The organism is Providencia sp. PROV269, from assembly GCF_028477785.1.
GTDB lineage: Bacteria > Pseudomonadota > Gammaproteobacteria > Enterobacterales > Enterobacteriaceae > Providencia > Providencia rettgeri.
Genome location: NZ_JAMPLV010000015.1, coordinates 1 through 57,671, shown reverse-complemented (window position 1 = coordinate 57,671; position 57,671 = coordinate 1). Strand labels below are relative to the sequence as shown.

Annotated in this window: 48 protein-coding genes (1 of these 48 running past the window's edge); 16 read left to right on the top strand and 32 right to left on the bottom strand. The window is 41.1% G+C overall.

All coding sequences use genetic code 11. The features are described from left to right. The 5 genes from lpdA to nadC all read right to left on the bottom strand — a co-directional run. Positions 1–1,192, bottom strand: the 5' portion of a protein-coding gene (gene lpdA / locus PR683_RS15995; RefSeq protein ID WP_004913111.1) for a dihydrolipoyl dehydrogenase. It extends 236 nt beyond the left edge of the window; only the first 1,192 of its 1,428 coding nucleotides appear in the window; it begins with the start codon at positions 1,190–1,192; the stop codon falls past the left edge of the window. A gap of 204 nt (positions 1,193–1,396) precedes the next feature. Continuing rightward, positions 1,397–3,262: a pyruvate dehydrogenase complex dihydrolipoyllysine-residue acetyltransferase gene (gene aceF / locus PR683_RS15990; RefSeq protein WP_211889128.1), complete on the bottom strand. Its 1,866-nt coding sequence runs from the start codon at positions 3,260–3,262 to the stop codon at positions 1,397–1,399. A gap of 13 nt (positions 3,263–3,275) precedes the next feature. After that, entirely contained in the window at positions 3,276–5,942 is a 2,667-nt protein-coding gene (gene aceE, locus PR683_RS15985; protein WP_004913119.1) for a pyruvate dehydrogenase (acetyl-transferring), homodimeric type, read from the bottom strand. A gap of 170 nt (positions 5,943–6,112) precedes the next feature. Then, on the bottom strand, positions 6,113–6,883 hold the full coding sequence (gene pdhR, locus PR683_RS15980) for a pyruvate dehydrogenase complex transcriptional repressor PdhR (protein WP_004261987.1): 771 nt from the start codon (positions 6,881–6,883) through the stop codon (positions 6,113–6,115). Between the two features lie 729 nt (positions 6,884–7,612). After that, on the bottom strand, positions 7,613–8,515 hold the full coding sequence (gene nadC, locus PR683_RS15975; protein WP_109912933.1) for a carboxylating nicotinate-nucleotide diphosphorylase: 903 nt from the start codon (positions 8,513–8,515) through the stop codon (positions 7,613–7,615). A gap of 106 nt (positions 8,516–8,621) precedes the next feature. Here nadC and ampD point away from each other — a divergent pair, with 106 nt between their 5' ends. The 7 genes from ampD (at position 8,622) to yacG (ending at position 14,197) form a co-directional block, all read left to right on the top strand. After that, on the top strand, positions 8,622–9,167 hold the full coding sequence (ampD, locus tag PR683_RS15970; RefSeq protein ID WP_109912947.1) for a 1,6-anhydro-N-acetylmuramyl-L-alanine amidase AmpD: 546 nt from the start codon (positions 8,622–8,624) through the stop codon (positions 9,165–9,167). A 260-nt stretch (positions 9,168–9,427) separates the two neighbouring features. Next, positions 9,428–9,853 carry a prepilin peptidase-dependent pilin gene (ppdD, locus tag PR683_RS15965; RefSeq protein ID WP_109912934.1) on the top strand — a complete coding sequence of 142 codons (426 nt, stop codon included), beginning with the start codon at positions 9,428–9,430 and terminating at the stop codon, positions 9,851–9,853. A 12-nt stretch (positions 9,854–9,865) separates the two neighbouring features. After that, positions 9,866–11,266 carry an ATPase, T2SS/T4P/T4SS family gene (locus PR683_RS15960; RefSeq protein ID WP_109912935.1) on the top strand — a complete coding sequence of 467 codons (1,401 nt, stop codon included), beginning with the start codon at positions 9,866–9,868 and terminating at the stop codon, positions 11,264–11,266. Between the two features lies 1 nt (position 11,267). Then, on the top strand, positions 11,268–12,455 hold the full coding sequence (locus tag PR683_RS15955) for a type II secretion system F family protein (RefSeq protein ID WP_272581894.1): 1,188 nt from the start codon (positions 11,268–11,270) through the stop codon (positions 12,453–12,455). A gap of 155 nt (positions 12,456–12,610) precedes the next feature. After that, the gene (coaE, locus tag PR683_RS15950) at positions 12,611–13,216 is read left to right on the top strand and encodes a dephospho-CoA kinase (protein ID WP_004913145.1); all 606 of its coding nucleotides are present in this window, start codon (positions 12,611–12,613) and stop codon (positions 13,214–13,216) included. Between the two features lie 8 nt (positions 13,217–13,224). Then, positions 13,225–13,983 carry a cell division protein ZapD gene (gene zapD / locus PR683_RS15945; RefSeq protein WP_109912936.1) on the top strand — a complete coding sequence of 253 codons (759 nt, stop codon included), beginning with the start codon at positions 13,225–13,227 and terminating at the stop codon, positions 13,981–13,983. 16 nt (positions 13,984–13,999) lie between these two features. Further along, positions 14,000–14,197 (top strand): DNA gyrase inhibitor YacG, encoded by a 198-nt coding sequence (gene yacG, locus PR683_RS15940; protein WP_004262008.1) that lies wholly within the window; start codon positions 14,000–14,002, stop codon positions 14,195–14,197. Between the two features lie 77 nt (positions 14,198–14,274). Here the strand turns inward: yacG and mutT are convergent, their stop codons facing one another. The 3 genes from mutT to secM all read right to left on the bottom strand — a co-directional run bounded on the left by mutT (position 14,275) and on the right by secM (position 18,072). Continuing rightward, a complete protein-coding gene (gene mutT, locus PR683_RS15935) occupies positions 14,275–14,682 on the bottom strand; it encodes an 8-oxo-dGTP diphosphatase MutT (RefSeq protein ID WP_109912937.1) in 408 nt (135 codons plus the stop codon). Positions 14,683–14,743: 61 nt separating this feature from the next. Beyond that, positions 14,744–17,455 carry a preprotein translocase subunit SecA gene (gene secA, locus PR683_RS15930; RefSeq protein ID WP_109912938.1) on the bottom strand — a complete coding sequence of 904 codons (2,712 nt, stop codon included), beginning with the start codon at positions 17,453–17,455 and terminating at the stop codon, positions 14,744–14,746. A gap of 86 nt (positions 17,456–17,541) precedes the next feature. Then, positions 17,542–18,072, bottom strand: a complete 531-nt coding sequence (gene secM, locus PR683_RS15925; RefSeq protein ID WP_117162818.1) for a secA translation cis-regulator SecM — start codon at positions 18,070–18,072, stop codon at positions 17,542–17,544. Between the two features lie 75 nt (positions 18,073–18,147). Between secM and PR683_RS15920 the strand changes: the two genes are divergently transcribed. Continuing rightward, a complete protein-coding gene (locus PR683_RS15920; protein WP_109912939.1) occupies positions 18,148–18,669 on the top strand; it encodes a DUF721 domain-containing protein in 522 nt (173 codons plus the stop codon). Positions 18,670–18,707: 38 nt separating this feature from the next. Here the strand turns inward: PR683_RS15920 and lpxC are convergent, their stop codons facing one another. From lpxC to leuO, 21 genes are all read right to left on the bottom strand, one after another. Further along, entirely contained in the window at positions 18,708–19,625 is a 918-nt protein-coding gene (gene lpxC, locus PR683_RS15915; RefSeq protein ID WP_004913165.1) for a UDP-3-O-acyl-N-acetylglucosamine deacetylase, read from the bottom strand. Positions 19,626–19,724: 99 nt separating this feature from the next. Further along, the gene (gene ftsZ, locus PR683_RS15910; RefSeq protein WP_004262022.1) at positions 19,725–20,882 is read right to left on the bottom strand and encodes a cell division protein FtsZ; all 1,158 of its coding nucleotides are present in this window, start codon (positions 20,880–20,882) and stop codon (positions 19,725–19,727) included. A gap of 60 nt (positions 20,883–20,942) precedes the next feature. Then, on the bottom strand, positions 20,943–22,199 hold the full coding sequence (gene ftsA, locus PR683_RS15905; protein ID WP_004262024.1) for a cell division protein FtsA: 1,257 nt from the start codon (positions 22,197–22,199) through the stop codon (positions 20,943–20,945). 35 nt (positions 22,200–22,234) lie between these two features. Then, entirely contained in the window at positions 22,235–23,041 is an 807-nt protein-coding gene (ftsQ, locus tag PR683_RS15900) for a cell division protein FtsQ (RefSeq protein WP_004913170.1), read from the bottom strand. Between the two features lies 1 nt (position 23,042). Continuing rightward, entirely contained in the window at positions 23,043–23,963 is a 921-nt protein-coding gene (locus PR683_RS15895; protein ID WP_004913172.1) for a D-alanine--D-alanine ligase, read from the bottom strand. Between the two features lie 2 nt (positions 23,964–23,965). Continuing rightward, positions 23,966–25,429, bottom strand: coding sequence for a UDP-N-acetylmuramate--L-alanine ligase (murC, locus tag PR683_RS15890; protein ID WP_004913175.1), 1,464 nt, complete (start codon positions 25,427–25,429; stop codon positions 23,966–23,968). A gap of 46 nt (positions 25,430–25,475) precedes the next feature. Further along, positions 25,476–26,549 carry an undecaprenyldiphospho-muramoylpentapeptide beta-N-acetylglucosaminyltransferase gene (gene murG / locus PR683_RS15885; protein ID WP_109912941.1) on the bottom strand — a complete coding sequence of 358 codons (1,074 nt, stop codon included), beginning with the start codon at positions 26,547–26,549 and terminating at the stop codon, positions 25,476–25,478. Then, the gene (ftsW, locus tag PR683_RS15880; protein WP_109912942.1) at positions 26,546–27,739 is read right to left on the bottom strand and encodes a cell division protein FtsW; all 1,194 of its coding nucleotides are present in this window, start codon (positions 27,737–27,739) and stop codon (positions 26,546–26,548) included. The genes murG and ftsW overlap by 4 nt, the downstream gene beginning before the upstream one ends. Then, positions 27,739–29,049 carry a UDP-N-acetylmuramoyl-L-alanine--D-glutamate ligase gene (gene murD / locus PR683_RS15875; RefSeq protein ID WP_004913186.1) on the bottom strand — a complete coding sequence of 437 codons (1,311 nt, stop codon included), beginning with the start codon at positions 29,047–29,049 and terminating at the stop codon, positions 27,739–27,741. The genes ftsW and murD overlap by 1 nt, the downstream gene beginning before the upstream one ends. Before the next feature lies 1 nt (position 29,050). Further along, entirely contained in the window at positions 29,051–30,133 is a 1,083-nt protein-coding gene (mraY, locus tag PR683_RS15870) for a phospho-N-acetylmuramoyl-pentapeptide-transferase (protein WP_004262035.1), read from the bottom strand. After that, complete coding sequence (gene murF / locus PR683_RS15865; protein ID WP_123382317.1) at positions 30,127–31,491, bottom strand: UDP-N-acetylmuramoyl-tripeptide--D-alanyl-D-alanine ligase; 1,365 nt, start codon at positions 31,489–31,491, stop codon at positions 30,127–30,129. Before murF ends, mraY begins: the two co-directional genes overlap by 7 nt. After that, on the bottom strand, positions 31,488–32,975 hold the full coding sequence (murE, locus tag PR683_RS15860) for a UDP-N-acetylmuramoyl-L-alanyl-D-glutamate--2,6-diaminopimelate ligase (RefSeq protein ID WP_004913192.1): 1,488 nt from the start codon (positions 32,973–32,975) through the stop codon (positions 31,488–31,490). The genes murF and murE overlap by 4 nt, the downstream gene beginning before the upstream one ends. Beyond that, positions 32,962–34,728 (bottom strand): peptidoglycan glycosyltransferase FtsI, encoded by a 1,767-nt coding sequence (ftsI, locus tag PR683_RS15855; RefSeq protein WP_004913194.1) that lies wholly within the window; start codon positions 34,726–34,728, stop codon positions 32,962–32,964. The genes murE and ftsI overlap by 14 nt, the downstream gene beginning before the upstream one ends. Positions 34,729–34,739: 11 nt before the next feature. Further along, positions 34,740–35,060, bottom strand: coding sequence for a cell division protein FtsL (gene ftsL, locus PR683_RS15850; protein WP_004913196.1), 321 nt, complete (start codon positions 35,058–35,060; stop codon positions 34,740–34,742). Beyond that, positions 35,060–36,013 carry a 16S rRNA (cytosine(1402)-N(4))-methyltransferase RsmH gene (rsmH, locus tag PR683_RS15845; protein WP_272581893.1) on the bottom strand — a complete coding sequence of 318 codons (954 nt, stop codon included), beginning with the start codon at positions 36,011–36,013 and terminating at the stop codon, positions 35,060–35,062. Before rsmH ends, ftsL begins: the two co-directional genes overlap by 1 nt. 2 nt (positions 36,014–36,015) lie before the next feature. Continuing rightward, a complete protein-coding gene (gene mraZ / locus PR683_RS15840) occupies positions 36,016–36,474 on the bottom strand; it encodes a division/cell wall cluster transcriptional repressor MraZ (protein WP_004262043.1) in 459 nt (152 codons plus the stop codon). Between the two features lie 699 nt (positions 36,475–37,173). Further along, positions 37,174–38,184: a catabolite repressor/activator gene (cra, locus tag PR683_RS15835; RefSeq protein WP_004913203.1), complete on the bottom strand. Its 1,011-nt coding sequence runs from the start codon at positions 38,182–38,184 to the stop codon at positions 37,174–37,176. Between the two features lie 84 nt (positions 38,185–38,268). Then, positions 38,269–38,760, bottom strand: a complete 492-nt coding sequence (gene ilvN / locus PR683_RS15830) for an acetolactate synthase small subunit (protein ID WP_004262045.1) — start codon at positions 38,758–38,760, stop codon at positions 38,269–38,271. 2 nt (positions 38,761–38,762) lie between these two features. After that, on the bottom strand, positions 38,763–40,490 hold the full coding sequence (ilvI, locus tag PR683_RS15825) for an acetolactate synthase 3 large subunit (protein WP_004913206.1): 1,728 nt from the start codon (positions 40,488–40,490) through the stop codon (positions 38,763–38,765). Between the two features lie 370 nt (positions 40,491–40,860). Continuing rightward, positions 40,861–42,693 (bottom strand): AMP-dependent synthetase/ligase, encoded by a 1,833-nt coding sequence (locus PR683_RS15820; RefSeq protein ID WP_123382318.1) that lies wholly within the window; start codon positions 42,691–42,693, stop codon positions 40,861–40,863. Between the two features lie 356 nt (positions 42,694–43,049). Continuing rightward, on the bottom strand, positions 43,050–44,018 hold the full coding sequence (leuO, locus tag PR683_RS15815; RefSeq protein WP_004913213.1) for a transcriptional regulator LeuO: 969 nt from the start codon (positions 44,016–44,018) through the stop codon (positions 43,050–43,052). 894 nt (positions 44,019–44,912) lie between these two features. Here leuO and leuA point away from each other — a divergent pair. The 7 genes from leuA to PR683_RS15780 all read left to right on the top strand — a co-directional run bounded on the left by leuA (position 44,913) and on the right by PR683_RS15780 (position 53,842). Beyond that, the gene (gene leuA / locus PR683_RS15810; protein WP_004262054.1) at positions 44,913–46,490 is read left to right on the top strand and encodes a 2-isopropylmalate synthase; all 1,578 of its coding nucleotides are present in this window, start codon (positions 44,913–44,915) and stop codon (positions 46,488–46,490) included. A 2-nt stretch (positions 46,491–46,492) separates the two neighbouring features. Continuing rightward, entirely contained in the window at positions 46,493–47,581 is a 1,089-nt protein-coding gene (leuB, locus tag PR683_RS15805) for a 3-isopropylmalate dehydrogenase (RefSeq protein ID WP_004913217.1), read from the top strand. A 1-nt stretch (position 47,582) separates the two neighbouring features. Then, the gene (gene leuC, locus PR683_RS15800; protein WP_272581892.1) at positions 47,583–48,986 is read left to right on the top strand and encodes a 3-isopropylmalate dehydratase large subunit; all 1,404 of its coding nucleotides are present in this window, start codon (positions 47,583–47,585) and stop codon (positions 48,984–48,986) included. Between the two features lie 7 nt (positions 48,987–48,993). Continuing rightward, positions 48,994–49,599, top strand: coding sequence for a 3-isopropylmalate dehydratase small subunit (leuD, locus tag PR683_RS15795; protein WP_272581891.1), 606 nt, complete (start codon positions 48,994–48,996; stop codon positions 49,597–49,599). Positions 49,600–50,107: 508 nt separating this feature from the next. Then, the gene (gene sgrR, locus PR683_RS15790; protein ID WP_004913225.1) at positions 50,108–51,787 is read left to right on the top strand and encodes an HTH-type transcriptional regulator SgrR; all 1,680 of its coding nucleotides are present in this window, start codon (positions 50,108–50,110) and stop codon (positions 51,785–51,787) included. Positions 51,788–52,347: 560 nt separating this feature from the next. Then, a complete protein-coding gene (gene mutH / locus PR683_RS15785) occupies positions 52,348–53,034 on the top strand; it encodes a DNA mismatch repair endonuclease MutH (RefSeq protein WP_004913228.1) in 687 nt (228 codons plus the stop codon). Positions 53,035–53,110: 76 nt separating this feature from the next. Further along, entirely contained in the window at positions 53,111–53,842 is a 732-nt protein-coding gene (locus PR683_RS15780) for a TerC family protein (protein ID WP_004913230.1), read from the top strand. On the opposite strand, the gene PR683_RS15775 is transcribed toward PR683_RS15780, so the two are convergent. Next, the gene (locus PR683_RS15775; RefSeq protein WP_210838725.1) at positions 53,839–54,087 is read right to left on the bottom strand and encodes a helix-hairpin-helix domain-containing protein; all 249 of its coding nucleotides are present in this window, start codon (positions 54,085–54,087) and stop codon (positions 53,839–53,841) included. The genes PR683_RS15780 and PR683_RS15775 overlap by 4 nt on opposite strands. 164 nt (positions 54,088–54,251) lie before the next feature. Here PR683_RS15775 and PR683_RS15770 point away from each other — a divergent pair, with 164 nt between their 5' ends. Next, a complete protein-coding gene (locus PR683_RS15770; RefSeq protein ID WP_272581890.1) occupies positions 54,252–55,127 on the top strand; it encodes an alpha/beta fold hydrolase in 876 nt (291 codons plus the stop codon). Between the two features lie 62 nt (positions 55,128–55,189). On the opposite strand, the gene PR683_RS15765 is transcribed toward PR683_RS15770, so the two are convergent. Together PR683_RS15765 and speB are read right to left on the bottom strand one after the other, a co-directional pair. Beyond that, on the bottom strand, positions 55,190–55,969 hold the full coding sequence (locus PR683_RS15765) for an acetoin reductase (RefSeq protein ID WP_004913238.1): 780 nt from the start codon (positions 55,967–55,969) through the stop codon (positions 55,190–55,192). A gap of 336 nt (positions 55,970–56,305) precedes the next feature. Beyond that, a complete protein-coding gene (speB, locus tag PR683_RS15760) occupies positions 56,306–57,226 on the bottom strand; it encodes an agmatinase (RefSeq protein WP_109912701.1) in 921 nt (306 codons plus the stop codon). Positions 57,227–57,671 lie beyond the last annotated feature (445 nt).

Below are 57,671 nucleotides of genomic sequence, written 5' to 3'. Positions count from 1 at the left end.
TAGTCATACCTTCAGAGCAGTCAGATGCGATTGCACGGCCTGATGCTGCCCATGGGAAAGTCGCAACTTCATAGCTGATGTTTTGTTCTTTCGCTTCTTTCTCAGTTAAACCAACCCAAGCAACTTCTGGTTCAGTATAAGCGATAGATGGGATAACTTTCGGGTCAAAGTAATGTTTCAGACCAGAGATAACCTCTGCAGCAACGTGACCTTCGTGAACACCTTTGTGAGCCAACATTGGTTGACCAACGATATCACCGATAGCGAAAATGTGCGGAACGTTAGTACGCATTTGTTTATCGACATGGATAAAGCCACGATCGTCAACTTCAACGCCTGCTTTGCCTGCATCTAAGTTTTTACCGTTAGGAACACGGCCGATAGCCACTAATACAGCATCATAACGTTGTGGTTCTGCGGAAGCTTTTTTACCTTCCATAGAAACGTAGATACCGTCTTCTTTCGCTTCAACAGCTGTGACTTTAGTTTCTAACAGTAGGTTGAATTTTTTACTGATTTGTTTGGTGAATACTTTAACCACATCTTTGTCAGCCGCTGGGATGACTTGGTCAAACATTTCAACCACATCGATTTGAGAACCCAGTGCATGATACACAGTTCCCATTTCTAAACCGATGATACCTCCACCCATAACCAGTAGACGCTCAGGAACTTCTTTCAGTTCTAATGCATCGGTTGAATCCCAAATACGTGGGTCTTCATGTGGAATGAATGGTAATTGAATTGGACGGGAACCCGCAGCAATGATTGCGTTATCGAAATTGATAGTCGTGCTACCGTTTTCGCCTTCAACAACCAGTGTATTGGCACCAGTAAATTTACCTAAGCCGTTAACCACGTTAACTTTACGGCCTTTAGCCATACCAGCCAGACCACCCGTCAGCTGATTAATTACTTTTTCTTTCCATAAGCGAACTTTGGAAATGTCAGTTTTTGGCTCACCAAAAACGATACCGTGTTCTGCTAAAGCTTTTGCTTCTTCGATCACTTTTGCAACATGAAGTAAAGCTTTAGAAGGGATACAACCAACGTTTAAGCAAACACCACCAAGGGTTGAATAACGTTCTACTAAAACAGTTTCTAAACCTAAGTCAGCGCAACGGAAAGCCGCAGAATAGCCTGCAGGGCCTGCACCAAGCACAACGACTTGGGCTTTAATTTCAGTACTCATCATGACCTCTTTTTGTTTTGTCCAGCGGTACTGCTGAATAAACGATCTTCCACTGGAAAAGTACACACCGAGAGCAGTTTACAGAATTGTTAACACCCTGAAAAGGCTCATTTCGTGATGTAACTCCCAACCTTTCGTAGCAGCAGCAAAAAACTCTGCCTCAGCCTAAATAAAACAGACCGGCTCATTCGCCGGTCTTATTATTTACATCACTAAACGGCGAATATCGCTCATTAATTGCCCTACCAGGGTGATGAAGCGCGCTCCATCAGCTCCATCGATGACACGGTGGTCAAAGGACAGTGACATTGGCAGGATCAGGCGAGGAACAAACTCGCTACCATTCCAAACAGGTTTCATTGAAGAACGTGACAGCCCCATAATAGCAACTTCAGGTGCGTTCACGATTGGTGCAAAACCGGTAGTTCCGATACCACCAAGGCTTGAAATCGTGAAGCAGCCACCTTGCATATCAGACGCAGTCAGTTTACCTGCACGCGCTTTCTTAGAAACTTCCATCAGTTCGCGAGATAACTCTAAAATACCTTTTTTGTTAACGTCTTTGAAGACAGGAACAACGAGGCCATTTGGAGTATCAACTGCAATACCGATGTTGATATATTTTTTCAGGAACAGACGTTGCGCATCTTCAGAAATGGAGCTATTGAAGCGTGGCATTTCTTCCAGAGCACGAGCAACCGCTTTCATGACAAAAACTAATGGAGTGATTTTCACATCCAGTTTTTTCTTCTCAGCTTCTTTGTTTTGTTGCTTACGGAACTCTTCAACTTCAGTGGTATCCACTTCTTCCATCAGCGTAACATGTGGGATCATTACCCAGTTACGGCTTAAGTTAGCGCCAGAAATCTTTTGGATACGACCCAGTTCAACCTCTTCGACTTCACCGAATTTGCTGTAATCCACTTTCGGCCATGGCAGCATACCTGGTAAACCGCCACCTGCAGCTGCTGGCGCTTCCGCACGTTTTACTGCATCTTTCACGTAAGCTTGAACGTCTTCACGCAGGATACGGCCCTTACGGCCTGTACCTTTCACTTTCGCTAAGTTAACACCAAATTCACGCGCTAAGCGGCGAATGACTGGAGTTGCATGGATGTATGCATCGTTTTCAACAAATTCAGTTTTGTTGTCAGTTGCTTTCGCTGGTACAGCTTGTGCAGGAGCTGCCGCAGGAGCCGGAGCAGACGGTTGGGCAGCTGGAGCCGCTGCTGGTGCTGGTGCTGCACCTGCCACTTCAAAGGTCATGATCAGCGAGCCAGTTTTCACTTTATCGCCAGTCGCAATCTTGATTTCTTTAACTGTTCCCGCAAATGGTGCTGGGACTTCCATTGAAGCTTTGTCGCCTTCAACCGTAATGATTGATTGCTCAGCGGAAACAGTATCACCCACTTTGACCATCACTTCGGTAACTTCAACTTCATCGCCACCGATATCTGGAACGTTAACATCTTTAATTGCTGAAGCTGTTGGAGCCGCTGGTGCCGCTGCTTGTGCAACTGGAGCCGCAGCAGGTGCCGCGCCTGCAACTTCAAATACCATGATCAGCGAGCCAGTTTTCACTTTATCGCCAGTCGCAATTTTGATTTCTTTAACCGTTCCAGCAAATGGCGCAGGAACTTCCATTGAGGCTTTATCACCTTCAACAGTAATTAAAGATTGCTCAGCTTCGACTTTGTCACCGACTTTAACCATGATTTCAGTAACTTCAACTTCATCGCCACCGATATCTGGTACAGCGACATCTTTAGATGCTGCTGCGCTTGGTGCTGCCGCTGGAGCCGCTGGGGCTTCTGCAGGAGCAGGCGCTGCTGCACCCGCCTCCGCTTCGAATACCATGATTAATTTGCCTGTTGTCACTTTATCGCCAACAGCAATTTTAATTTCTTTTACCACACCCGCTTGTGGCGATGGGACTTCCATAGAAGCCTTATCACCTTCAACGGTAATAAGCGATTGCTCAGCTTCTACTTTGTCGCCAACTTTAACCATCACTTCGGTGACTTCAACTTCATCAGCACCGATATCAGGCACTTGGATTTCAATAGACATTGATTTTTACCTCTTATGCCAAACGTGGGTTAACTTTATCTGGGTTGATGTTGTATTTTTTAATCGCTTCTTCAACGACTTTTACATCAATCTCACCACGTTTAGCTAATTCACCTAACGCTGCAACGATCACATAGGATGTATCCACTTCAAAGTGGTGACGCAGGTTTTCACGACTGTCTGAACGACCGAAACCATCTGTACCCAGAACACGGTAATCACTTGCAGGAACATATGTACGAACTTGTTCTGCGAACAGTTTCATGTAGTCAGTTGATGCAACTGCTGGTGCATCATTCATCACTTGTGCAATGTATGGAACACGTGGTGCTTCAGATGGATGCAGCATGTTCCAACGCTCACAGTCTTGGCCATCACGAGCCAGTTCAGTGAAAGAAGTCACGCTATAGACATCAGAACCAATTCCATATTCTGCAGACAGAATGTCAGCGGCTTCACGCACGTGGCGCATCATAGAACCTGAACCTAACAGCTGAACTTTACCTTTGCTACCTTCAACAGAAGCCAGTTTATAGATACCTTTACGGATACCTTCTTCTGCACCTTCTGGCATTGCTGGCATGTGATAGTTTTCATTCAGCGTTGTGATGTAGTAGTAAACGTTTTCTTGTTTCTCACCGTACATACGCTCTAAACCGTTTTGCATGATCACCGCAACTTCGTAAGCGAAAGCTGGGTCATAAGAAATACAGTTAGGAATAGTCAGTGATTGAATATGGCTATGGCCATCTTCATGCTGTAGGCCTTCACCATTCAGTGTTGTACGGCCTGAAGTACCACCGATTAAGAAACCGCGTGCTTGTTGGTCACCCGCTGCCCACATCAAGTCACCAATGCGTTGGAAACCAAACATTGAGTAGTAGATATAGAATGGGATCATTGGCAGGTTGTTAGTGCTGTATGATGTCGCAGCCGCTAACCAAGAAGAACCCGCACCCAGCTCATTGATACCTTCTTGCAGGATTTGACCTTTCGAGTCTTCTTTATAGTAAGCAACTTGCTCACGGTCTTGCGGAGTATATTGCTGACCTTTAGGACTATAGATACCGATTTGACGGAACAGACCTTCCATACCAAATGTACGCGCTTCATCCGCGATAATTGGTACTAAACGCTCTTTGATCGATTGGTTTTTCAACATGACGTTCAGTGCACGAACGAACGCGATAGTTGTTGAAATTTCTTTAGATTGTTCTTCCAATAATTGGCTGAAATCTGCCAGTGCAGGGATATCTAGTTTTTCGTCAAAGGTTGAGCGACGAGCGGGTAAATAACCACCTAACGCTTGACGGCGCTCATGCAGATATTTGTACTCTTCGGAATCTTTTTCAAACGTAATGTATGGCAGTTTTTCAATTTGCTCATCAGCGACTGGTACATTGAATTGATCACGGAAATGACGAACGCCATCCATGTTCATTTTCTTCACTTGGTGAGCAATATTTTTACCTTCTGCTGTTTCACCCATACCATAACCTTTAATGGTTTGCGCTAAAATAACAGTTGGTTTGCCTTTAGTTTCTTGTGCTTTTTTGAATGCAGCATATACTTTCTTCGGATCGTGACCACCACGGTTCAGAGCCCAAATTTCATCATCAGTCATATCTTTAACTAATGCTGCAGTTTCTGGGTAACGATTAAAGAAATGCTCACGTACGTATGCACCGTCACGTGATTTAAAGGTTTGGTAGTCGCCATCTAAGGTTTCGTTCATTAATTGAACAAGTTTACCGCTCGTGTCTTTACGCAGTAATTCATCCCAACGGTCGCCCCACATAACTTTGATAACTTGCCAGCCAGCACCATTAAAGATACCTTCTAGTTCATTAACAATTTTACCGTTACCTGTAACTGGGCCATCTAAACGTTGCAGGTTACAGTTGATAACAAATACTAAGTTATCTAATTTATCGCGAGTGGCGATAGTAATTGCACCTTTAGACTCTGGCTCATCCATCTCACCATCACCAAGGAATGCATATACGCGCTGAGCTGATGTATCTTTCAGTCCGCGATTATCAAGGTATTTCAGGAATTTAGCTTGATAGATAGCATTAATTGGACCCAGACCCATTGATACGGTCGGGAACTGCCAGAAGTCAGGCATTAATTTAGGGTGTGGATAAGAAGACAGACCATTTCCACCAATTTCTTGACGGAAGTTATTCATTTGCTCTTCAGTTAAACGGCCTTCCAAGAACGCACGTGCGTAAATTCCTGGAGAAATGTGGCCTTGGAAGAAGACTAAGTCCCCGCCGTCATTGTTATTGTGCGCGCGGAAGAAGTGGTTAAAGCACACTTCATACAACGTTGCTGATGACTGGAAAGAAGCCATGTGGCCACCCAGCTCTAAGTCTTTTTTGGAAGCGCGTAAAACAGTCATTACAGCGTTCCAACGAATTGCAGAGCGAATACGGCGCTCTAAATCCATGTTACCAGGGTATGCCGGCTCATCTTCAACAGCTATTGTGTTGATGTAATCAGAATGACCAGATGCACCAGCGGCAATATTAACACCGCCTTTACGTGCTTCGCTTAATACCTGTTCGATAATAAACTGAGCACGATCAACACCTTCTTCACGGATGACCGATTCAATCGCCTGTAGCCAGTCGCGAGTTTCAATCGGATCCACGTCATTTTTTAACATATCTGACATGGTGTATTCCTTATCTGTTATCTATTTTATATGTTTATGTGGAGCCTATCTTCCTGCTATTTTTCAGTTGCCGTAAAACAGCGGGAAGATAGGCCCTGATGTAGTTGCCGCTTTAACTCTCAATTAGAGTATTCACAATAATATAGACGCAGCAGTCAGGATCTATATTATTAATTCAAATCAGGATGTTGCTGTAACCGACGTAAAGAACGTTCTCTGCGAGTTTGCTCTCGGCTAATATCCAACAGTAAATCTTCGATAAAGGCTAAGTGACGATGAGAAGCTTCACGTGCCTTTTCGGGCTCTCTTGCCATTATAGCGGCAAAAATCTGTGCTCGATGTTCACTAACTGCTTTATACATTTCTTTACGGGTATATAAGAACTCAAAATTCTGACGAATATTTTGTTCTAACATCGGGATCATACAGCGCAATAGGTGCAGCAAAACGACATTATGAGCAGCTTCAGTTACAATTAATTGATATTGCAATACCGCATCTGACTCTGCTTCTAATCCACCATTTTCTTGTGCTGTCTTAATTAATTCATAGCTTTGGCGAATCCGCTCAAGATCCTCATCGGTACCACGAAGTGCCGCATAATATGCAGCGATACCTTCAAGAGCATGACGAGTTTCAAGAAGATCGAATTGAGATTCAGGATTGCCTTCAAGTAGCTGAGCTAAAGGGTCACTAAAGCTTTGCCACATTTTCTTTTGCACGAATGTTCCGCCACCTTGGCGGCGAGATAAAAGGCCTTTCGCCTCTAATGTTTGAATTGCTTCACGCACTGATGGTCGAGATACGTCAAACTGTTTTGCAAGTTCGCGCTCAGGTGGCAGCTTTTCGCCAGGGCGTAGTGTCCCTTCGAAAATAAGATGTTCGAGACGCTGCTCTATTACATCTGATAACTTTGGTTGGCGAATTTTACCGTAAGTCATAATCTGCCATATTCATGAGTGAGTAATTATTGATTACGTATTACCCAGTGTTAATTGGTAATACCAATTTATTTATGGGTTAATAAAGTAACAAAGTATTCACTATCTGTCCATAAAGACCTTGCGCTAAATCATAAAATCCTGCAAATCTTAACAATTTTTTTTAAAATTTAGCATGAATTGATAACTAAATATGCAATTTGACATGACATATTTTAACATTAAAACCGATTTATTATGCTGAAAAACAAAAACTGAATCGTTAAACCAACCAATAGATTGAATTTAAATTCATTAATGATAATTAATTAACCATATTATTCTATTGGCCGTACTTTTTACTCATCAAAACTATAATAATGTCAATAAATTGTTAAATTACAACCAGTTTTAAACTTAACTTAAATTCACTTGGTTAAATTACACTCAAACCTATTCCTTATCATCTTAGAATAAAGTTGATGTAGAAAATAAAATAGCGTTGTAATGTTTCAATTGATAGGTGGATAAAAGAAATGCAAATGGGTCAATTGACTAGGGGCTACAAAATATTTTGTTGTAACCCCATAAAGATTTAAATCAACACTTAGATACTGTTAATCAACGAATGATCTAGATTCCTAATCCTAAAGCCTACTTAACGTAAATAGCCACTCAAGATGAAACTACATCAACAATACTATAACTTAGGATCTCAGCTAAGGCAGCTTCGTGTATTAACCAAATTACTTACTGATTTTTATCAATAAAACGCATAGACAAATCCATGGCTTTAATATGTTTGGTTAGCGCACCAACAGAAATAAAGTCAACCCCTGTTTCTGCGAACTCTTTTATCGTATCTAATGTGACATCGCCAGAAACTTCAAGTGCAGCTTTACCTGCCGTTAACACCACAGCTTCTTTCATCATGACTGGAGTAAAGTTATCTAACATGATGATATCCGCTTGCGCTTTTAAGGCTCGTAATAACTCATCTAAACTTTCAACTTCAATTTCTATAGGGACATCTGGATGCGCGCTACGCGCTAATTCAACAGCTCGTTCGACTGAACCAGCTGATATAATATGGTTTTCTTTTATTAAATAAGCATCGGATAAACCTAAGCGATGGTTAAACCCTCCCCCCATCAACACTGCATATTTTAAAGCCGTCCTTAAGCCAGGGATAGTTTTGCGTGTATCAAGTAACTTCGCCCTTGTACCAGTGATTTGTTTTACATATTCAGCAGTTATACTTGAAACAGAAGAAAGCGTTTGAATGAAATTCAAAGAGGTGCGCTCACCTGTTAATAGAATTTGGGATGGGCCCTGCATCTCACAGAGAACTTGGTTAGGAGTAACAGTTTCACCGTCTTGAACTTTCCAATCAATTTTGACTTGCCCGCCAAGTTGAAGAAAAACCTCATCTAACCATTGCTTCCCACAAAAAACGCCATGTTCGCGGGTAATAATTCGAGCACTCGCTTGCGCATCTATATTTAACAGCTGGCCAGTGATATCTTTTTTATAATCAATAGACTGACCTAAATCTTCTTTCAAAGCCACACTGACCATAAAAGGAATATCAATTTGTAACCGCTCAAAAAGCATTTCACGTCTTTGCTGTTCATCATATCGCCGTATCGTCATTTTTAACTCCAAAATGTGCACTCGCTTTGTTTCATCTATGCTAATCTTTTCGTTTGCAGATAACGAGTGTTAACAAAAAAGAAAAGAGAATACTATGGATAACGATATGAAAATACACAATGGTTGGCTAAATAATGTGACTCATATCCCTTCTCCACATCATGATGAGCGCCCCACGAATACCATACCTTCTCTGTTAGTCATTCATAATATCAGCCTTCCACCTGGCCAATTTGGTGGCCCTTATATAAATCAATTATTTACAGGAACTTTAAACCCTGATGAACACCCATTTTTTAATGAAATCAAACATCTTCGCGTTTCAGCTCATTGCCTAATACGCCGTGACGGCACCATCATTCAATATGTCCCCTTTCATTTACGAGCTTGGCATGCAGGGCAGTCTTCCTACCAAGGCCAAGAAAAATGTAACGATTTTTCTATTGGTATTGAACTAGAAGGCACTGATTTCGAACCATTTACCGAAGTACAATATCAATCCCTTACTTATTTAACTAATTTACTTATAATTGAGTATCCACTAATTAAAAATAATATTACCGGCCACAGTAATATTGCCCCTGGTCGCAAAACAGATCCTGGCCCATTTTTTGATTGGGTATATTATAAGAATAAATTAAATAATAATTGAGTTATTGCTCCGGGTAATATCTATCTTGATCTTACCCGTAATACAAAACAGGTACATTTATCTTCACTCAATTTATTAAAAAACTCCACCTTCTATTTTATCTTTATTATTTATTGCGAAGCTGCTCGAAGAAAAATGCAATCTTACCTATTTTCCAATAAATATTTACAAAATGCTTCGCACTGCTTTTTTTAACCTCTAACTTTAACTAAAAAATCTAATTATGATAAAACCTCACTTAACAACGGAGGTTTTTATTTATGAATCAACAAGGATTTTCACTTATTGAAATTATGGTAGTAATTGCAATTATATCAATTCTAAGTGCTATTGCGATCCCTGGCTATCAAAGCTATATGCAAAAAGCAGCAATTACCGATGTACTCCAGACCGTTATTCCTTATAAGAACAGCATAGAAATATGCAGTTTTAATCGAGGGAGTTTATCGCATTGCAATGGAGGTAGTGATGATATTCCTACAAATATAACAGGGAAATACATTAATAAGATAGACGTTAAATCTGGAGTTATTACGTTCTCTACTGGTAAATCATTATCAGACTTAAAAGTCACATTAACACCAACCCTTCCAACCTTAGATAAACCCTTCAACTGGGCAGTTGTTTGCGAAAATAAAACTAATGCTAACTTAAAATCACTATGTGAAAAAACATTTATCTTTTAATTGGGAATATTTATGAATATATCTAATAATGACCAATTTATTTATAAAGAACTTAAGAGCTTATGTGATAAAAATTACATTATAATCATAGATTATAATCAAAAAAGATTATCTATCGCCGCTGCTAAAAAACCGGATGATAACTTAATAGCCACATTAAAATTTATTGCTAGCGTCCCTGTCTGTTATGATATTTGGCCAAAAGAAAAAATAGACCATTATTTTAATAACACAGTACATGAAATAAAAGAGGAGGAAACAAATTATCATCCTCAAGAAACCGAACTATTAAACACATCATCCCCTGCAATTAATTTTGTTGAGGAATTATTAAAAACAGCAGTTCATAAACGCTCATCTGATATACACCTTGAACCAACCAAACAAGGGTTAAAAATTAGATTACGTGTAGATGGGAAGCTATATTTTATTCCCTCTCCTCCTTATGAAATTAATAGCGAAATTATTGCTCGTATAAAAATACTAGCAAAAATGAATATAGCGGAAAAAAGGCTTCCACAAGATGGTCAAATGAGTTGGTATTTTGACGGGCAAAATTATAGTATTCGTCTTTCTAGCATTCCGACCATTCATGGTGAAAAGTTAGTCTTACGTATTTTGAATACGCAATTAAAATATTCTTTAGAGCACATAGGGATGTGCTCTTCCCTTCTTGAACGGTTAAAAGAATATTTAAATCGGCCACAAGGATTAATTTTAGTCACAGGGCCAACAGGAAGTGGTAAAACAGTAACACTTTATAGTTATCTAGAATATTTAAATCAATCCTCAAGAAATATAACAACCATTGAGGACCCTATTGAAATCCCCCTACAAGGGATCAACCAAACCCAAGTTAATGAAAAATACAAACTTAATTTTTCTTTTATTTTGAGGGCGCTTCTACGGCAAGACCCTGATGTCATTATGATTGGTGAAATCCGTGATGAAGAAACCGCTAAGATTGCGACCCGAGCGGCTCAAACTGGTCATCTAGTTTTGTCAACACTGCACACAAATTGTACAATTAGTGCTATAGAGCGAATGAATCAATTGGGGATAGAAAATAGTCAACTTAAATCTTGCTTAAAAATGGTTATTGCACAGAGGCTAGTACGAAAACTTTGTCCTCACTGCAAAGAAACAATACCTAAAAAAACTGAATTGCATAATAACCATATAATCAATGAATGGTCTTCAAAAGGCTGTGAGCTTTGTTTTTCTGGTTTTATGGGAAGAATTGCAATTTATGAATATATAGATCAAAGCAATATCTATGAAATCTTTAAAAATAATACATTAGAAAATCCAAATAATTTTGTTAGCCTTTTTGATGCAGGTATAGAATGCGTTGAAATGGGTGAAACCACACTTCAAGAAATCTATTCTATTATCGGAAATGGAGTAAATTAACATGTTTATTTATTCATATATTGCCATTGATTTTAAAAACCAATTAAAACACAGTACACTAATAGCAAAAAGTAAAAAACATGCTTTTATTAACATAACTGAAAGAAATTTAATTCCTATACAAATAAAATTAAAAACACTATTTACATTAGATAAAAAAAACATTAATTATCGAATTCATTTTTTTCATCAATTATCTTTATTATCATCATCAGGTATTAACCTCATAAAATGTTTAAAAATATTGCATACCAACTGTCCCTTTCCATTTTGGACTGATATTATCGAAAATTCAATAATCCATATTGAAAAAGGAGAGAAATTTTCACAATATTTAAAAAAACATCCCACCATTTTTAATGACACAGTAATCAGTATTATTACCGTTGCCGAGAAAACAGGGCAGTACGAGGAAAGCTTTAGTACAATCAATTCAATTTTAGAGCATAACAATAAAGTATCTTTACTCATCAGTAAATCGACACGATACCCAATAATTCTATCATCTTTTTCTATAGTTTTATTAGCCATTATGATGATCTATGTTGTTCCTCAATTTGAAAGTATCTATCAAAATATTAGACACGAACTACCACTCATTACAAAAACTATAACTTTCATATCAAGTTTCCTAAGGGAATATTTACCCTACTTACTTAGTCTTATTCTATTTTTATTACCTTTCATATTTAAATTTAAGGAAAAGGCGCTGAACTTAATAAAAAAAACAATAATGCATTTACCCATATTAAAAAAATCATTACAACTTCATAATTTAAGTTTATATTTTTTAACGATGCATTCAACTATTAATGTAGGGTTATCATTATCTGAATGTTTAAAGTGTACTATTCAAACCATTAATAATAATCAATATAAAAAAGACTGCAAACACGTACATATGTCGGTACATAAAGGAGAATTACTCTCCTATGCTATGAGGCAAACTAAGTTTTTTCCTGATTTAGCTGTACAGCTAATGTCTATTGCTGAAGAATCTGGGAAAATACACTATTTTTCCAATTATTTATTCAAATATTATTCAGAGCAATATATTTTCATTACCGAAAAAAACCTAAAAAACCTTGAACCTATTTTACTCGTTTTAATTGCTATACTCGTGGGTATCGTCATGCTAGCAATGTATCTACCTATATTTAATTTAGGTAATGTTATAACTGAGTTATAAATAATTTCAGATAGATATAGATATTATGTTTCCCCTTTAATATATAATATATCGATTTATTTTTTAATCTATTCACAGTAATATTACTTTGGATGAAGACAAATGATTTATTTCAGTGTAATCTGTTTTTTTTCAACGAGTAAATGAATAATCATATGCCTTATATAGTTGCTTTAACAGGTGGTATTGGAAGTGGTAAAACAACTGTTGCAAACGAGTTTGCAAAACTTGGAGTTCCCCTAGTTGATGCGGATGTGATTGCACGACAAGTTGTTGAGCCTAACAGCCCAGCTCTAAAAAGCATTACTCGCCACTTCGGTAAGGATGTCATTCTTCCTAACGGAGCTCTAAATAGGCAGCGCTTAAGAGAAATTATTTTTTCCAAACCTGATGAAAAAAAATGGCTGAATGCTCTACTTCATCCATTGATCCAACAAGAAACACAAAAACAATTTCAACAAATAAATTACCCTTATCTATTATGGGTAGTCCCTTTATTGATTGAAAATAATATTCATCATTTGGCAGATAGGGTATTAGTTGTTGATGTTACTGTTGAAGAGCAAATTCAACGTACTCTAAAAAGAGATAAGACCAGTTTAGAACAAGTTACTAATATACTTAATGCACAAGTTAGCCGTGAAAAACGACTTGATTATGCCAATGATATAATAACAAACCATTCTCATGATAGGGATCTCTCAACCAAGGTAGCCGCGTTACATAACCAGTACTTAACACTAGCAAAAATAAAAAAATAGGAATTAAAATGGGCGAGTTAATTGCAACAAATTTTATTACTTATGAATACCCAATGAATGAAAAAATTCGTTCGTGGTTGCGCCTTGAAACACTTTTATCTCAAATTTATGAGCTAAGTAATATTACTTCCTACTCTACTGGTATTGCCTTTTTTCGTTCTGTTTCAGAATTAATTGAAATTCTTGATAGAGGCGAAGTACGTTCTGAGCTCATGAAAGAGCTCGAAAAACAACGAATTCAGCTAGCTAGTTGGGCTGAAGCCCCTAATGCCGATAACCAATTAATTTCTACATTACTTGAACAATTATCTGATACAACCGCCAAATTGATGTCAGCCTCACGTTTTGGCCACCATTTACGAACAGATAAAATTATCAGTATGGTACGCCAACGACTAAGCATCCCAGGAGGCTGCTGTAGCTTTGATCTCCCCACTTTACAGCTTTGGTTAAATATCCCGCAAATTGAAAGAAATAAAACCATCAATGGATGGCTGCAAAGCCTTGACCCACTTAATAATGCATTAAAACTAGTCCTTACATTAATTCGTCAAAGTGGTAATTTCGAAACAAAAGAATCTCATAATGGTTTTTATCAAGATAATGTCGAGGGTAAAGAGTTACTACGTATCAAATTATCAATTGAGCACCTTATTTACCCACAAATTTCAGGCCATAAAACAAGATTTGCATTGCGCTTTCTACATATCGACAGTGAGAATGGTATACTTCCAGATGTAATTAGTTTTGAGTTATCCTGTTGCTAGCTAGAGATATATATTTATGAGCGAAATCATTGAAGTAAACTGCCCAACATGCAAAAAGATAGTTGTTTGGAATGAAAATAGCCCTTTCCGGCCATTTTGCAGTAAGCGTTGTCAACTTATTGACCTTGGTGAGTGGGCTAGTGAGGAAAAAAGAATTGCGAGTCAAGGGGATATCTCTGACAGCGATGACTGGAGTGAACAGCCAGATAAATAAGACGTTAAGTCGCGACACAGTAAATTAAGTGGAAAATATATCATTGTGTATTTTCCACTTAATATCAATATCAGTTATTAAGCTGATTCACTTCTCTGCGTTAATAAATCGACAATAATACGGTTTGCCGGTGGGAACTCATCAGCAATAAGGTCATGTTGACAAACCCAACGCGAATCTTGCCCTTCTTTACCGTACGGTTCATTTTCCCACGCAGTAACGATAAAAAAATAAAGCGTAATGAAACGGTCATCAAACTCATGATCAACGCGATGAAATAACTCGCTCTTAGTCACTACAATTCCGACTTCTTCTTCAAGCTCACGAATTAATGCCGCTTCAGGTGATTCATTAATCTCAAGTTTTCCACCTGGAAATTCCCAAAAGCCAGCCATATGCGTGCCTTCAGGCCGTTTAGTAATAAAAATTTGTTGCTGGGAATTACGAATAATTCCAGCCGCGATATGCAAATGTTTTTTTTCCATAATTTTTTCGTCAAAAAGGCGGGTTACCCCGCCTTTTTTATATTAATGAGTTAATAATAAATTAATTTAAGCGACCGTGACATTGCTTATATTTTTTACCTGAGCCGCAAGGACAAGGATCATTACGACCAATTTTGTGACCTTGAGTTGCTATTTTAGCCTCGGTTTCAGTCATTAAAGATTCAGCACCCGCTTCATGGCTTAATTGTTGCCTTTTCGCTAAACGCTCAGCTTCTTCACGACGCTGTTGCTCTAATGCTTCAACCTCTTCAGGTAAACGAACTTGTACCTTAGATAAGGTGCTAATCACTTCATATTTCAATGCTTCAAGCATGTTAGCAAACATACTGAAAGATTCGCGCTTATACTCTTGTTTAGGATCTTTTTGCGCATAGCCACGCAAATGAATGCCTTGGCGTAAGTAATCCATTGACGCTAAGTGCTCTTTCCATAATGTGTCTAATGTTTGCAACATGACACCTTTTTCGAAATTACGCATCGCTTCTGCGCCAACAATTTCTTCTTTACGATCATAAACTTCAATCGCTTTTGCCATAATACGTTCACGTAATGTTTCTTCGTGTAACTCTGGCTCTTTATCTAACCACTCTTTGATTGGTAAGTCGAGGTCAAAATCATTGACTAAACGTTGGTGTAACCCTTCGATATCCCACATTTCTTCAAGTGATTGAGGTGGAATATAGGCATCCATCGTAGTGGTTAATACGTCTTGGCGGATGCTATCAACCGTTTCTTTAATGTCGCCGCCATCCAGTAATTCATTACGTTGAGTATAAATTGCACGACGTTGGTCACTTGCAACATCATCATATTCAAGTAGTTGTTTACGGATATCAAAGTTACGGCTTTCAACTTTACGTTGTGCATTAGCAATAGCTTTGGTCACCCATGGGTGCTCAATAGCTTCACCTGGCTTCATACCTAACTTTTTCATCATTCCTGTAACGCGGTCTGAGGCAAAAATACGCATCAGCGCATCTTCCATTGATAGGTAAAAACGAGATGAACCCGCATCCCCTTGACGCCCTGCACGACCACGTAATTGGTTATCGATACGACGTGACTCATGACGCTCAGTACCAATAATATGTAAACCACCTGAGGCTAAAACAGCATCATGGCGAACTTTCCAGTTTGCTTTGATTTCGTCAATTTGCTCTTGAGTTGGTTCTTCTAATGCAGCAACTTCAGTTTGCCAGCTGCCGCCTAACATAATGTCAGTACCACGACCGGCCATGTTAGTTGCGATCGTTACTGCACCTGCTTGACCTGCATTTGCGATGATATCCGCTTCCATTGCATGGAATTTTGCATTCAGTACGTTGTGAGCAATTTTAGCTTTTTTCAATGCATTAGAAATTAATTCAGATTTTTCGATAGAAATCGTACCAACAAGAACAGGTTGCCCATTGGCGGTTCTCTCACGAATATCTTCAATAATTGCCGCAAACTTATCCGCTTCGTTCATATAAACGAGGTCAGGTAAATCTTTACGAACCATTGGACGGTTAGTTGGGATAACAATTGTATCAAGTTTATAAATTGAGCTAAACTCAAATGCTTCGGTATCCGCAGTCCCCGTCATACCTGCAAGTTTTTCATATAAACGGAAATAGTTCTGGAAAGTAATTGAAGCCAAGGTTTGGTTTTCATTTTGAATTTCAACCCCTTCTTTTGCTTCAACCGCTTGGTGTAAGCCATCAGACCAACGGCGCCCTTCCATTGTACGGCCCGTATGTTCGTCAACAATGACAATTTGGCCGTCTTTTACAATATAATCAACGTCTAAGGTAAACAATGCGTGAGCACGTAAGCCTGCCATTACATGGTGCATTAACATGATGTTAGAAGGTGAATATAAAGATTCTCCTTCATCCATTAAGCCTTCTTTTGCTAGAAGTTCTTCGATTAATACTAGCCCACGTTCTGTTATGGTTACTTGACGCGATTTTTCATCAACCGAAAAATGGCCTTCCCCTTGGAAAGTATCTGAATCTTCTTTCTCTTGACGTTGCAAATATGGAATAAGTTTATCTACTTTTTGGTACAGTTCAGAGCTGTCTTCCGCAGGACCTGAGATAATCAGCGGTGTACGTGCTTCATCGATAAGAATTGAGTCGACCTCATCCACCAAAGCATAATGCAATTTACGCTGAACACGCTCTTCAGGGCTAAATGCCATGTTGTCACGTAAGTAGTCAAAACCAAATTCATTGTTAGTACCATAAGTAATATCTGCCGCATACGCTTCACGTTTTGCAGGTGGAGCCATACCTGGCAGGTTGATACCCACAGTTAAACCTAAGAATTCAAATAATGGACGGTTATTTTCAGCATCACGCTTGGCTAAGTAGTCATTCACCGTAACTACGTGAACCCCTTTGCCACTTAATGCGTTGATATAAGCTGGTAGTGTTGCCGTTAATGTTTTACCTTCCCCCGTACGCATTTCTGCGATACAGCGTTCATTCAGTACCATTCCACCGATAAGCTGTACATCAAAGTGACGCATACCAAATACACGTTTACTTGCTTCGCGAACAGTTGCAAATGCCTCAGGGATGATGCTTTCTAAACTTTCGCCCTTCGTTAAACGCTCACGAAACTCTACCGTTTTTGCTTTTAATTCATCATCAGATAACTTTTCGAAATCGGGTTCAAGACGATTAATTTTTTCAACTTCTTTACGTAAACGGCGCAAGGTACGGTCATTACGACTACCAAAAACTTTGGTCAAAATCTTTGTTAACATATTTTAATCTCTAATAATCAATTAATTGTTTTAAATTTTATGGCGCAAGACAGCACAGCACTAAGCTGGCTTGCTATGGGTAAAGATTAAGCTGTTAACGGGCCGGCACGAATGCCGTGGACTTGAGCAATCCAAATTGCAGGTTGGTAGGCAATAATATGGGGATAGTTATAATGACTAAATTGGATAACACTTTCATCCCACTGAAGTGAACGCTGTGCTAACATGGCATACAGCGTATCTAGCATCAACTGTGGGACAATAAGCTTTTCAGTCTCTTCTGCTGCCGTGTTTACATCATCGTCTTCCGTTGCCGAAAAAGCAAAAGTAAGCTGCCGAATGACATTCCTTACCGCATGTTGCTGCCAGTAATTAACTGAATAGGATGACGATGATGATGAAGAGCGCTGAGAATTCTGTTGAGAAAATAAATTGTCAAAGGCATTAACAGCTTGGCTCTGGCGATTAACGGGGGAAGAGTTAACCTGTGTGAGTTGAGATTCTGATAACGCATTTAAAATTGTAGGCAAGCCGACACCCGTGGCAACCACACCTAATAGCAAGTGGGACCAAAAGTATTTTCTTCCGAGTTGTCGCCAAAAATTTAAAATGCCCATCAAACTCTTATATAATGAATAAGTGACAAAATTATTATTTGTAATTCGTTGTTTCATTCTCAGCCGGAGCTAAAAATGAGAGATAGTCATCCACAAGCACTTTTTGATGTTCTTGAAGGATCATTGGCAACATCATCGAACACTTTACAAACTATTCAACGTAATGCAAAAGCGATTATCAAACTGAATCGTGCTGTAAAAGGGTTACTGCCGGCTGAAATCAAACCCATGTGCCGTGTTGCAAACTACCGTAATAGTATTATGGTCATTGAAGTGGCAAATGCCAGTTGGATGACCCGACTTAATTACGAAAAACTCAATCTTCTTTCTGCATTAAGAACGTCCATTCTACCATCTTTATCTTCTATCGACATCAGAATCAATCCCGATCTTATGCGAAAATCGAGGCAAAATAGCTCAGTAACTAAGCAAACGGCCTCAATGAGTCAAAAAATGAACGAACGCCAGATAAGCACACAAACCGCACAAGCACTTTTGAAATTAGCAGAGAATAGCCCGAAGGGATTAAAAGAAAGATTTGAGCGGCTGGCTGCACTAGCCGGAGAGAGTACTAGTGCAACCAACAGAAAGGGCTAACTTCGATTAGCTTTCGAAGATAGCTGCATAATCACGTCTTATGCAAACACCGCTGAAGGTGCTTTGAATGCGACAGGCAATTGAGCTTCGTCTTCAAATGTGACGAGATCCCAAGCTGATTCTTTCGCTAAAACTGCTTGTAACAGCTTGTTATTCAGTGCGTGGCCTGATTTAAACGCGGTGAAAGCGCCAATAATGTTATGTCCACACATGAATAAATCACCAATTGCATCCAACATTTTGTGACGAACGAATTCATCTTCAAAACGTAAACCATCTTCGTTAAGAACTTTATAGTCATCAACAACGATGGCGCAGTCAAAACTACCGCCTAAGCACAAGCCTTTTGATTGCAGATATTCAATATCACGCATAAAGCCAAAAGTACGCGCACGGCTAATTTGATTTACAAATGATTCCGCTGAGAAATCAAGTGAGTAGCGTTGTGTGCTACTATCAATCGCTGGGTGCTGAAAATCAATTGTGAAATCAAGGCTAAACCCATTATAAGGTCGCATTTCAGCCCATTTATCACCATCTTCAACACGTACTGTTTCTTTTATACGTAAAAATTTCTTAGCACAATTTAATTCTTCAATACCGCCATCAAGCAGTAAGAATACAAATGGTGCGGCACTGCCATCCATAATAGGGATTTCAGGCGCATTGACTTCAATAACAATGTTATCGATACCTAACCCTGCTAAGGCAGCATTCAAATGCTCAACAGTCGAAATACGCACGTTATCTTCATTAACTAAGCAAGTACATAACATGGTGTCACGAACTGATTTCGCATCTGCCGGAAAATCAACCGGTGGATTAAGGTCAGTACGACGGTAGATGACCCCGGTATTGGCCGGCGCTGGACGTAATGTAAGCGTAACTTTCTTGCCGGTATGTAAACCAACACCAGTCGCTGTAATAATACGTTTTAGTGTCCGTTGTTTGATCATCGTATTTTTCTCGCAATGTTATAAGTCCTACTGATCATCATACAAGATAATCAGTAGGAAATTTTAGCACAAAAAGCGGAGAAACCAATATAAATAAAATTAATCGGCCTGCTTACGCAAGAACGCAGGAATATCAAGATAATCTGGTTCTTTATTTGTTTGCGTATTTTGGTCATTGACCGCTTTAGCCGCTGGCTTCTCTTCTGTTAATGAAGACATGCTATTTTGCATTTGCTGATAGCGCTGTTCCATTGACGCCTGCTGAGACATCTTGTTGCTAACTAGAGTAATTTCTGGACGTTTGTCCATACCAATACCTGTAGCAACAACAGTGACACGCAGTTCTTCGTGCATTTCTGGGTCAAGAGATGTACCGATTACCACAGTTGCATTATCAGATGCGAAGGCACGGATAGTGTTACCCACCGTTTCAAACTCATCCAAGCGCAGGTCGAAACCAGCTGTAATGTTAACCAACACACCACGAGCGCCAGACAGGTCAATATCTTCCAATAATGGGCTAGAAATGGCCATTTCAGCGGCTTCTTCTGCACGGTCTTCACCGCGAGCTACACCTGACCCCATCATCGCGTAGCCCATTTCTGACATCACAGTACGCACGTCAGCAAAGTCTACGTTCATTAAACCTGGGCGAGTAATCAGTTCAGCGATACCTTGTACTGCACCTTTTAGTACGTCATTTGCCGCACCGAAAGCATCCAGTAATGAGATACCACGACCAAGTACTTTTAATAATTTATCATTTGGGATAGTGATCAATGAGTCAACATGTTTTGACAACTCAGTGATACCCGCTTCTGCGAATGCCATGCGCTTTTTACCTTCGAAATTGAAAGGCTTAGTCACAACAGCAACTGTCAGAATACCCAATTCTTTGGCAACTTCGGCAACAACCGGAGCTGCACCAGTCCCTGTACCGCCGCCCATACCCGCTGCGATAAAGACCATATCTGCGCCATCTAAAGCATTACGCAGCGCCTCACGGTCTTCTTCAGCGGCATTACGGCCGACTTCAGGGTTTGCACCCGCACCCAGACCTTTGGTAATACCTGTACCGATCTGGATAGTTTGTCCAACTGCGGTTTTACGCAGCGCCTGTGCGTCTGTATTGACAGCGAAGAACTCAACGCCTTCAATACGTTCACGCACCATGTGTTCAACGGCGTTGCCGCCGCCGCCGCCAACGCCGATGACTTTAATCACCGCATCGTTGGTTAGCTCCATTGGTTCAAACATAATGTCTCTCCGTTTTGTGCTTACTACTTTTGAAGCTAATAATATGCTTCTTTATCAAAATTAAAATTCTTTTCTCAGCCAACTGGTTATTTTACTAAACCACCCGCTAACTGATGCACGTTTTTCTACTTCGGTATCATCACCTAAATGGCTTTCTTTACCGTAATGCAGAAGCCCTACCGCTGTTGAATAATATGGCTCCTGCGCGTAATCCGTTAATCCTGTGATGTTGAGCGGTGTACCAATACGCACTTGCGTATGGAACACTTTTTGAGCGCACTCGACCAAACCGTCGATTTGCGCAGCTCCACCAGTCAACACGATACCAGCTGCCAAATGGTGTTTGACACCTTGTTGACGTAACTGTTCCTGTAAATTTAAAATTTCTTCATTTACTAAATTTAACAGCTCAGTATACCTTGGCTCGATCACTTCTGCTAAGGTTTGACGCTGTAAACTTCTTGGTGGTCGCCCACCAACACTTGGTACTTCAACGGTTTCATCTTTACTGACGATAGAACCGACTGCACAACCATGGCGCACTTTAATGGCTTCTGCATCACTGGGTGGTGTTCCAAACGCATATGCGATGTCACTTGTCACCACATTGCCTGCATATGGAATCACTTTCGTATGGCGTAAAGCCCCACCAGTATAAACCGCCATGTCCATTGTGCCGCCACCGATATCGACGACACATACACCTAATTCACGCTCATCTTCCGTTAAAACGCTATAACTTGCAGCGAGACCGGCAAAAATAAGCTGATCAACTTTTAACCCACAACGTTCAACGGCTTTGACGATATTCTTCGCCATATCGTTATGGCAGGTGATCAAATGAACTTTTGCTTGCATACGTACACCCGATAGACCAACTGGGTTTTTAATCCCTTCTTGGTAATCTATTGCAAATTCCTGTGGTATTACGTGCAAAATTCTGTGTTCATCACGTACACGTACCGATTTTGCTGTATGCACAACACTGTCAACATCTTCTTGCGTCACTTCTTCTTCTGAAACTGGCACCATACCAATCTCATTTTGACAACTGACGTGCTTACCTGATAGCGCAAGGTAAACCGATGAAATTTGGCAGTCAGCCATTAATTCGGCCTGATCAATGGCTCTTTGTACACATTTTACCACTGATTCAAGGTCGTTTACGCCACCTTTGTCCATTCCACGAGATGGACAACTTCCCACCCCAATAATATTAACCATACCATCGGGCAGAATTTCGCCAACAAGGGCTGATACCTTGGAAGTTCCAATTTCAAGGCCTACCACTAATTTTCTGTCCGTTGCTTTAATCATTTTTTCTGCCTAATTTTTGTTATTAGTCATCGTCTTTATTGTAACTCCGGTGGAGCATCGACCAATAGTGGCGCCCAGCCCACCGCAGCACCACTGGAATAACGTAAGTCAACATAGTCAACGCGTTTATCCGTTGTTTGCTGCAAAAGCGGATACAGTTCAAGGAACCGATTTAACCGCTCTGACACATCTTTCTTACCTAATTCGATTCTAACATCGTTGTCTAAAATAATTTGCCAGGCATTTCTGGCTGTCATCGATAATGATTTTAGCTTTAGGTTATGTGCTGCTAACGTGTTCTTAAAAACAGCAAATTCTTTAAGGACATCTTTTTGGCTACCTTGTGGCCCATACAGCAACACATAATCCCCTTTACCATTTTCGCTAACTGGCAAGTTAAATACTCTGCCTTGTTCATCTACCATGTTTTGATCATTCCACCTAGCGAATGGGCGGTATTCAACAATGTGAATTTTCAATTCATCTGGCCATTGTTTACGCACCGTCACTTGGCGTACCCATGGCATCATGCTTATTTGGTTCTGGATAGCGTTGACATCAACGGTCATAAATGTCCCCGGCTGCCCTAAAGCTAAAATGGCCTTTCTGACATCATCATTTGTGGTGTAATGGCGCTCCCCCGTTAACACCAATTTAGACATCGGCAACCTGTCAGCATCTTTCATCCAAGTCATCACCATCCAACCACTCCAGAGGATAGTGCCAAGCACAAATAGGAAGAAAAATAACCCACCTAAAAATGCACCATTACTTGGTCCTGAACGTGGATCCTCGTCATTATTTTGATTATGATGCCTAACGTTTAGTGCTGCTTGTGACATATCAACGAGCCAATTTTAAAATTTGTACAACTAACTGTGAAAAACTCATACCAGCCTGTCGAGCTGCCATCGGTACTAGACTATGGCTTGTCATACCCGGTGATGTATTAACTTCCAGCAGATAAAATTGACCATCATTATCTTGCATTACATCAACTCGTCCCCAGCCTTCGCAGCCAACGGCTTGGTAAGCTTTCAGTGCTAATTCTGCGAGCTCAGATTCGAGCTGTTCACCTAAACCACTTGGGCAAAAATATTGAGTTTCATCAGATAAATATTTTGCTTCGTAGTCATAAAAAATACCCGGTGGTTGAATACGAATTGACGGTAACGTGTTATCTCCCAACACAGCAACCGTGAACTCTGGGCCACTCAGCCATTTTTCAATTAACAACGTTTCATCAAATTGAAACGCGAGGTCCAAAGCAGCCGGCAATGACTCTAGGCTATCAACTTTACTCATGCCAACACTAGAACCTTCTAGACTAGGTTTCACAATCAGAGGTAGCCCTAACAATTGCACTTTAGCGACAATTTGCTCATGAGATGCCTGCTTATACTGCTGCTGTGTTAAGTAAACATATGGCGATACACTTAACCCTGCACCTTGCCATAATTGTTTTGTTCTCAGCTTATCCATACTCAGCGCTGAAGCCATAACACCACTACCGGTATAAGGGAGGTTTAGTGTTTCTAACAACCCTTGTAATGTACCGTCTTCACCACCTCGGCCATGTAACGCAATAAAAACTTTATTAAAACCTGCATCTTTCAAGGTTTCTACAGGGAAATCTTGGGGGTCAATAGGATGAGCATCAACACCTGCTTGGCGTAACCCCGCCAGCACAGCATTTCCTGACTGAAGTGAAACTTCACGTTCAGCAGATGAGCCTCCTAATAGAACCGCAACTTTCTCTGTCATTTTTATTCCTCAACCATCGGTGGCTGTAATTTTGCTTCAGCTAGGTTTTTAGCTATTTTACCAATATTTCCTGCGCCTTGAACTAAAATTAAATCATTTTCATCAAGAGTTTGAGCTAATATATGCGGAATTTGTTCAGTATCGGCAACATAAATAGGATCAATCTGACCACGACCACGAATTGTTCTGCACAATGAGCGGCTATCTGCACCCGGTACATGCTTTTCACCCGCTGAATAGACATCTAGCATTAGCAGTACATCTACCTGCCCTAAAACATTCACAAAATCATCGTATAAGTCACGAGTACGGGTATAACGATGTGGTTGGAATACCATAACAATGCGTTTATCTGGCCAACCCGCTCTCGCGGCTTTAATCGTTGCATCCACTTCTGTTGGGTGGTGGCCATAGTCATCGACTAGCATCACTTCACCCTCTTTGCCATTTACATTACGCAGAGGGAAATTCCCTAAGAAATCAAAGCGGCGCCCCGTACCTTGAAACTCAACTAGTGCAGATAAAATATGTAAATCGTCAATACCTTCTTCTGTGGCAACAGCTACTGCGGCTGTCGCATTGAGCGCATTGTGACGTCCCGGTGCATTTAGAACCACAGTCAGCTCTGGCATATTTTCACGAGCAATGGTGAAAAAGCCTTGATTTCCTTTTTGCTCATATTGCGTAATACGCACATCAGCATCTTCACTAAAGCCATAAGTAGTAATGTAGCGACCAATTTTAGGTAGCAACGAACGAATGACAGGATCATCAATACACATTACTGCACGCCCGTAGAACGGCAGATTATGCAAGAAATTAATAAATGTATTCGTTAAATTATCGAAGTCGCCTTGGTAAGTATCCATATGGTCAGCTTCGATATTTGTCACGACCGCAACTAACGGTTGCAAATGTAAAAACGATGCATCGCTTTCATCGGCTTCTGCAATCAAGTAACGGCTACTACCTAAACGTGCGTGTGTTCCTGCTGATTTAACTAACCCCCCATTCACAAATGTGGGGTCAAGACCTGCTTGTGCATAAATCCCAGAAATCATTGCTGTAGTGGTCGTTTTCCCGTGGGTACCTGCAACGGCAATACCATGACGGTAACGCATTAATTCAGCCAACATTTCCGCACGACGAATAACAGGAATACGCAATTCTTTGGCGGCTTGAATTTCAGGGTTCTCACTCGAGATAGCCGTTGATACGACAACAACACTCGCGTCTTCAACGTTCTCTGGGCGGTGATTAAAGTAAATCGTTGCCCCTAATGCGGTTAATTGTTGAGTCACTGCATTCGGTGCTAAATCTGAACCACTAATTTCATAGCCTTCATTTGCCAACACTTCAGCGATACCACCCATGCCAGCACCGCCGATGCCGACAAAATGGATGTGCCTAACTCTTCTCATTTCTGGCACTGATGTTCTTAATTTCGCTAATTGTTGTGTATTCACTATATTTCTTCGCTTCTAATTAATTCGATATCAATTATGGCTAATATTATTTAGCCACTTCGCAAATCACGGTAGCAACTCGCTCAGTTGCGTCTGTAATTGCACAGCTATGCGCTTTTTCGGCCATTGAGAGTAATTCGTTTCTATCCCATTGTTCTAATAAGCTCGCCACAGCATCTGCGGTAAATTGTGATTGTTCTAAAATTTTAGCCGCTCCCGCTTTTTCTAGCGGTAATGCATTCCAATATTGTTGACGATCTTTATGTTGAAAAGGCACAAAAATAGCCGGTAAACCTGCGGCTGCAATTTCACTCACTGTTAATGCACCTGACCGACAGACAACAATATCTGCCCATGCGTAAGCTTGCGCCATATCATCAATAAATTCAGTAACTTTATACTCGGAATTGACTGAAACTTGCATATGTTCATTATACAATGCTTCTGTCGATTCCTTACTGCCTTTTCCCGCTTGATGCCAGATATTTAACTGTTTGCCTACTTTTTCAGCAACTCGCGGCATCACTTGATTTAGAATTCGAGCCCCTTGGCTGCCACCAACAACTAATACACGTATAGCACCTTCACGACCAGCTAAACGAACCTGTGGCGCAGGTAGTGCTAAAACATCTTCACGTACTGGATTACCGACAACTGGTGCGTTAGGAAATGCCCCCGGAAAGGCTTGTAATACTCTTTTTGCGATTCGAGATAACCATTTGTTCGTTAAACCCGCGATACCATTTTGCTCATGAAGTACAACAGGAACACCGCATTGCCATGCTGCAATACCGCCGGGCCCCGAAACATAGCCCCCCATACCTAATACAGCATCGGGTTGATAACGCTTAATAATTGTTTTGGCTTGGCGAATCGCTTTATAAATACGCCATGGCGACCCCAGTTGCGCTGCGATACCTTTGCCCCTGAGACCCGAAATTTGAATGAATTCAATATCGATACCATGTTTCGGCACTAATGTAGCTTCCATTCGGTCAGCCGTACCTAACCAACGGATCTCCCAGCCTTGAGCCTGCAAATAATGAGCCACGGCTAACCCCGGAAAAACATGCCCTCCGGTTCCACCTGCCATGACGAGTAATTTCTTTGCCTGACTCATTTAGTGCTCCTTACAAACGCCTGCGCTTTTTCAAGGCGTGTTTCAAAATCAATTCTCAGTAATATCGCAATGGCAGCAGCCATCACCAGTAAACTCGAACCACCATAACTAATTAGCGGTAGTGTTAAACCTTTTGTCGGTAACATACCTGATGCGGCGCCAACGTTAACTAACGCTTGGAAGGTAAACCAAATACCAATAGAACAAGCCAAATAACCACCGAATAATTGGTTTGACATCAATGCACGACGGCCGATCATCATTGCTCTAAATGCCAACATAAAGACCATCAGCAGAACCAATACAACGCCAAAGTACCCGAGCTCCTCAGCTAAAACCGAGAAAATAAAGTCTGTGTGTGCTTCTGGCAAATATTCTAATTTTTGTACTGAATTTCCAAGCCCTTGCCCAAATACTTCACCACGACCAAAGGCCATTAAAGATTGAGTTAGCTGATAACCACTTCCAAACGGGTCATCCCATGGATTCAAAAATGACGTGACTCGACGTAAGCGGTACGGCTCGAACCAAATCAAAGCCAATACCCCCACCGCACAAGCGGCAATACCGATAATAAAGGGGGCTAACCTTGCTCCTGCTAAAAACAACAACCCGAGAGTGGTAACCACTAAGACGATAACTGTCCCTAAGTCAGGCTGTAATAAAAGCAAAGACGCCATAACAATCAAAATACACATCGGTTTGATAAAGCCAAGAAAACGGGTTCTGACTTCATCAGATTTACGCACTAAATAACTGGATACGTAGCAAAACAACGTAAATTTCGAAATTTCTGCCGGCTGAATTTTTACCAAACCGATGTCTATCCAGCGTGATGCCCCGTTAACGGAACTTCCTGCAACCAACACCACGACTAGCATGCCAAGAGAAGCCATCAACAATATGAAGTTGTACTTCTCCCAAACCGCCATCGGAATACGCATAACACCTAGAGCTAAAATAAATGCGATAACGATATACACCACATCACGCTTAGCAAAATAAAACGGGTCTTCGGTTAAGCGCTGGCCAACTGGCATGGACGCAGAGGTGACCATAATAAAGCCAACCGCGGCTAAACCGAATGCCAACCACACCAATGTACGGTCGTAAAGCGTTGAGCCTGAAATCACGCCATTTTTTTCACCAATGACCCAATTTTTTAAACGCATCGCACCCGGTATCGTCATTAACCTAGCTCCTGGGCTAATTGAGCAAAGACAGTTCCACGCTGCTCAAAACTTTTAAACTGATCCAAACTGGCGCACGCTGGGGATAACAGCACCATGTCCCCCGCTTTTAGTTGAGGCGCAATTTGGCGTAAGCTTTGTTCCATCGTCTCAGTCAAAACTGATTTTTCAGGTGCCATATCCGCTAACTCTTTGCCATCACGGCCAAAGCAATATAAACGGTAGTTATCCGCAGCAATATATTGTTTTAATGGTGAAAAATCAGCTGACTTGCCATCACCACCTAATAATAAGTAGATATTGCCGTCCACATGTAACCCATTTAACGCCGCTTCAGTACTTCCAACATTGGTGGCTTTCGAGTCATTAATCCAGCGAACACCGTTATTGAATAACACTAATTCGAAACGATGCGCTAACCCCGCATAGTCTTTCAATACTTGAAGGCAAGCTGGGCGAGGAATACTCACCGCATCTGCCAGTGCTAGCGCGGCCAACGCATTGAGGTAATTGTGTTGGCCAGTTAAGTGCATCTCATTGACAGCGAGCAGCTCTTTTCCTTGAGCCACTAACACCCGTTTTTGGGTATCAAAGAAATAATCACCACTATTTAAGCCAAAGCTAATACATTCTTCCAAGGTATGATTGACAGGTAAGGTCAGTGCATCTTGTACGTTAACAATGCAGTTTTTAGCATCGTTATAAATTTTTAATTTAGCTTCACGATACTGCGCTAGACCTAATGGGTATCTATCCATATGATCTTCACTAATATTTAAGACTGTCGCGGCGGTCGCTTCTAAACTTGAAGTGGTTTCTAATTGGAAGCTGGAAAGTTCTAAAACGTATAGACGATGCCCTGCATTGAGTAATGAAAGCGCTGGCGTACCAATATTGCCACCAACACCAACTGAAATACCCGCAGCTTTAGCCATTTCACCAACCAATGACGTGACGGTACTTTTACCATTTGAACCTGTAATGGCGACAATCGGTGCATCGGCTTCACGACAAAACAATTCGATATCACCCACAATTTCGATGCCGTTTTCTGCCGCTTCCTGCAACTGAGGTGTTGCCAACGCAATCCCTGGACTCGCGACAATTAAATCGGCTGCCTGTAACCAGCTATTATTCAAGCTGCCACTATGGCATTCCACATTCGCAGGGAGTTTATCTACCCCCGGAGGCACTGCACGGGTATCCATAACACGAGGCACAACGCCGCGCGCAAGGAAAAAATGAACGCAAGATAGGCCAGTGATCCCCAGCCCAATAATAACGACGTTCTTACCCTGATAATCGACCATCTTAACGCACCTTCAAGGTTGCCAGCCCAATGAGGACTAACATTAATGAGATAATCCAGAAGCGCACGATAACGCGAGGTTCTGGCCAACCCTTCAATTCATAATGGTGATGAATTGGTGCCATGCGGAAAATACGTTGCCCGCGCAATTTAAATGAACCGACTTGTAAAATAACGGATAATGTCTCAACCACAAACACACCACCCATAATCACTAATAAAAACTCTTGGCGCAGTAATACAGCGATAGTTCCTAGTGCACCACCAAGAGCCAATGAGCCAACATCACCCATAAATACTTGGGCTGGATATGTGTTAAACCATAAGAAGCCTAACCCTGCCCCCACAATGGCAGTACAGACAATCACTAATTCACCTGCATGTGGTAAAAATGGAATATGTAAGTAACTGGCAAAATTAACATTACCTGTTGCCCATGCCACTAATGCAAAACCTGCAGCGACAAATACCGTTGGCATGATAGCCAAGCCATCCAAACCATCTGTTAGGTTTACTGCGTTACTGGTTCCTACAATCACAAAGTAAGTCAGCAAAATATACAGCATGCCCAGTTGTGGCATCACATCTTTAAAAAATGGCACCACTAGCTGCGTTGCTGGGGTGTCTTTACCAATCGCGTACATGGAAAAGGCAACAATTAACGCAATCACGGATTGCCAAAAATATTTCCAACGTGCGATTAGACCACGAGTGTCTTTACGTACCACTTTACGGTAGTCATCAACAAAACCGACAATGCCATAGCCAACTAACACAAGTAATACACACCAAACATAAGGGTTGTCTAAGCGAGCCCATAACAAAGTTGAAACGGTGATTGAAAATAAAATCAATAACCCGCCCATAGTTGGGGTTCCGCGCTTACTAAAGTGAGACTCAGGGCCTTCATTACGAACGACTTGGCCTATTTGCATTTTTTGTAAATAAGCAATTAAATGCGGCCCCATCCACAAAGCAATGGCAAGTGCCGTCAGCAAACCGACAATGGCCCTGAACGTCAAATAAGAAAAGACGTTCAGAACAGAAAACTTGTGGACCAACATTTCGGCAAGCCAGACTAACATTCGAAGCACTCCTTCAATGCATTCACAACATCTTCCATCGCGGAACTGCGTGAACCTTTAACTAAAATAGAAACAACGTCCTTCTGCTGTGCTAGCGGAATTAGTCGGGTTAATAAATCGGATTTCACTGTGAAATGCTCACCACATTCACTAAATTGGCTGATCAACTCACTTAATTGACCAACACTGAATACTTTGTCTAAGCCTGCTTGTTTAGCGGCGACACCAACACGCTGATGGCAATCTTCTGCATAATCGCCCAGTTCACCCATGTCCCCCACCACTAAGATGCGGTAACCTGGCATTTTTTCGAGAACATGGATTGCTGCGATCATCGAACCATCATTTGCGTTATAAGTGTCGTCTAAAACCACCTTGTGCTCCGCTAAGCGCACAGGGTATAACCGCCCCGGTACCGACTTCGTTTTCGCTAAGCCATTTTTAATATTGTCGAGGCTAGCACCGACTGAAATGGCTAATGCACTCGCCGCTAACACATTAGCGATGTTATGCAGCCCTGGTAATGGCAAGGTGATATCAACACTACCAACGGGAGTGTGTAACACAAAATCCGTTGTCAGCTGGTTCACTTGGATATCAGAAGGATAGAAATCCACTTTTGCTTGTGGCGTTAGTGAGTAATACCAAACGGTTTGACGTGGCTGAAACTGCCACTTTTCACTGTAGCTATCAAGGTTAACAATTGCAGTTCCTTCTTCTGGAATACCTTGATAAATTTCACCTTTCGCTTTAGCAACCCCTTCCGGTGAACCAAAACCCGCTAAGTGTGCCGCAAATAAATTGTTAACTAATGCGGCTTCTGGTTTGACAATATTGGTTGTGTAGGCAATTTCATTTGGATGATTAGCGCCCATTTCTATCACTGCGAAATCATCATCATGGGTTAAACGAAATAGGGTCAAAGGTACACCTATATCGTTGTTTAAATTACCTGCAGTATATAAGGTTTTACCGCGCTCAGATAAAATGGACGCAGTCATTTCTTTGACCGATGTTTTGCCTGAAGACCCCGTTAAGCCAACGACCCGGGCTCTACTCTGCTGACGAACCCATGCAGCCAGTTGGCCCATCGCGATACGCGTGTCTTTCACGATAATTTGTGGGCAATTCACTTCTAGTTTGCGCTCAACGAGTAACGCCTTAGCGCCCGCCATAACGACTTGCTGCGCAAAATTATGGGCGTCGAAGCGTTCACCTTTTAACGCAATGAATAGGCAATTTTCAGCAATTTTACGGCTATCAGTACTAACCGCGCTAACCATTGCATTGGTGTCTGGAGCTGATTCAATCTGCCCTTGGGTAATTTGTGCCAATTGAGCGAGTGTTAAAGGGATCATGCGATTACCCCCAACAAACGAGCTACCGTTAGACGGTCTGAGTAATCTAACTTGCGCTGACCAATAATTTGATAATCTTCGTGCCCCTTACCTGCAATCACAATCACATCATCAGGAGATGCCTGCAAAATAGTGTTTGTCACGGCTTCTGGACGACCCGGTATGGCCAAAGCACGGCTGGAATCTAATAAGCCCGCCATAATATCATTAATAATATCGATAGGGTCTTCACTGCGCGGGTTGTCGTCTGTGATCACGATTTTATCTGCATACTCTTCTGCAGCAGCCCCCATTAGTGGACGCTTGCCTTTGTCACGGTCACCACCGCAACCAAATACACACCATAATTGACCTTTGCAATGTAAGCGTGCTGCCGCTAAAGCTTTTTCTAAGGCATCAGGAGTATGCGCATAATCAACGACGACTGTCGGTTTATTCGGTGCACTGAATACTTCCATACGCCCACATACTGGTGATAATGAAGAGGTAGTAGCCAGCAGTTTATCTAACGGATAATCCATCATTAGTAAAGTTGCCATTGCCACTAATAAATTGCTGACATTAAATGCACCCATTAATGGGCTTTCAAAGCGCCCATTTCCCCATGAGGAATCAAAATGGATGCTGGCACCTTTATCGTGATATTCAACCTCAGTGGCTTTTAGCCATGGGCCTTGCCAGTCATTTGGAATGCGGTTTTCCATGGTCACTGCGCACGCCTGTGGTAAACGTTGTAGCCATTTCAAGCCAATAGCATCATCCGCATTAATGATTTGCGATTTTGTATTATGCGTGGAAAACAACAGCCATTTTGCGGCTTCATAGCTTTCCATATCGCCATGATAATCAAGGTGATCACGACTTAAATTGGTAAACACCGCGGCATCAAACTGTAAGGCAGCAACTCGGCCTTGCACTAAGCCATGGGAAGACACTTCCATCGCTGTTAATGTCGCTTTTTGGTTCAATAATTGGGTCAATTCAAGTTGGATATCTACCGCAGAGCCGGTAGTATTTTCGCTTGGCGACACATGGCCTAATAGGCCATTACCCACGGTTCCCATTACAGCGCTAGTTTCCCCTAGCCCTTGAGCCCACTGAGCAATTAATTGTGTCGTCGTTGTTTTACCGTTTGTACCCGTCACACCAACGAGTTTCATATTAGCTGATGGCTGCTGATAAAACTCCCCCGCAAGGGCTGATAAACGATTATTCAGGTCATTTAAATAAATGACAGGGACGCCATGAACGAAACGAATTTCACCTTCAACAGCTTCACCTTCCGCTTCCGCTATCACAGCAGAAACCCCTTGAGCAATTGCTTGAGGAATATAGTGTCGCCCATCTGATTGATGGCCTTTTATTGCAATAAACAGATCGCCCGCGGCAGCCTTTCGACTGTCTAGCGTCATCTCACGCAGTGAGATTGGAGTTGTGCTCACACCAAAGGGTGAGAGTAGATCACAAAGATTACGATCTGCCACTTTTAACCTCTTTTTGACTATTTACAATTTCATTTTGTTCATTTGGTTGCAATGCATCGGGTTCAACGTTCATCAACCGTAGAACCCCTCCCATGATTGAACCAAATATCGGTGCAGATACCGCACCACCGTAGTATTTACCTGCACTAGGCTCATTGATGAGCACTACTAACGCATAGCGTGGGTTACTCGCAGGAGCCACACCCGCGGCGTAAGCTAAATATTTTTCAACGTAACGCCCTTCAGGACCCACTTTCTTCGCAGTCCCTGTTTTAATAGCAATGCGATAGCCTTTAATTGCTGCTCGTGCTCCCCCGCCTCCGGGTAAAGCCACACTTTCCATCATATGAACCACTGTTCGCATGATCGGCTCAGGAAAAACACGTGTTCCTGATACAGGAGGGTCAACCTTCGTGATAGATAATGGCCGATAAATACCAAAACTACCGATAGTTGCGTAGGCTCGCGCTAACTGTAACGGTGTTACCATTTGCCCGTAGCCAAAAGAAAAGGTGGCCCTTTCTAAATCAGACCACCGTGTTTTTTTACTTGGAAAGATGCCACTACTTTCCCCGACTAACCCCAGATTAGTCGGCTTGCCAAACCCAAAGCGGCTATACACATCCACCAGCTCAGTGGCAGGCATCGCTAACGCAAGTTTTGAAACACCTACGTTACTCGACTTCTGTAAAATCCCAGTAATTGTTAGTTCAGCATACCGTGCTACGTCTTTGATCTCATGACCACTAATACGATATGGATAAGTATTAATTACTGAGTTTTCTTTAATAATTTTGTTGTGTAGCGCACTCATTACCACCATGGGTTTCACTGTTGAGCCCGGCTCGAAAATATCGGTGATAGCACGGTTACGCATCGCATCCATTGATGTACCCGTTAAATTATTTGGGTTATAGGATGGACTATTTGCCATTGCTAAAATTTCACCGGTATGAACATCCACTAAAATTGCTACGCCCGATTCAGCTTTATTTTCCTGTACACCACGTGTTAATTCACGGTAAACAATGGATTGAATGCGTTCATCAATACTTAATGTCAGATTATGCGCAGCTTGGCTGTCAACAGAGGAAATCGTTTCAATCACTCGCCCATTACGGTCTTTGCGAACTGTACGTTCACCTGGTGCACCTTTTAACCAACGGTCAAAGCTTTTCTCGACACCTTCAATGCCTTCGCCATCAATATTTGTTACCCCCAATAAGTGAGCGGTAACTGGGCCTGATGGATAATAACGACGAGACTCTTTGCGTAAGTAAATACCAGGTATTTTTAGTTTTTTAACGTAATCGCCAATAGATGGGTTAACTTGACGCGCTAAATACACAAAACGGCCTCTTGGATTGGCCGATATTTTGCTGGTAATTTGTTCTAATGGGATCTCAAGGGCATCCGCTAATGCTTTCCAGTGCTCGTCATTGCTGATCCCCCCTTTTTCGAACACTTCTTTGGGGTCAGCCCAAATTGCATTAACTGGCACACTCACCGCCAGTTGCCGCCCTTCTCGGTCGCTGATCATGCCTCGGGAAGTTGCGACTTCTTGCACTCGTAAAGAGCGCATATCGCCTTCTTTCACCAGTTTCTCTGGTGCGATAATTTGCAGATAAGCCACCCGCGTCAGCAACCCTGCTAACGCCAAGACAATGCATCCGCACAGCAAAATAAAGCGCCAGCGGACAAAGCTGGTACTTTCTTCTTGTTTCTTATTTTTCGCTGTTTTTGGTGCTTTCATTAGGAACCTTTTTATTGCTTAGAAACAATAATTTTTTCTTGTGATGGTTCAACTTGTACCATCTGTAATTTTTCAACCGACAAACGTTCTATTCGGCTATGGCTCGCAAGGGCGTTTTCTTCAAGGATCAAATTGCGCCATTCGATATCTAATAAGTCTTTTTCTTCATACAATTTATCTTTAGCTGCCGTTAACAAACGCGTTTCATGTGCGGTAGTCACAACAAAAACGGCACTGATTATAATTGCAGCCAATAAAATCAAAGGAACGATGCCATAACGAAATAAATCACGCCCAATGACGCGAGCTAGGCTGTGCCTTTCTGGAACCATTATTCCGCCGCCTTTTCAGCAAACCGCAACACAGAACTCCGTGCGCGAGGATTTTCGTCAATTTCGTTTTCCGAAGGTTTCATCTTACCTAGGTCACGTAACTGCGCTGCGCCTAACTCTTTAATCTGCACTTCAGTCAGTGGAATACCGGCTGGCACTGATGGTCCTTTACTATTTTTGCGAATAAACCGTTTTACTAATCTATCTTCCAAAGAATGGAAGCTGATAACCGATAAGCGCCCTTGTGGTGCTAAAACGTTCATAGCGCCTTCTAACGCTTTTTCAATCTCTTCCAATTCGCTATTAATATAAATACGAATCGCTTGGAAGCTACGCGTTGCAGGGTGTTTATGTCGGTCTTTCATCGGACTGACTTTGGCAATTAACTCTGCAAGATGCCGTGTACGTGTTAATGGCTCTTCCTCTGGGTTATGGTTACGTTCAACAATCGCTCTCGCAATTCGTTTCGCAAAACGCTCTTCTCCAAAGGTTTTCAATACCCAAGCAATGTCATCCGCTTCTGCGTCCATCAACCATTGCTGTGCGGATTGCCCTTTGGTTGGGTCCATTCGCATATCTAACGGCCCGTCACGCATAAAGGAAAAACCACGCTCTGGGTCATCTAACTGCGGTGAAGAAACCCCTAAGTCAAGTAATACGCCATCAATTTTCCCTGTTAACCCTTCTTCTTCCACATACTCTGCAATCGCAGAAAATGGGCCATGCTTAATCATAAAACGCGGGTCATCGATAGCCTGTGCCGCTTTTATGGCTTCTGGATCACGGTCAATGGCGATTAACCTTCCTTGTGCGCCAAGCTGGCTTAATATCAACCTTGAATGGCCACCACGACCAAAAGTGCCATCGATATAGATACCGTTAGGTTTAATGTTTAAACCGTTCACGGCTTCATCCAGTAATACTGTTACGTGTTTAAATTGCTGTTGCGTCATTATTAAAGTGACAAATCCTGTAAGCGGGCTGAAAGTGGTTCATTGGTAAGGCGCTCAGCGGCAATATCATCTTCCACTTGCTGATACCAAGTCTGTTCATCCCAAAGTTCAAATTTATTAATCTGGCCAACCAACATGACCTCTTTGGTTAGCCCTGCGTGTTGACGCAATGTACTGGCTAACAAAAGACGCCCCGCGTTGTCCATTTGGCATTCACTTGCATGACCTAATAACAGCCGTTGCACGCGTCGTTCTGCTGGGTTCATCGTCGATAGCCGAGAAAGTTTTTCCTCGATAATCTCCCATTCAGGTAAGGTATAAAGCAACAGGCATGGCTGGTGAAGGTCAATGGTACAAACCATTTGCCCTTTCGATTCCTCGTTCAGCATTCCTCGATAACGAGTTGGCACGGTTAGACGCCCTTTGCTGTCGAGATTAACCAGTGTTGCCCCACGAAACATACCCGATTAAACCCCTTTTATTTTCCACCCACCCACTTTACCCCACAATTCACCACATATAAAGTTTACGAATGGTATGAAAACGTTGTCAAGCCAGTAACATCCGGCTTTAGCTTTATTTACAGAACAATTCAGAAAAAATAAGGGGAGGTAAAATCTAACTTGGAAATAAAATGGGAAATAACAAGTTGATATGATTAACATATTTTATTAAGTATCACCTAAATAAGCGCTAACATAATAGTTTGCTGTAAAATCATACAAATTAATGGAAATTCAACTTATGTCTCATTTTTAATCAGTGTATCTTGTACCGGTTATTTACTTCTGTTGAGTCCTCAAATAGTCATTAATTTTTAAATAGGCCCAAAACGTGCTGCCAATAAAATAAAATCATTACATATCAATAGAATAAATAACTGTTTTAATAAACAGTAATTTAATTCAAAATATTTATCGCACAAATCAGTAATACAACCATAATAAATTTATATTAATTTATTTATCCGATTTAGCTTTCATTTTAAAATCCGCAACAAACCAATTAAGATAAATCCTAAAGTTAAATATTTACCTAATTTTTGCCTATAAAAAAAAAGCCCCTACAAGATAGGGGCCGTTATATTACTCATTATTGTGACCAACATCACTCATTATCGTGTAAATATTCACTGTTCGATTAAAGTTAAGTCTATTTTATTACTGCTTACGACCTAAACTTCCACGGCGACATAAATCACGACGAATACGTGTAATACCAGGTTCTGGTTTTTGCTTTTCATCAAGGCTGGCAAGCACCAATTCTAAGATGCGTTCAGCGATGTCTCTATGGCGCTGTGCCAAAGAAAGCACTGGGCATTCAAGGAAGTCTAATAATTCATTATCACCAAATGTGGCAATAACCATATGCTCAGGTAAACGACCACTGCGCTTCAATGCGACATCTAGCACGCCTTGTAGTAAGGAGAATGATGTTGTAAATAGTGCGTCTGGCATCTTGTTGCCACTATCAAGCCAATGAGCAAAAACCTCTGCGGCTGAATCGCGTTCATAGCTATTTGCATACAGGTAATCAATCTTGCGCGGGTCTTCATGCCATGCTTTACGGAAACCTTGCTCGCGCAGGTAACTGACTGATAATTCAGGTAACGCCCCCAGATACAATACCGATTCAGCTTTAAATTTGCGTAATTCTGCTGAAATCATGAAAGCATCTTCTTGGTCATCACCAACAACACTAATAAAGTGTTCTTTTTCAAGGGCTCTATCCAGTGCGATAATCGGTAAAGAACGATTCGCCCAACGCTGATAGAACGGGTGTTCTGGCGGTAATGCTGTCGAAACAATTATGGCATCAACTTGTCGTTGTAAAAGGTGTTCAACACAACGAATTTCATTGTCGGGTTGGTCTTCTGAGCATGCTATCAACAATTGATAACCACGCTGACGCGCCTGCCTTTCAAGGTAATTTGCTATACGGGTATAGCTCGTATTTTCCAAGTCAGGGATCACTAACCCTATAGAACGGGTACGCCCTGCTCGTAGCCCCGCAGCAACTGCATTTGGATGGTAATTGTGCTCTCTGACGACTGCCATCACTTTTTCTACAGTTTTATCGCTGACTCGATACTGCTTGGCCTTGCCGTTGATCACATAACTAGCCGTTGTGCGGGAAACACCCGCTAGACGGGCTATCTCATCCAGTTTCACGTTAACCTCTTTACAATTTTGGGAATAGCCCCGAGTCATTCGGGGCCTTAAACGCGATTATTCTACCTTCGGAAGATAAATTTTTCATCGCATAATTTTATCACCGCGCGAAACACCGACGATCCCTGAGCGTACAACTTCAACAATTTCAGCAACACCACGCACTGATTCGATGAAAGCGTCCAGTTTTTCGCTTGTCCCCGCTAGCTGAACGGTATAAAGCGTTGGGGTGACATCAACAATTTGTCCACGGAAAATATCTGCACAGCGCTTCACTTCATCACGCCCATATCCAGAGGCTTGTAGCTTCACTAACATGATTTCACGTTCGATATGTGCTGACGCTGTCAGCTCACTGACGCGCAACACATCAACTAGTTTATGCAATTGTTTCTCAATTTGCTCCAGAACCTTTGCATCCCCTTTAGTTTGGATAGTCATACGTGACAGGGTTGGGTCATCTGTTGGTGCAACGGTCAAACTTTCAATATTATAACCACGTTGAGAGAACAGACCTATGACACGGGACAAAGCACCTGATTCATTTTCTAATAAAACGGATAAAATACGACGCATGATCAGGTCCTCTCTGTTTTGCTCAACCACATTTCATCCATTGCACCACCACGGATCTGCATTGGATAAACGTGCTCAGTTTCATCAATATTGACGTCAACGAAAACTAATCGCTGATTTTCATTCACTTCAACAAGGGCTTGTTTTAGTTTTTCTTCTAGCTCATCAGGTGTTGCTATCGAAATACCAACGTGGCCATACGCTTGTGCTAACTTGATGAAATCAGGCAATGATTGCATGTAAGATTGTGAGTGACGGCCTTGATAAATCATATCCTGCCACTGTTTTACCATGCCTAAAAAACCATTATTTAAGTTGAGCACTAAAACCGGTAAGCCATATTGCAGAGCGGTTGAAAGCTCTTGAATGTTCATCTGGATGCTACCATCCCCTGTCACACAGACAACGGTCGATTTTGGATGCGCTAATTTCACCCCTAGAGCAGCAGGTAAACCAAAGCCCATCGTGCCGAGTCCTCCTGAGTTTATCCAATGGCGAGGTTTATCAAAGGGATAATACAATGCGGCGAACATTTGGTGCTGCCCAACGTCAGACGTTACATACGCTTCACCTTTCGTTAAACGATAAATCATTTCAATGGCTTGCTGTGGTTTAACTTTTGTTTGGCTTGTTTCGTAACGTAAACACTGTTTGCTGCGCCATTGCTCAATTTCTTTCCACCACGCAGTGAGTGCTTGATTGTCTTGTTTGGCTGAAGCTTGGTCTAACTGACCTAACATTTGTTTTAATGTGAGTTTTGCATCGCCAACAATTGGGATATCGGCATTGACCGTTTTTGAGATAGACGTTGGGTCAACATCAATTTGAATGACGGTCGCATTTGGGCAATATTTTTCTAAATTGTTCGTTGTTCTATCATCAAAACGAACACCAACAGCAAAAATCACATCCGAGTTATGCATCACCTTGTTGGCTTCATAGGTTCCATGCATCCCAAGCATTCCCACGGATTGCTTGTGCGTTTCTGGGAAAGCCCCTAATCCCATTAAGGTTGATACCACCGGTAATTGCAGTTTTTCTGCCAACTCTATAAGTTCAGCAGAGCAATTCGCGTTAATCGCCCCTCCGCCAATATAGAAAACTGGTTTTTTGGCTGAAACCAATTTAGTTAATGCTTTTTTGATTTGGCCTTTGTGTCCTTGTAATGTAGGGTTATAAGACCGCAGAGAAACGTTCTCTGGATAACGGTAAGCAAACTTCAAAGCCGGGTTAACGGTGTCCTTAGGAAAATCAATCACCACAGGCCCTGGACGGCCACTTGCTGCAATATAAAACGCTTTCTTGATGGTTTCAGGAATTTCTTCTGCGCTTTTAATTAAAAAACTGTGCTTGACTATTGGCCTTGAAATTCCAACCATATCGCATTCTTGAAACGCATCGTTACCAATTAGCGAGCTTGCAACCTGCCCTGATAACACCACCATTGGTACGGAGTCCATATAAGCCGTCGCAATACCGGTAATCGCATTTGTTGCCCCAGGACCAGATGTCACTAAAACAACCCCAACATCCCCTGTTGAGCGTGCATAACCATCTGCCATATGAACGGCGGCTTGTTCATGGCGCACTAAAATATGTTCTACCCCACCAACTGTATGAAGTGCATCATAAATATCTAATACCGCACCGCCTGGATAACCAAACACGTGCTTTACTCCTTGGTCAATCAACGACTTGACGACCATTTCCGCTCCCGACAACATCTCCATGAGTTTGCCCCCAGACATTATTTGCAAGTGAAGAGGTATGAACTACCTCTTTATTTTTATCATTAAAATTGTGAAATTCGTGCTATTAACATATCGCTCTGGCTGAAACGAAGCAAACACCATTTCAGTGCAAGGATCACGAAACTTTCACATCATCTTGAACATGGGTATTTGATAGATAAATTGACTGCGTATAAAAATAATGGGAGAAAGAATGACTGCTATGAATGGAAAAACAGTGCAACTTTAATTAGTTGGAACCATTCTGATTTTAATATTAAGTGATAATCTGAATAAATAAATATGAATAGAACAAAAACAAGACCTGACCTACCCATAATACAGGTAAGTCAGATAATTAGATGGTAAATTATTCTTTGTACATCGATTCAATTTCTAATTGATAGCGCTCAGAAATAATTTTACGGCGCAGTTTCAACGTCGGCGTTAATTCACCTTTTTCCATTGAAAATGTGGTAGGTAGTAATATAAAACGCTTAACTTGGTGGAAATTATCGATATTTTTTTGCAAATCTTTTAAACGGCTCTCAAATAAGGCCACAATATTTGAGTCTTTTAAGAGTTCTAAACGATCTCGATATTTCAGGTTTATTGAATGGGCATATTCTTCTAAGCTGTCATAACAAGGCACGATCAGCGCTGAAACAAACTTGCGTGCATCCGCAATAACTGCAATGTGTTCAATAAACTTGTCTTGCCCTAATACCCCTTCAATCATCTGTGGTGCAATATATTTTCCGTTAGACGTTTTCATTAAATCTTTTAGCCTATCCGTAATATATAAATTGCCTTGTTCGTCAATCTTTCCTGCATCACCCGTTTTTAGCCAGCCATCTGCTGTAAACGTATCCAAGGTTTCAATTGGTCGATTGAAATAGCCTTTCATGACCACTGGCCCTTTTACTTGTATTTCATCGTCTTTACCAATACGCACTGAAACAGAAGATAGTGGTGTACCTATCGAACCTAATGGGTATTTACCTTCTTCCCAGCAAGATACCGTGGCACAGGTTTCTGACATACCATAGCCATATTTAATATTTACCCCTGCTGAAAGGAAAAATGCAATCACATCGTCATCAAGACGGGCGCCAGCTGCTGGCATGAAACGAATTCGACCGCCTAACCCTTCGCGAATTCTACTGAGAACCAGTTTATCAACCATCGGAAAAATAGCGCGGTTAACTAAAGAGGGTTTGTGGCCTTTTGCTAAGGCTTTCACACGGCGCTTGCCAAGAGATATTGCACAGCGAAATAGCGCCCTACGGATGAGAGGTGCTTTGGCCACTTTACTGTGTATTGCTGAATAAACTTTTTCATAAAAACGGGGAACCGCACACATCACAGTCGGTTTTACTTCCGTTAATGCTTCCCGAACTTGATTGGTGTCTGTTAAATAAACGTTTAACGCCCCAACGTGCATAACGTAAAAGCTCCACGCACGTTCAAAAACATGTGAAAGTGGTAAAAAACTTAAAGAAACATCATCAGCAGTTAGTTGTAATCGTTCGTCATGGAGATACAGTTGGGCAGCCATGTTGTAGTAATCCAACATAACGCCTTTGGGCTCCCCTGTAGTGCCTGATGTATAAATGATGGTAAATAAATCACCGAGATTATGTGCAGCGATGCGCTCATCAAGTTCCGTTTGGTATGCGGTTTGTGCTTGCGCCATAAATGTGGATAAATGCAGGGTGTCGATTGAAATATCAGCCAACTCAACATTGTCGTTCATCACGATAATCGTCGTTAATTGAGGACAAAGAGCTGGCAATTGGCATGCAACTTGATATTGCATATCGTCCCCAACAAACAACACTTTAATATTGGCATCATTAATAATATACGCCGCTTGCTCAACACTGCTAGTTGCATAAAGTGGCACTGTGACAGCCCTAATTTGTAACGCGGCAAAGTCAACCAATGACCAATTCATGCTGTTATGGGCAAATAACCCAATATTTTCTTGTGTGATAACGTTTAATGCTAAGAGACGACGAGAAATCGCTGATGTGTGATCGCCTACCTCGCCCCAAGTTAATGAGCTCTGTTGCCCGTCATCCCATTGACTGAAAGCTATCCGGTTCGCCGATTCGTGCGCAGTAACCCTGCTACGTAAGCGATTAACCAAGTGGTATGGATATAGATTTTCAGTAATCAAAGTGTATTCCCTATAGGTCATTATCGATATAAGTTACTCGGTACATTCACAAGCACTTAACTATTCTTATTATTTCAGCTTACAAGTGTTAGCTGAATATTCGCAGTGTATCGACTAAAGAGATGCGTGAAAAGCATTTATATGTAAATTTTGTGCAAATGTTATGTCTGCTACAAAACTCATCATAACGCTCACGATAATGAGTTAATTACCTTGTTGGCGTATCTATCTTTGTTATAAGCACGTCTATAGAAATATAGAGGTTATTGGCTTTAAGGGGCAATTTCATTTGTTATTGCCCCTTAACAATATGCGTTATTTATTACTCACAATGTCTGAGCTCGCCAACAACCTCTAACAATTTTTAAATAGGAGTACTATGCAGCAACAGCCTGTTCAGAGAGTTCCTCAATCAACTGATTAAATTGAGATTTCATCCATTGATGGCCTTTATCCCTAACCGTTGATTCATGCCAAGTTAAATAGCAAGGCAGTGTATCTCGAAGCCAAGGCAACGTTAATGTCCGTAATTTTAGTTGTCCAAAGTAATGACTCACTAGCCATTTTGGCACAATAGCGACGAGATCAGTTTGAGCAACAAGACTCAGGACACTATTTAAGTCAGTACCTTGATAGCTAATCGTATGCGATAACTCAGTATTATTATAATAAGGTTTACTAAATGATCCCATGTTATCCATTGACATAATAGCATGACGTTCATTATTTAATTCAATTTCAGAAATTGAATTACCAATACGTGGGTGATGACTAGCCACCACTAATACCAATTCATCATCAAATAAAACCTGATGTTGAAATTCTGTCTTTTCTAATTGATTATAGCCAAGGAAAAAATCCATTTCTTGGTATTTTAATTGATGAGCAATTTTATTATCCATAAAAGAATGAATGACTATATTAATATTAGGCGAAACTACCTTAAATTTTTCGACAATAATAGCAGCTAGACGAATATCTAACGGTGAACAAATAGATAAATTAAATACTCGATCACTAGTTTGTGGATTGAAACCTGCACTAGGTAATTCATTATGAACTAATTGTAATGCTTGCCTAATAGGCCCGAACAGTTGCTTAGCACGAGATGTCGGCTGAATACCACGCCCATACCGGACAAACAACTCATCATTAAACATTGATTTTAAACGTGAAACTGCGTTACTCACCGCAGGTTGAGACATCCCTAGAACTTGCGCTGCTTTTGTTACGTTTTGCATCTGCATAACCACGTCAAAAACCGTTAATAGGTTGAGATCAACATTACGTAAATGAATATCGCTACTGTCTTTTTTAGCTGTTGAAATTGTATCAAAATCAGTCATTTTTTACTCCACTAATATATTTATCATTTTTCATTAACGAAAAGAGTCATTCATCTTAAAAAACCGACGAATATATAAATTCATTAAATATTATTCTTAAAACAACTTATAGATAATAAGTCATTTCGCTTTCCCTGCATTTATTAAAACGACGTTTATATTACTTTACCTATTAATTAAACTTGCAGTATAAATATCATTATAAAACGTAAATATTCATCAAAATAATGAATGATAACCACTTATTAGCATTGCAATCACTCACCGTAAAAATAATAAAGCAATTTTTGCAAGAAATCATAATAAATCGTATGTAGAATCAATAAATATTCTCATTATCAGATTATTTTTTAAATACTCATTTATTAGATAATTAACTTAATTAAAAAGTATTGGCGAAGATGATTCATTCCCTACCTTGAGTCTCACCTTACATCAAAAAATAAAAATTACATAAAAATCAATAACTTTAATCATGAAAGCATTTGAATGAGCATAGCAAAAGAATTTTACCCTTATAACAACGCAAAAATCCAGACAAAACAGAAGGGATACACAAAAAAAACAGCAACAACCACCAGCCAGAAGCCATAATTCATGATTGGTAAAAATATGCTAAAAATCTATGATTGACATTAACTTTAAGATAACGTATCAATAAATACAGTTTGATTAAGATACTCAAGAGAGACAGTTAAAAATGACATTTTCTATTCGCCTACTAAGCCTACTACTACTCGCATTAAATTTGCGCGGTATGCTTATGGACGAAAAATAGAAACAAACTGTCCACAAACATTAAAAACCCGCGCAACCCGCGGGTTTTTTTATGCCTGCGGCTTTGGAAGAACATAACTCTCAGCAAAAAACAAAATTCGATATGAGGAACACAATATGAGCAACCAAGTCATTATCTTCGATACCACCTTACGCGACGGTGAGCAGGCATTACAGGCAAGTTTGTCAGTCAAAGAAAAATTACAAATTGCCTTCGCATTAGAGCGTTTAGGGGTTGATATCATTGAAGCGGGTTTCCCAGTCTCTTCACCGGGTGACTTCGAATCCGTACAAACCATCGCGAGAGAAATCAAAAACAGCCGAATTTGTGCATTAGCGCGTTGTATTGAAAATGACATTGATGTTGCAGCTGAGTCATTAAAGGTTGCCGAAGCCTTTCGTATCCATATTTTCTTAGCTACCTCCAATTTACATATGGAGAAGAAATTAAATAAATCCTTTGATGGCGTAATGGATATGGCAATTAATTCCATTAAGCGCGCAAGACGCTATACCGATGACGTTGAATTCTCCTGTGAAGATGCGGGCCGTACTGACCCTGATAATTTATGTCGTATCGTAGAAACGGCTATTAATGCAGGTGCAACAACAATCAATATTCCAGATACTGTAGGTTATACAACACCTTACCAGTTTGGCGGAATTATCACTGATTTGTATAACCGTGTGCCAAATATCGATAAAGCTGTTATTTCTGTGCATTGCCATGATGATTTAGGGATGTCAGTTGCTAACTCAATCAGTGCTGTGCAAGCCGGTGCCCGCCAAGTTGAAGGTACCATCAATGGCTTAGGCGAACGCGCTGGCAACACGGCATTGGAAGAAGTGATTATGGCCATTAAACTGCGCGAACAAATGTTGAATGTGCATACCAATATTAATCACAAAGAAATTTACCGTACCAGCCAATTAGTTAGCCAATTATGTAATACACCAATTCCAGCTAATAAAGCCGTTGTAGGTAGTAACGCATTTGCTCACTCATCAGGTATTCACCAAGACGGTGTGTTGAAAAATCGTGAAACCTACGAAATCATGACACCAGAGTCTATCGGCTTAAAAGAACAACAATTAAATTTAACCTCACGTTCAGGCCGTGCCGCTGTTAAACACCGTATGGAGGAAATGGGGTATCACGAAGGTAAAGACTTCAAATTGGATGAATTGTATACTGCATTTTTGAATTTAGCTGATAAAAAAGGTCAAGTCTTTGACTATGACTTAGAAGCCTTAGCTTTCTTTACGAAACAACAAGATGAAACTGACCACTTCGTGATGGACTATTTCAGTACACAATCAGGCTCTAGTATTGTTGCAACAGCAACAGTCAAAATGCAGTGTGGCGATGAAGTGAAGTCTGAAGCGGCGACCGGTAATGGCCCCGTTGATGCCATCTACCAAGCCATCAGCAACATCACACAATTCCCTATGAAATTAGTCTCGTACCAGTTATCTGCTAAGGGCCATGGTGAAAATGCGTTAGGCCAAGTGGATATCGTGGTTGAATGCCATAACCGTAAGTTCCACGGGATGGGATTAGCAACAGATATCGTCGAATCTTCAGCGAAAGCCATGGTGCATGTATTAAATAGCATTTGGCGCTCTGAACAAGTTGAAAAAGAAAAACAAAAAATAAATCAAGAATCACAATCAAACACAAAGGAAGCAGTTTAACAATGTCTAACTATAAAATTGCCGTATTACCGGGAGATGGCATCGGTCCAGAAGTGATGGCGCAAGCTCACAAGGTTTTAGCCGCTATCAGTAAACGTTTTGCAATAACAATTAACACCACTGAATACGATGTTGGCGGCGCGGCAATCGACAAACACGGTGAACCGTTACCGCAGGCTACAGTAACAGGTTGTGAGGAAGCTGATGCGGTATTATTTGGCTCTGTCGGTGGGCCTAAATGGGAACACTTACCACCTGATAGCCAGCCTGAACGCGGTGCATTATTACCTTTACGTAAGCATTTTAAATTATTCAGTAATTTACGCCCTGCTCGCTTATATCAAGCATTAGAAGCATTTTGCCCATTGCGTGCAGACATCGCAGCTCAAGGTTTCGATATTCTTTGTGTCCGTGAATTAACCGGTGGAATTTACTTCGGTCAACCGAAAGGCCGCAAAGGTGAAGGCCAAGAAGAATATGCATTTGATACTGAAGTTTATCACCGCTATGAAATCGAGCGTATCGCGCGTATTGCTTTTGAATCGGCTCGCAAACGTAATAACAAAGTCACATCAATCGATAAAGCAAACGTGTTGCAAAGTTCAGTATTATGGCGTGAAGTGGTCAATCAAATTGCTCAAGAATATCCAGATGTTGAAGTCAGCCATATGTATATCGATAACGCAGCAATGCAAATGATCAAAGCCCCATCTCAATTTGATGTGGTGTTATGTTCTAACTTGTTCGGCGATATCATTTCTGATGAATGTGCGATGATCACCGGTTCTATGGGCATGTTACCTTCTGCAAGCTTGAATGAAGCTGGATTTGGTTTGTATGAACCTGCAGGCGGCTCTGCACCAGATATTGCAGGAAAAAATATTGCCAACCCAATTGCACAAATTTTATCTGCTTCCATGCTGTTAAGATTTAGCTTAGACCAAACGGATGCGGCAGATGCCATCGAGCGTGCAGTCAATAAAGCCTTAGAAGAAGGTTATAGAACATCAGACTTAGCAGGTGCAGGTCAGTCAATAAGTACCAGTGAAATGGGCGATATTATTGCTCGTTATATTGCAGAAGGGGTTTAACATGGCCAAGACTTTATATCAAAAATTGTATGATGCCCACGTTGTCCGTGAGGTCGAAAATGAAATCCCTTTGATTTATATCGATCGTCACTTGGTACATGAAGTTACATCACCTCAAGCATTTGATGGTTTGAGAACTAAAAAACGCCCATTGCATCAACCAAGTAAAACATTTGCCACCATGGATCACAACGTATCGACGCAAACCAAAGATATTAATGCTTGTGGCGATATGGCTCGTATTCAAATGCAAGAGTTAATGAAAAACTGTAAAGAGTTTGGCGTAACTTTATATGATTTGAATCACCCATACCAAGGTATTGTCCATGTGATGGGGCCTGAGCAAGGTATCACTTTACCCGGTATGACCATTGTATGTGGAGACTCCCACACCGCAACACACGGTGCATTTGGCTCATTAGCCTTTGGTATCGGGACGTCAGAAGTTGAGCACGTGATGGCGACTCAAACACTGAAACAAGCACGCGCTAAAACAATGAAAATTGAAGTCGTCGGCAAAGCTCCTGCTGGCATTACCGCAAAAGATATCGTTTTAGCGATTATCGGTACAACTGGTAGCGCAGGCGGTACTGGCTATATTGTTGAGTTTTGCGGTGAAGCCATCGAAAACTTGAGCATGGAAGGCCGTATGACGGTATGCAACATGGCTATTGAATTAGGTGCGAAAGCGGGGATTATCGCACCAGATGAAACCACCTTTGCCTATATGAAAGGTCGCCAATTTGCACCTAAAGGCCAACAGTGGGACGACGCGGTTGCGTATTGGAAAACGTTAAAAACTGATGATGATGCACAATTTGATAAAGTCATTACTATTCAAGCAAGTAGCATCGCACCACAAGTCACATGGGGAACTAACCCGGGGCAAGTAATTGCCATTAACCAACCGATACCTGCCCCAGAATCATTTGCAGACCCTGTTGAGCGTGCTTCTGCGGAGAAAGCATTAGCTTACATGGGGTTAGAGTCCGGTATTAAATTATCTGATGTAAAAATTGATAAAGTATTTATTGGTTCATGTACTAATTCGCGTATTGAAGATTTACGTGCAGCAGCTGCAATTGCTAAAGGAAAAAAAGTTGCCAATGGCGTGCAAGCCATCGTTGTTCCGGGATCTGGCCCTGTTAAAGCCCAAGCGGAACAAGAAGGTTTAGATAAAATTTTCATTGAAGCGGGCTTTGAATGGCGTTTGCCAGGATGCTCTATGTGCTTAGCGATGAATCACGACCGTTTAAACCCTGGCGAACGCTGTGCATCAACCAGTAACCGTAACTTTGAAGGTCGCCAAGGTCGAGCAGGCCGTACTCACTTAGTTAGCCCAGCAATGGCGGCTGCAGCAGCGATTAATGGCCATTTTGCTGATGTACGTGATATTCAAATCTAAGGAGAAAATGATGGAAAAGTTTATTACACACGTCGGGATTGTTGCTCCTTTAGATGCAGCCAATGTGGATACTGATGCCATTATCCCTAAACAATTTTTGCAAAAAGTGACTCGCACTGGTTTTGGCCAACACTTGTTTAATGACTGGCGTTTTTTAGATGAGAACGGGCAACAACCTAACCCTGATTTCGTCTTAAATAAGCCAGTTTTCAAAGGGGCAAGTATTTTATTAGCTCGTGAAAACTTTGGTTGCGGTTCATCCCGTGAGCACGCACCTTGGGCATTGACTGACTTTGGTATTCAAGTGGTTATCGCCCCAAGTTTTGCTGATATTTTTTATGGCAACTCGTTCAACAACCAATTATTACCAATTAAATTAAGTGAAACCGAAGTAGATGAGCTATTTAACTATGTTAATGGCCATGAAGGTTGCCAGTTTACGGTAGACTTAGATGCTCAAACGGTGACTGCGGGTGATAAAACCTATCATTTTGAAATTGATAGCTTCCGTCGCCACTGCATGATGAATGGTTTGGATAGTATTGGTTTGACGTTGCAACATGTCGACCAGATCACCGATTTTGAAAGCAAGATTCCATCCTTTATGCAGTAAATCCTTTTCTACGCCTACTTTGGTGGGCGTAGTTCCTCTTTTAGCTCTAATTATCCAACTAAACCGCCTACTTCGCACCAAAAATGCGGAATTCATCCATCATTAAAAATTTACAATCCAAAATCACTTCCCCGTTAATATCTTCCTGTATAATTAACCTAAATATTTTGCCCATCACAAAATTTACTTTTACTTTTACTTTTACTTTTACTTAACGATTTTTTCTAAATAGTTTGTGTTGTGGCAAGGCGGAAAAATGAAGATATCCCTAGGAGCATACACTGGTATGTGACTAGGGTAGCGGAGTGAAGCCAACACAGCCACGGCGCAAAATATGACGAAAAAAATAAAAAAAAGCCGGTAAAAACCGGCTCGGTGAGAAACACCATTACTCTAAATGGGGGAGTCGGCCTGCAACTGCAGACCAAACGAGCTACTTACTACCTTCTATTATCGTGAGAATTTAGGAAATTAAAATTGATGTATTTTTTGCCGGAGTTCCTCTTTTATGTCTAATTCGCGATTACAAACCCAATTCATTCGTCTCTGGCAACATTTTCAGGGCCAAGACAGTGAAACAACACTACAAGACATCGCTGATACGCTGTTTTGCTCTCGCCGTCATGTCCGTACTCTGCTTAATAATATGCAGTCACAAGGTTGGCTTAGTTGGCAAGCAGAGTCTGGTCGAGGAAAACGCTCTACCCTTATTTTTCATGTTAATGGCTTGGAGCTACAGCAGGCACAGGCTGAACAACTACTCAAAGAAGAAAGTATTGAAAAACTTGTCGCCCTAGTGGGTGATAAGGAAACCATTCGTCAAATGGTATTGTCTGAACTGGAACGCAGTTATCGACAAGGTAAGAATTTATTACGAATTATTTATTATCGAGATTTCCCGACATTGCTTCCTGGTGCGCCAATGCGCCGCTCAGAAATTCACTTGATGAGCCAAATATTTAATGGCCTTACCCATATAAATGAGGAAAAAGGGGAAGTAGAAGATGGCCTTGCCCACCATTGGCAATCCACCAGCGATACCCAATGGCGTTTTTATTTACGCCCCGCTATTTATTTCCATCATGGGCGAGAAATGGTTACCGACGATATTATTTATTCCCTTTTACGCTTAAAAACCTGTTGGCCGCTATTCTCACATATTCAATCCGTTAGCTCACCGCAGCCTTATGTCATTGATATCACGTTAAGTGAGCCTGATAAACAACTACCTTGGTTATTAGGTAGCCACCATGCCGCCATTTTACCGAAAGAGTGGGAGAGCCTCGAAAACTTTAGCCGTTGCCCAATCGGCACTGGCCCTTATCAAGTAGAAAAAAACTTGCCACAAAAGCTGACCATTACGGCTTTCGACCGCTATTTTGGCTATCGTGCGCTACTCGATGAAGTGACCATTTGGGTGGTTCCTGAACTCTCTGAGCAAATGGTCTGTACAACATTAAAAATGGATGGTGATAAGCACCATAATGGCTCGCTCGAAAGTCGTATGGAAGAAGGCTGTTATTTCCTGTTAATGGATCAGCGTTCACCGATAGCTCAGCGTGAAGATGTTCGTAAGTGGTTATGTAGCTTTTTAACCCCTGTCAACCTACTTGCACATTGCGAACCTTTTTATCAGCGCCATTGGGCACCTGCTTATGGCCTGTTACTCCATTGGCATCACAGTAAAATGCTAACCTTGTTTCCCAAGCCTGAAGATTTAACTGAGCTTACTGTCACTTTTTATCGCCACCACCATGAGTTCTACGCAATTAGCCAAATTATGAAACGGGTTTTACAGATGCAAGGTGTGGAACTTAAGATCAATATCATTGATTACGATGATTGGTTTAATGGCAATGGAGAAAGTGATATTTGGTTAGCAACAGCTAACTTTTTTAAACCTCTCGAATTTTCCATCTTTGCAACCTTGTACGAAATGCCATTGCTACGACAATGCCTTAATAACCCTCTCAGCAATGAACTTAATCTGTGGCGTAATAACCAATTAGATGTCGAAGCTTGGTGTGAAAGCTTAGTTGACTCACAAATCTTTCACCCCGTTTTTCATCATTGGCTTGAATTGCAAGGCCAAAAAACCATGCGCGGTGTACGAATGAATACCTTTGGCTGGTTTGATTTTAAATCTGCGTGGTTTAAACCGTCTGAGGATAACCTAGAAAAATATTGATAGTTATAAACAGATGAAATGAATAATAAGGATGTTATTCACTTTTTCTGTGGATATCCATGTGAACAACCTCATGGTAATCAGGGTATATCCCCAAGTCGCTTTTTTATCAAAAAAAAGCACAGTTGAATAATCACTGATAAATCAAACAAATAAATAGCAAAACAGCCTTTTATCCACTGACTACTTTTTTAACTAACATGCTTAGGACTTTAACTGAGCAAAGATCAAACAACGTTGTATTTATCCACAAGATATGTGCTTAACTTACTCATATTTTGTGATTTGCGTCATAAAAACCGTTTCGTCAAGGCTGTAAATACACACAGTAATCTCTATTTTTCACAGTTATCCAGAAATCCTGTGGATAACCTAGTGCATGATCCTGTGATTATCTTGGGATGAACTTGAATAACCTCTGTAATAATTTATAACTTGGATGAATATCTGATATTATACCCCTATATATCAGATAGTTAAAAATACCAAAGAAAAAGTGTTATACTTCTTGAGTTATATGTATTTTCACTGGCTACTTTTTATACATTACTATTCAAACCATGACGCCATTTATTGCACCACCACCACCTGATAACGAAGCGACCTTAATGAGCCGAGCGCAAGCTCTTGCTGGCTACACGCTTGGTGAGCTCGCCCAACACGCAGCTATCCCTATTCCTCAGGATCTCAAGCGCGATAAAGGCTGGGTTGGTATGCTATTGGAATATTATTTAGGCGCGAATGCGGGAAGTAAGGCAGAGCAAGATTTCGCCCATATTGGAATTGAATTAAAAACCATTCCGATTGACCGGTATGGTGTTCCACTTGAAACCACTTTTGTTTCTGTTGCACCGTTAACAGGAAACAGTGGTTTAACATGGGAAAATAGCCATGTTCGCCGCAAGCTGTCCCGTATTTTATGGTTTCCTATTGAAGGGGAAAGGCAAATCCCACTCTCACAACGTAGAGTTGCAAACCCATTAATTTGGAGCCCGTCCCCGTTTGAAGAACAGTTGCTACGGCAAGATTGGGAAGAGTTAATGGACCTCATTGTGTTAGGCAAAGTGGAAAGTATTACTGCACGTCATGGGCAGGTATTACAAATTCGCCCTAAGGCCGCAAACAATAAAGCACTAACGGAAGCTATTGGTGAGTTTGGTCAGCCTATTATGACGCTACCACGTGGTTTTTATCTTAAAAAAGATTTTACCGCGCCCTTACTAGCACGGCATTTTAGTTTAAGTTAGTCGCTAACCATCGCCTGTACCAAAGCAGACGATAAATTATTATCACTGTTTAATTCGTTAATTAGAAGGTACCAAGATGTTTGAGTGGATACTGGATCCCAATGCCTGGATGGCACTCGCTACATTAACCATATTAGAAATTGTCCTAGGCATCGATAATATTATTTTCCTCAGTATTGTGGTGAGCAAACTTCCTAGTCACCAACAAAATAGTGCCAGACGGACTGGGCTTATTGCAGCAATGGTGATGCGTCTTGCATTATTGGCTTCTATTGCGTGGTTATCACGCCTTACCACCCCACTTTTTACTGTCGCTGACCATGTGGTATCCGCTCGCGATCTCATATTATGTGCAGGTGGGATCTTCCTTATTTGGAAAGCAAGCCAAGAAATTTTTGATACGATTGAAGGAGAAGGTGAAAATAGCCTAGCAAATAAAAAAGTGAGCTCATTTTGGGGGGCTATCGTTCAAATTGCTTTGTTAGACATTATCTTCAGTTTAGATTCCGTGATCACGGCTGTGGGGCTATCAGACCACTTATTTATCATGATGGCTGCGGTCGTCATCGCTGTGCTCATTATGATGCTTGCAGCCAAACCCATTGGCGACTTTGTTGAGCGCTACCCTTCTGTAAAAATCTTAGCCTTATCATTTTTGATTCTTGTTGGTTTCACCTTACTACTTGAAAGTGTTCAAGTTCATGTATCAAAAGGCTATATCTACTTTGCGATGTTCTTTTCCATGGCAGTACAAGTTCTCAATATCTTGCGTAGTAAGAAATGGAAAACGAGAAACCAAACTGATTAAGATGGCAATCTAACCGCTTGTTTAGCTGCTAAAATAGCCCCTTCTACCGCTTTTTTCGCTTGTGGGCTATTTTTCCAGCAACTTGAGCCTGTTAATGCGGCCCCAGAAATTAAAATTTCATCGTAGGAAGCTTCGCTCAATTGTGCGAGTGAACTAAACCCCATTTGTTCTAAACGGCTAATCACTGTGGGCCCGACACCTTTAACTGCTAATAAAATCTGTTTTTCTGATTCAGAAAATGCCATTTTACTCTTCTCATTGTTAATGAATTGATATTTATTAAGCTAATATTTTGCATTTTACCTATTTAATACTTTAAAATTGCAACTATAACAATGCCAGTTTTAATAATTATTAGCTGACCTATCTTATCACCCAATCTGTACCTGCTCTGTGTTAGGAATTCACCATGTATAACGCACCACTGACCAACACACATCAACACACGATGAAATTACCTGATAGCCGCCAATTTTGCTGGTTTGAATCAGGCCCTAAAACAGGTTTTCCTGTTATTTTTTGTACAGGAGCAGGGATGAGTGGTTCATTAGGGTTTGGTTTGGATTTACTCGAACAACTGAACATTCGTTTGATTGTTCCTAAACGTGCGGGCCTTGGTGAATCCACTTTTCACCCTGAAAAATCATTGAAAAGCTTTGCTATGGATGTGCAAGCACTGCTAAATGAGCAATCCATTACCCGATTTTCTGTCGTTGGTTTTTCTCAAGGTGCTGTTTTTGCGATGGCTATCGCCCACTATTGCCAGCCTATTTCACTGTCTATTGTGTCTGGGCAAGACCAATTTGAATACCCTGCAACTCGCGCGATACTCCGCACGGATGTCGTGAACATGCAAGAACAAGCTCTTAACACCCCTGAAGCCCTGTCAGATTGGCTATTAAAGAATGTCACTGGTGAGTGGCTGTTGGCATTTATTCTTAATTGCAGCGCAGATATTGACCAACAACTTTATAATGAAGAACAATTCCTTGATGCCTATACTGCGTGTATTCGACGCGCTTTTGCACAAGGTAATCAAGGTTATGTACAGGATTTAATCCTCTCTTTACAGCCTTGGGGATTCACCCCTGAAGATATTCAATGCCCGACATCCTTATGGTATGGCGAATTAGATATGAGCACCGTACACTCCCCCGATTTTGGTAAAATTTTGTCCGGTCGCTTACTAAACTGCAACCACCATTTACATTCGCAAGAAGGCGGCTCTTTGCTTTGGACTCAAGCAGACAATATCTTAGTTGATATTCAGAAATACGCCGCATAAACAAAAACCGCGATGAGTTATTCATCGCGGCTATTATTGCATCCTAGATTCATATGAATGAATTAACGATACACAATCCCGCCATCAGTCAAAATAGATTGGCCAGTAATATAGTCAGAGTCATCGCTTGCTAAAAATGCAACCAAACCTGCCACATCATCTGGCGTTTGTGCACGACCTAATGCGATGCCTTCGACATATTTTTTATAGGTTTCACCTTTTGGCGTACCTGTGATTTCAGAGAAGCGCTCATCAATCTCTACCCACATATCTGTCCCAACAATACCTGGGCAATAAGCATTCACAGTGATACCTGAACTGGCGTATTCTTTTGCCGCGGCTTGCGTTAATGCGCGTACGGCAAATTTTGTGGCAGAGTAAACGCCTAACATTGCAAAACCATCATGTCCTGCAATAGAGGATGCATTGATGATTTTTCCTTTGTGTTTACGTTCTTGGAATTTTTCACTAGCAGCTTGAATGCCCCACATGGTTCCATCTACGTTGATTTTGAAGATTAAATCCATATCTTCTTGGCGAACATCAGCGATTGGCTTAACTTGTGCAATCCCCGCGTTATTAATCATTACATCAAAACCACCCAATTCAGCTTCTGCATGAGCCACCGCAGCAAAAACTTGGTCACGTTGACTGATATCTGCGGCAAATGTTGTTACTTTACGGCCTAACGCTTCAATTTCTTTGGCAACATCTTGGAGCTTGTCTTTTTTCAAATCCACCAGTGCGATATCAGCGCCTTCTTTCGCTAAACGCAATGCGATACCACGACCAATACCTTGAGCTGCACCAGTAACTAAGATAACTTTATTATTTAACGCCATACTTTTCTCCTACTGAATAATAGCCAAATTGACTAGTTCACCTTTAATATTAAGTTAGCAACAATAACAATAAGTTACAAAGTATTAATTTTAGCCTAATATTTGTTATTTATAAAAAATATTTCACTATTTACAAGGTTAATATGTTTTTTTTACCGTAGAAAAATACATATAGACGTAAATTATAAGATTATTGTTAATAAAAATCATTCTCAATTTAATAAACAAAAAATGCGATTTATTGATTTTTAGTATAATTGATAACCACTTATATAAAATATGGACATAAAAAAGCCACCAATCGGTGGCTTAATGATGCAATTGAAAATAAATGACTTATTTTTTAGCGGCTTGGATATACAGCATCTCTAATGCGATAGATGCTGCGGCTAATGCCGTGATTTCAGATTGGTCATAAGCCGGAGCGACTTCCACTAAATCCATACCCACGATATTTAATGACTGTATTCCACGCAATAATTTCAATGCACGATCTGACGTTAAACCACCAATAACAGGGGTTCCTGTGCCCGGTGCAAATGCAGGGTCAAGGCAGTCTATATCGAAAGTCAGGTAAACAGGTAGGTCACCGACAATCTCTTTGATCTGCGCGACCATATCATCCACACTGCGATCATTCACCTGACCTGCATCCAATACAGTAAAGCCATTATCGCTGTCATGTTCGGTACGAATACCAATTTGTACTGAATGATTTGGGTCGATCAGACCTTCTTTTGGTGCATGATAGAACATGGTTCCGTGGTCAAATTTGCTGCCATTGCCATAGGTGTCAGTGTGCGCATCGAAATGAACCAAGGCCATTTTACCGAAGTGTTTTGCATGAGCGCGCAGCAATGGCAGTGTAACGAAATGGTCACCACCAAAGGTCAAGCAGCGTTTACCTGATTCAAGTAGTTTTTCAGTATGTGCTTGCAGTTTATCACTCATGTCTTGCGCATCACCGAAAGCAAACACCACATCACCACAATCGACGACATTTAAACGTTCGGTTAGTTTAAAGTTCCACGGCCAACGGTGACTTTCCCATGCAAGGTTAGTAGACACTTGGCGAATAGCGGCTGGCCCATGACGGCTACCTGCACGGCCTGAGGTTGCCATATCGAAGGGCACACCCGTGATCACCCACTCAGCGTCTGAGCTGTAAGGCTGAAAATTCAGCGGAAAACGTAAGAAACCAAATGCGTTAGAAACCAGTGAATTATCAACTTGATTGCCTAAAGTACTATTAATCATTTTTCTTCCTCAAATAGGCCAGCCCGTTAGCAAGCCCTTTTTATATTTGGTTCGAATAGTTTTACCTAATTAACTTCGTACAGTATAAATAATAAACAAATCATGTTATTTGCACAAAGTTATTATCTGTTCACTATCTTAATGCCCTATGAGTCATTTAATGCGCTAAATAGTTTATGTTGTGGCTAGGCGGCAAAATGAGCCAATCCCTAGGAGCATACACAAGTATGTGACCCGAATAACTGAGCGTTGCCACACCACCACCACTTGAAGCATAACGAACATTGAATATATTAATCTCATATATTAATGCGCTAAATAGTTCGTGCTGTCGCTAGGCGGCAAAATGAGCTAATCCCTAGGAGCATACACAAGTATGTGACTAGGGTTGGCAAATGCAGCCAACAACGCGGCGGTGCGAAATATAACGCGCATTGAGCATTTA

Excerpts from the sequence above, each read along its gene's own strand:
- mutT (WP_109912937.1), bottom strand. The coding sequence starts at position 14,682 with ATGGAAAAAAAACATTTGCATATCGCGGCTGGAATTATTCGTAATTCC.
- leuO (WP_004913213.1), bottom strand. The coding sequence starts at position 44,018 with ATGACTGATTTTGATACAATTTCAACAGCTAAAAAAGACAGTAGCGAT.
- PR683_RS15775 (WP_210838725.1), bottom strand. The coding sequence starts at position 54,087 with ATGGCATTTTCTGAATCAGAAAAACAGATTTTATTAGCAGTTAAAGGT.
- rsmH (WP_272581893.1), bottom strand. The coding sequence starts at position 36,013 with ATGACGCAACAGCAATTTAAACACGTAACAGTATTACTGGATGAAGCC.
- ilvI (WP_004913206.1), bottom strand. The coding sequence starts at position 40,490 with ATGGAGATGTTGTCGGGAGCGGAAATGGTCGTCAAGTCGTTGATTGAC.
- sgrR (WP_004913225.1), top strand. The coding sequence starts at position 50,108 with ATGTCTAATTCGCGATTACAAACCCAATTCATTCGTCTCTGGCAACAT.
- PR683_RS15780 (WP_004913230.1), top strand. The coding sequence starts at position 53,111 with ATGTTTGAGTGGATACTGGATCCCAATGCCTGGATGGCACTCGCTACA.
- murG (WP_109912941.1), bottom strand. The coding sequence starts at position 26,549 with ATGAGTCAGGCAAAGAAATTACTCGTCATGGCAGGTGGAACCGGAGGG.
- secA (WP_109912938.1), bottom strand. The coding sequence starts at position 17,455 with ATGTTAACAAAGATTTTGACCAAAGTTTTTGGTAGTCGTAATGACCGT.
- leuD (WP_272581891.1), top strand. The coding sequence starts at position 48,994 with ATGATGGAAAAGTTTATTACACACGTCGGGATTGTTGCTCCTTTAGAT.
- leuB (WP_004913217.1), top strand. The coding sequence starts at position 46,493 with ATGTCTAACTATAAAATTGCCGTATTACCGGGAGATGGCATCGGTCCA.
- ilvN (WP_004262045.1), bottom strand. The coding sequence starts at position 38,760 with ATGCGTCGTATTTTATCCGTTTTATTAGAAAATGAATCAGGTGCTTTG.
- PR683_RS15765 (WP_004913238.1), bottom strand. The coding sequence starts at position 55,969 with ATGGCGTTAAATAATAAAGTTATCTTAGTTACTGGTGCAGCTCAAGGT.
- PR683_RS15960 (WP_109912935.1), top strand. The coding sequence starts at position 9,866 with ATGAATATATCTAATAATGACCAATTTATTTATAAAGAACTTAAGAGC.
- ftsQ (WP_004913170.1), bottom strand. The coding sequence starts at position 23,041 with ATGTCACAAGCAGCACTAAACGTTAGGCATCATAATCAAAATAATGAC.
- speB (WP_109912701.1), bottom strand. The coding sequence starts at position 57,226 with ATGATTAATAGTACTTTAGGCAATCAAGTTGATAATTCACTGGTTTCT.
- coaE (WP_004913145.1), top strand. The coding sequence starts at position 12,611 with ATGCCTTATATAGTTGCTTTAACAGGTGGTATTGGAAGTGGTAAAACA.
- ftsW (WP_109912942.1), bottom strand. The coding sequence starts at position 27,739 with ATGACGATACCGGGTGCGATGCGTTTAAAAAATTGGGTCATTGGTGAA.
- pdhR (WP_004261987.1), bottom strand. The coding sequence starts at position 6,883 with ATGACTTACGGTAAAATTCGCCAACCAAAGTTATCAGATGTAATAGAG.
- PR683_RS15820 (WP_123382318.1), bottom strand. The coding sequence starts at position 42,693 with ATGACCTATAGGGAATACACTTTGATTACTGAAAATCTATATCCATAC.
- ftsA (WP_004262024.1), bottom strand. The coding sequence starts at position 22,199 with ATGATTAAAGCAACGGACAGAAAATTAGTGGTAGGCCTTGAAATTGGA.
- ftsI (WP_004913194.1), bottom strand. The coding sequence starts at position 34,728 with ATGAAAGCACCAAAAACAGCGAAAAATAAGAAACAAGAAGAAAGTACC.
- ppdD (WP_109912934.1), top strand. The coding sequence starts at position 9,428 with ATGAATCAACAAGGATTTTCACTTATTGAAATTATGGTAGTAATTGCA.
- ftsZ (WP_004262022.1), bottom strand. The coding sequence starts at position 20,882 with ATGTTTGAACCAATGGAGCTAACCAACGATGCGGTGATTAAAGTCATC.
- aceF (WP_211889128.1), bottom strand. The coding sequence starts at position 3,262 with ATGTCTATTGAAATCCAAGTGCCTGATATCGGTGCTGATGAAGTTGAA.
- leuC (WP_272581892.1), top strand. The coding sequence starts at position 47,583 with ATGGCCAAGACTTTATATCAAAAATTGTATGATGCCCACGTTGTCCGT.
- PR683_RS15920 (WP_109912939.1), top strand. The coding sequence starts at position 18,148 with ATGAGAGATAGTCATCCACAAGCACTTTTTGATGTTCTTGAAGGATCA.
- secM (WP_117162818.1), bottom strand. The coding sequence starts at position 18,072 with ATGGGCATTTTAAATTTTTGGCGACAACTCGGAAGAAAATACTTTTGG.
- lpxC (WP_004913165.1), bottom strand. The coding sequence starts at position 19,625 with ATGATCAAACAACGGACACTAAAACGTATTATTACAGCGACTGGTGTT.
- ftsL (WP_004913196.1), bottom strand. The coding sequence starts at position 35,060 with ATGGTTCCAGAAAGGCACAGCCTAGCTCGCGTCATTGGGCGTGATTTA.
- PR683_RS15955 (WP_272581894.1), top strand. The coding sequence starts at position 11,268 with ATGTTTATTTATTCATATATTGCCATTGATTTTAAAAACCAATTAAAA.
- mraY (WP_004262035.1), bottom strand. The coding sequence starts at position 30,133 with ATGTTAGTCTGGCTTGCCGAAATGTTGGTCCACAAGTTTTCTGTTCTG.
- zapD (WP_109912936.1), top strand. The coding sequence starts at position 13,225 with ATGGGCGAGTTAATTGCAACAAATTTTATTACTTATGAATACCCAATG.
- PR683_RS15770 (WP_272581890.1), top strand. The coding sequence starts at position 54,252 with ATGTATAACGCACCACTGACCAACACACATCAACACACGATGAAATTA.
- murF (WP_123382317.1), bottom strand. The coding sequence starts at position 31,491 with ATGATCCCTTTAACACTCGCTCAATTGGCACAAATTACCCAAGGGCAG.
- ampD (WP_109912947.1), top strand. The coding sequence starts at position 8,622 with ATGAAAATACACAATGGTTGGCTAAATAATGTGACTCATATCCCTTCT.
- yacG (WP_004262008.1), top strand. The coding sequence starts at position 14,000 with ATGAGCGAAATCATTGAAGTAAACTGCCCAACATGCAAAAAGATAGTT.
- murD (WP_004913186.1), bottom strand. The coding sequence starts at position 29,049 with ATGGTCGATTATCAGGGTAAGAACGTCGTTATTATTGGGCTGGGGATC.
- aceE (WP_004913119.1), bottom strand. The coding sequence starts at position 5,942 with ATGTCAGATATGTTAAAAAATGACGTGGATCCGATTGAAACTCGCGAC.
- leuA (WP_004262054.1), top strand. The coding sequence starts at position 44,913 with ATGAGCAACCAAGTCATTATCTTCGATACCACCTTACGCGACGGTGAG.
- mutH (WP_004913228.1), top strand. The coding sequence starts at position 52,348 with ATGACGCCATTTATTGCACCACCACCACCTGATAACGAAGCGACCTTA.
- PR683_RS15895 (WP_004913172.1), bottom strand. The coding sequence starts at position 23,963 with ATGACAGAGAAAGTTGCGGTTCTATTAGGAGGCTCATCTGCTGAACGT.
- nadC (WP_109912933.1), bottom strand. The coding sequence starts at position 8,515 with ATGACGATACGGCGATATGATGAACAGCAAAGACGTGAAATGCTTTTT.
- mraZ (WP_004262043.1), bottom strand. The coding sequence starts at position 36,474 with ATGTTTCGTGGGGCAACACTGGTTAATCTCGACAGCAAAGGGCGTCTA.